This window comes from Streptomyces sp. GD-15H (assembly GCF_045291515.1).
GTDB lineage: Bacteria > Actinomycetota > Actinomycetes > Streptomycetales > Streptomycetaceae > Streptomyces.
Map to the genome: position 1 here is coordinate 1 of NZ_CP149447.1, position 55,390 is coordinate 55,390.

The window sequence follows — 55,390 nt, forward strand, 5'->3', positions numbered from 1 at the left end:
CGGTACCACATCGCTGCGCGATGTGCAAGCGAACACCCGCGCTGCGCACGGTGGTTGCGCTCCCGCTCCGCGGGAGCGCTGGCGGGATGGCTGCGCGCACCCGCGCAACCCCGACTGCTGCGCATCGGGGTTGACGCTCCGTCCGCTGCGCTCCCGGAGCTGTGGTGACTACGTCCCCCACACGGTGGCCTCCGCTGCGCTCCAGTCACCGTGTGGGCGCTGCGCGCCTAAAGGCCGACCCCGCTACGCGGGTTGACCAACGGGCCTGCGGCCCGAGCAGCAACAAGGGGGAGGATGGCCGGGGCCGATGATCCTGCATCACCTGATGCGCATGTAGCTTTGGCAGAACAGGGCCACACCCCCGGCGCTTCAAACTGTAGCCCAAGACCAACACTGGAATCAGATCACATCACCCATATGAACGTCAGTCGATTTGCCCGCAGAACGACAGCTTCTTTCACTGGCCTGACGACACCTAAAGGAGAAACTCCCCGGAACAAAGGCGCCAGGCCAGTGAAAATGAATGACGCGCCACTGGTGAAGAATGCGTGACGCCCATCAGCAACAGACAGGCCCAGAACCAGACCGGCCCATCGGACCCGCCCACACGGTCCAGGGTGCCAGGGCCCCACCGCACCGCGCGGAGGCCCCGCCGACGCGCAACACACCCACCCGCCCCGATCCCCGACGCCGCCGCACCACCCACACCCGGACCCACCCTTTTTCTCTCATTCGGGCAGGGAGAGCGGCAGCAGAGGGGATGTCGGCTCCCCGACCACGGCGGAAAGGCCGCTTGACCAGGGACGTCTGGAGGACGGCCGCCGGGCAGGGTCAGGAGATGACGCAAGGGATAGTGCAGGAGTTTTGCGCGTGGGTAGTGCAACAGATCCATGCTGCGGTATTATGGAACAAGTCGGAAGGGGTGGCCCCCTAACCGGCACCGCCGAACGTTCGTCAACAGAAAGGCGTCAGCGTGGAAATCGTCATCAGCGGAGGCAAGGTGGCTCCCAGCACGGACGAGATCACGACCCCTCAGGCCGCAAAAGCCCGCCGGATCGCCAACTTCCTCCCGCGCCCGGAACTCCTTCGGGACGCCGTCATCGTCCACAACCAGGACGACAACACCACGTCGATTCGGTTTGACACCACGGCCGGTCCCATCCGCATTCTTCTGCCCATCGCTCAGGGGTTTGAGTTCCACATCATCCACGACAGTCACACCGGGCCCCGCATTCTCGGAACCTTCCGGGGCGCATCCCTTTCGGTGCGAGCCGTCGCATTCCGCATCAGTGAATTCCTGCGGACGCGCGGACTGAAGTAAGAGGCAGCTTCGGGGGCCCGGTCCACCGGGCCCCCGAACAAGCCCGGTACTCGCACCAATCGGAGGGACAGTCACTGTGAGCATGACGAGCATTGAGCCCGCCCACCGCGCCGTTCCGGCGAGCGAGGGCGAGCGAGAGCAAATGAAGGCCGCTTTCCGGGCGGCACTGGAACAGCTCCCCGAGAACACCGGTTTCCCGCACGACGTGCGCGAGCTGGCCCGGCCCCTTTTCGAGGTGGGATGGATCTCTGGGGTACGGACCGGGCACACCGGGCCCGCGCTGGCCGACGTGCCGTTGCCGCCCCACACGTTCGGTACGGCACTGTCCAACCTGACCGCCGCCATGAACGCGGACAGCGGCCCCAGCATCGGGCAGTTGGTCAGCTACCACGGGTCGCAGCAGTGCTGCCACGGCCGCTACTGGGTGACGCGCATTGAGCGCGAACTGGACCGCCGGGGACGAGAGTCCACGCTCTACCGCCTCAGCGAGTACAGGGACGGCGCATTCGTCACCACACTGACCGGAGTCCACACGTGGAGCGTCACGGCACTGCCGCAGCACTGGCAGCGGTAAGCCCACACGGAAGGGAACTGATCATGAGTCAGAGGATCGCCAAGCAGCTCAAGACCCACCCGCACGCCCATGTGGTCAAGCAGATGGGGGCCGGCCGGACGGGTGCCATGCGCTACCGCGCACAGGTCAAGTACCTCGCAGTCGGTGACACGCTCGCCGGTTTCGGCAAGGTTCTGGAGTGGTCGGAGACAGACGCGGTCGGCGGGTGGCGCATGTTCCGGATGGTCACCGAGCGCCCGCAGCACTACCCGGTCGAGACCAGCGTGTTCCACGTGCCGGAGTACCTCTACTACGGCGTTATCTCCCTTGCCGAGCAGGAGGAGTGACCTGATACGGCACAAGCCGCCGCAGTCGTAGCCGCAGGTCAGAGCGTAGCCCCGAGGGTGGGGCGCATCGGAGATTTAATCGGTTGCCCCACCCTCAGGGTTAGGTATTATGGAACCAGTTCGGAAGGGTTGGCCCCCTACCGGACACGCCGAAAGTTCGTCACCAGAAGGGAAGCCCCAAGTGGCTCACGAGATCGAGCAGTTCACCGACGGCACCGCCGCTTTCGCCTCCGCCAACACGAGCGCCTGGCACAAGCTCGGCACCGTCACCGACGGCGCGATGACCGCCGAGGAGGCCATGCGCATCGCATCGCTGTCCGGCTGGAACGTGCGACTCCTCCCCCTGACCGCGACCGAGATCACGGACGACGGCACCACGCCGGTGGAGGTCCCGCAGCACTTCGCGACCGCCCGCACGCACCCGAAGACCGGCCGCACGCAGACCCTTGGAGTGGTCGGCAGCGACTACCACCCCGTGCAGAACGAGGAACACGCCGAGTTCCTCAACCTGCTGGCCGACGAGTCCGGCGCGCACTTCGAGACCGCCGGATCGCTCAAGAACGGCCGTCAGGTGTTCCTCACCATGAAGATGCCGCAGACCCTCACAATCGGCGGGAACGACGACGTGGATCTGTACATCGCAGCGTTCAACAGCCACGACGGAGGCAGCGCGTTCCGCATCGTCGTGACGCCAGTCCGGGTGGTGTGCGCGAACACCATGCACGCGGCCATCCACGGGGCCCGCTCCTCGTTCGTGGTCCGGCACACCGCCGGAGCCAAGACCCGCATCGCGCAAGCCCGATCCGCCCTCGGTCTGACGTTCCGGTACGCCGAGGAGTTCGAGCAGGCCGCCCACCGCATGATCGAAGCCGAGATGACGCTCAGCGAGCTGAAGTCGGTGGTCGACGAACTCTGGCCGGTCAAGGACAGCGACCACGCCCGCACCAAGACCAACCAGCGCCAGCGCTGGGAAGCGATCTCGAACCTGTTCGAGCACGCCGACACTCAGGCCGGTATCCGGGGCACGCGCTGGGCCGGTTACAGCGCACTCACCGAGTACGCCAACCACGTCGCCCCGACCCGGGGCAAGACCGACGCCGAGAAGACGGACGCCCGCGCCGAGCGGGTCATCAGCGGAGCGGCAAACGACCTGATGGACAAGGCATTCGCCCTCACCACGGTGTGACCCCCTGAGCGCCGGACGGGCGCCCCGAACTCCCCATCCCCACACGGGGCGCCCGTCCGGTCCCCTACCAGCCCGCGCATGTCCAGGGCCCCAGAGCGCGCAGCGCCCCGCCCGAGAGGGAGCGCGCAGCGCACCCGCCCCGGACCTGCACAGCGCGGCTGCGCAGCAGACCGCACACCCGTCCCGGAGCACAGCGCCGGGGGACCAACCCGCCCGGCTCGCGCAGCGAGCCGCCCGCTGCTCCGGGCGCAGCCCGGAGCGCCCCGCTGCGCGGGGAGAAGGCAACGCCCCGACCAACCATCAATCGAGGAGTGACACACCATGCCCGCACGCCCGGAACTCGTCCGCCCCGACGATGTCGCCATTGCGGCCGCCGCGCGCCGCGCCCTCAGCGCGCTTGCCGCCGTGTTCGAGGCCCTCGGCAACGGTGAGCACACATTGAATTTCGCGGTCGAGCAGACCAATGACGCGTTGGTCAGCGGCCGGGCTGATGTCTCCGTCGGCACCGCCCCCGAGCGGCTGGCTGTGCTGGACGAGGACGACTTTGCAGCACTGTGCACTCTGGTGACGTTCGCGCTGGAGGGCAGCACCGTCCGCCGCGCCGTCCTGGTCGCCACCACGGCCGCCGAGCCCAACCCCCGCGCATGCGGCTGGACCGTACGGGGCGGATGGCTCCACCCCATGGACACCGCCGAGCTTCAGTTGGCCGTCCGTCCATACCCCGGCTTCCCCAACGTGCACCGCGAGGTCTACAGCGCCCCGGTCCTGCCCCAGAACGCCGACACCGACAAGGAGTACCCCCATGGCTGACGCCCCCGCCGTCACGGCCGACGGCTACTGCACCAACACCGCCCCGGTGGCCGGCAGCGTCCGCAGCACCAACACGACCGCGCTGGGCAGCAAGTTCGCCCGGATGAACAACCGCCCCTCCGCCGACTGCCCATGCGGCCGCACCGGAATCGGTGTGACCGAGCGCGGCAACCTGCACCGTCACAAGCCGCCGCAGGAGTAGCCCACAGTCGCCGTTCCCGCCCCTCCCCCGCACCCTCCCCGTCGGCGAGCGAGGGGCAGCAGGCCCCCGCCCACCGAGATTCCTGCGCGCAGGCCACGCCAGCGGACGTGCACCAGTCCGGCCACCTCACCCACCGCCCCACGGAAGGTCATTCATGGGCATCCCGAAATGGACGATCAAAGGCATCGTTGACGACTTCGACGAGTGCGGTTGCTGCGGCCGCCGCGGACTGAAGCGCACGGTCGCGCTGATGCCGCTGGACGCCGACGGAAACGAGGACGGCTCCGTCGTCTACTACGGCACGTCGTGCGCCGCTACCGCGCTGAGCTGGACGCAGGGCAAGGTGGCCGACACAGCGCGCGCCGCCCAGGCCGAGCGGGACCAGCGCGATGACTACGCCCGCCGGATGATCAGCATCTACGCCCCGGTGGAGTTCGCCCCCGTACGCGACAAGGCCCGCGTCTACTACGGCCGCAACCAGAGCCAGCGGGACACGGGCGTGAAGGCGACCGAGGAAGTGGCGAAGCTGCTGGCCGAGGCCCGCGCCACGCTGGCCGACACCACGATCGGCCCGGCCCGCCCGTGGCGGATCGAGGACTTCCGCCGCTACGTCGTGATCTTCAACAGGGACGGCGGGATCTCCCTCGTCCGGCGCGTGCCGGAGGAGGAGGCCAAGCGCCAGGAGCAGGCCGCCGCGGCCCAGCGCCGCGCCGACGAGATCCGGGGCAGCGTCCTGGTCGTGGCCGCGCTGAACGCCGAGGCCGCGCGCGACGTCGCGTACGCCGACGAACTGACCCGCGAGTGGAACGCGAAGGCCTGGCAGGCCGCCCATGCCTGAGACCGCGCCCGCGTCCCGGTTGTTCATCGGGAGCCGCGTCACCTACGACGGCAGCATCACGGAGATGCACGAGCGCCCCCTGTACCTCCTGCCGTGCATGTGGTTCGGCCACTGCAACGCCTGCTGGGAGCAGGACGACGAGTTCGGCGAGCGGAAGCCGATGGAGCGGGACCACTTCATGGCGGTCGACCTCACCACTGACCGCCGCTTGCACCACGCCCGCCGGGCGCACCTGACCCCGATCCCGCACGAGTGGCCCGATGACGCCGTTCCGGTCAACATCAACGGCTACTGGTACTCCGCCGCCTACACCGCGGCAGGCGGAAGCGACCGGGCCCGGACAGTGCACTTCTACACCGCCGAGGACTTCATGGGGCGCACGTGGTGCCACTTCCGGGAGCCCGCGCCCGACGTGCGCCGCCTGGACGAGCAAGGCCGCCGCCGCCCCGTCATCTGACCGTGTCCCGCACGCCACAGCGTGCGGGACACCCCCGCCCCGCCGCACGCAGCCGGCCCCCACCCGTCGCCCCGCTGGAGTCACCGTGACGAGCCCGCACCCCGACCAGCACGCCCGCAACGGCCGCCGCAGCCTGCCCTATCCCGGAGACGAAGCGATCACCGCCGCCCGCCGCCGCACGCACCTCGTATTCGCCCAGCTCTTCACCGCCCTCAGTGCCGGACTGCACCGCCTCAACTACGCCGCGTTGGACGTCGACAGCCGGTACGCCCTGGCCAGCGCCACCGTCGACGTCACGACCGCCCCCGCATGGCGCCTGGACGCCGACCTGGACGAGTTCACCGCCGTCGAGGCCGCCGTGACGGCCGCCCTGGAGGGCAGCTGCACCGTCCCTGGCCACCCTGGTCGTGCAGACCGAGCAGGAGCCGGGCCCGGTCGTGTGCGGGTGGCGGATCGAGCGCGGATGGCTGCACGGCATGAAGACCGCCGCCGTGCAGGCCGCTGTACGGCCCTGCGCGAGCAGCTCAGCGCCTCTCGCCCGCGCCTACCCCGCGCCGTCCCTGCCGGACCCGTCCGTCACGAACTGAAGTCACCGGCCCTGCCAACTCCCCGTTCCTGTACGCCCCGTGAGGAGAAGCTCTGTGATCACCTTTGCCACCCCGTCCGGCACCGTCCGCGCCGTCCCGTCCGAGGCGGACCCCGCCGGAGCCGTGCGCTACTGCCTCACCGGTGCCGCCAGCGGGACCGTCCACGTGACCGCGACCAGCAGCCCCGCCCGGTGGGACCGGTTCGACGCCGTCCGGGCGACACTCGGATCCGCCAGCGCGCGGGAGTGGCCCGCCGAGCCGCTGGTGCGCATCCGTGGCCGCGCCTACCAGGGCAACACGGTCAGGGTGCTGGCCTACTCCGCCGACGTCCCCTGGGGGTGGCTGGAACGGGACCTGGTCGACACCGACGACCGGCCCGCGCCCGAGCAGGCCAGCCAGACGCTGACCGCTATCCTGCGCGCGTGCGCCGGCGACTACGCCGCGCGCAGCGACTTCCCCAGCCTCCAGCACGCGGCCCGTCGCCATGACACCCCGCAGCTGCTGAAGTGGCTAGAGGCGATGATCTCGCACGCGGACCGGGCGCAGGCCCGTTGGCTGGAGGAGGCCGAGGCCCACCGGGTCCAGGCCGCCCGCAGTCTCGCCGCCTGGTGGACGCTGGCCCGCTGGTTCACCGACCGCCCGCACCCGGTGCTCGCGCTGCTGCTGGCCCCGGACCGCGAGAGCCTGGCCCACCGCTCCGAGTACCTGCCGAAGTGGGCCGAGATCAGCAGGGGCGCAGCCGACGAGGAGGGCCGCCGTCTGACGCTCTTCCGGTCGGAGTACGAGGGGTTGACCCGGCCCACCGCCGCGCCGGAGAGCGGAGAGCGCGCGTACTTCGTGGTCGGTCAGTGGACGGGCGGGGGCGACGTCGACATCTGGCACGTGGAGGAGGCCCCCGTCGATCCAGGCTAACGGGCCGACGTCCACGAGCAGCACCAGGACGCCGCCGAAGAGACCTTCGGCAGCGTCAACGTCGTCTACGCCGCCAGCCCGCAGGCCGCAGCCGACCAGGCCCGCAGGGAAGCGCGCGAGACCAGCGACCGCATCCACCGCGAGCTCACCCACCCATAGACCGACGAGCCCGCGCCCCGGGGTGGCCTGCCGCCAGGCCGCCCCGGTCTGTCCTGCCCCTGATCACGAGGAGAGACGACCCGTGGCAACGTTCGCGCACGCCACCCCGGAACGCTGCGCCCAGCTGGGCCGCGCCCTCACCGCCGCCGACCTCACCTGGAGCGACAACAGCCGCCAGGACGACCCCCAGTACCTCACCTACACCGCCACCGACCCGCACGGCCGCACGTGGCAGGTCAGCCCGGCCACGAACTTCCAGATCTCCCCGTCCAGTCCGGGGCAGATCTGGCAGGCCAGCTGCGCGGCACTGATGACGAGGGGCCCGCTCCTGTCTGCCCGCCTGGTGGCGGAGCACATCAAGGACGTCCCGGCATGAGCAGCCCGCCGCCGTTTGGGCCCGAGGACTTCGAAGACCGGTGCGAGACCTGCAACGCCCCGCCCGGGCAGCTCTGCCACGCCTGGTGCGACACCGGATACACCGCCGAGGACGCCCGCGCCGACGCCGAGCGCCGCGCCGCCCAGCGCAACGCCAAGCCCCCTGCGCCGTAGGCGCACCGCCCCGACTCCCCCGCCCACCCCACATCCTCGAAGGAGACCCCTCATGGAACTGTCCACCCCCGCCGGCCTTGAGTCCCTCGCACGCGCGGTTGCCGAGCGGCTCGGCGCCGACCGCACCGAGAAGGACGGCAACACCGGCCGGGTGCGGATCGCCTACGCCGACGGCCGCGCCCTGGAACTCACCCCCAACCGCCCCCGGACCCGGATCACCGTCACCGCGGCTCTGCCCGAGCAGGCCACCGCGTACGGCATCGAGGTCAAGGCAATCACGATCACCGCCCTGCCCCGCCCGCGCCCCAGCGAGAGCCAGGCCAAGGCCACCGCCCGGCGCACGGCCGACCACATCCGTCAGCGGCTGCTGCCCGCGCACACCGCCGCCCTGGCCGAACTGCGCGAGCGCACCGCCCCCCAGGTGGACACGCTCCAGCGTGCCGAATCCGCCCTTGCCGGATTCCTCGACCGCCCCCGCGGCGGGGTGGCGATCTCCGAGCAGCCGGTACGCCTCCCGCTGGGGCTGACCGCCCGGTGCGCCGTCGCCTGGTGGCATACGCTCGACGGGCCCTCCCGCGCCGTGGCACCGTTCATGGCCGACGCCCTGCGCCGGGCCCAACTGGCGACGACGGAGCAGCACGGCAGCGGATACGTGTTCTTCGCCGAGCCCCCGGCCCAGCCCTCCGACGCCCGGTTCAGGATCGCCCCCGCCGCCGGTGGCGAAGGGTGGGACCTGGTCGACGAGTTCACCGGCGCCTGCGTGCGGACGTACGACGACCGGGAGTGGGCCCAGGGGATCGCCGAGAGCGCGAACGGCGAGGCGGACGCCGCCCGGCGCGCCCAAGTCGCGTCCATGGACCTGCCGGGACTGTCGGCAGACCTGATCGAAGACGAGCAATTCCGAGCCCTGGCCGTGGAGTTGGCCACCACCGGGCACATGCCCTACGGCCTACCCGAGATCGACTACACGCAGACGCCGGGATTCCACATCTACCCCAGCGCAGAGCCGGGTACGGCCAAGGTGGCACGGCTGCTGGAGCCCTGGGGGGCGATCCGGCCCGGTGCCCGCTGCGAGGCGCCCGAACGCGAAGTCGAGCGCTATGACAAGGACATGGAGGCCTATGCGCGGCTCCTGACCAGGCCGGGCCGGACGGTGGCCGTCAGGCTGGACGGCGTCCAGGTCACGTTCAGCGAGCCGCCGACCAGGCCCTGATCTGCGCGTTCCGGGGTGGGGCAGCAGCGTCATAGAACTCGGTTGCCCCACTCTCCGATATAGGTATTATGGAACAAGATGGAGTGCGGGAGCGGGATACGCCCCGGGAGAGCTGCACCGCAGCCGCGCTGCCCACCGGGCCGAACGCGCCACGGGAGAGCTGCACCCCTCTCCCACCACCACACCCGCGCCGAGAGAGGGCACCTACGTGACCGACGCGACCAGTACCCCCGAGTGCCGCCAGCACGGCCCCATGACGCTGCACACCGGCGACCAGTCCCCCGCACAGCGCTTCACCGGCACTTGGTACACCTGCACCGATCCGACCTGCTGGAGCGCCGTCCTGTATCCGTCGACCGAACTGGTCGCCGCCCTCGAAGCGCAGGGGCGTCCGGCGAAGGCCCCCTGACCCTCACCCACACCCGCGCTGAGGGAACCCTGCTGTCCGGCTCGGTGAAGGGCGACGGCGCGTACGAGCTACTCCGGCCGTTCCGCTTCCGGGCCTCTGCCTCGATCGGGATCTACCTGCGCGGCTCCCGCGACCGCCGCGCCGACCTGTACCTGATCAGCCAGGCGGCCGACGTCCTGCGTTCGGCCGGCCACCGGGTGACGGTCGAGATCGACGAGGCCCGGCGCCGGGCCTTCGCCGAGGGCGAGGAGGACCGCGCCGAGCGGGCGCGCCGAGTACTTCGGGGTGCGGGCCGAGCGCTTCCAGACGTCGTCGGACGCGAAGCGGGAGCGCGGGCGCCGAGGTCGGACAGCAGGTTGCGGGCGAGCTGGGTGGCCCGGGCGGCGGTGGGGTGGGCGGTGACGCCGAGGACGTGGACGGTGCGGATGCCGACCTCCATGACGAAGAAGACCTACAGCCGCGTCAGGGTCACCGTGTCGACGTGGGAGAAGTCCACCGCGAGGAGCCCGCTTGCCTGGGCGCGGAGGAAATCGCGCCAGGTCGGCGCGTCTCCTGACCGTCGGGGCGCGGGGTCGAGGCCGGCGGAGCGCAGGACACGGCGGATGGTGGCGGCGCCGACACGGTGACCCAGGCGGCGGAGCCCGCCCTGGATGCGGGCGCAGCCCCAGGAGCTGTTCTCTCGGGCGAGCCGCAGGACCAGCCCGGTGGAGCTGCTCGGGTATCGGCGGGCGGGATGGTGCACTCCGGTTTCTGTCTCCATTTCCAGCGGACGAGACAGCGGCGGCAGGTGAGCAGGGCGCCGGGGGTAACCAGCCGGGTGCGGCGCAGCGCAGCGGGCAAGTGTCGGGCGAGAGCGGCGAGTACGGCCCGGTCCGGCCAGGACAGTCGTGGCCGGGCCCCGAGTTGGCGGCGCAGGATGGCGACTTCGTGGCGCAACGCCAACAGCTCGACGTCCTTGGCTCGTTGGGCACGGGAGAGCAGGAGGAGCAGCCCGAGGATGCGGACGAAGGCGAGGTAGATCACGCGGAGCGCCACAGCGTTCGAGCATGCCATGATCGGGCGCAGGTCTCGAAGTCCCAGGTCGAAGCAGGTACGAGAGTTATGGCCCTCACAGGATGATTTATCGGCGCCCGCAGTGTTGCGTTGACGCCTCGCTCTTTGTAGATTAAATCTACGTAGATTCCATCTACAAAGATAGGATGCCGAGTGTGAGCGAGTTCATCGGCAGGGCCAACGAGCTGGCCCTGCTCGGCAAGCGCCTGGAGCGGGTACGCACCTCCGGCAGCGGTGTGGCCCTGGCGATCCGCGGCCGCCGGCAGGTCGGCAAGTCCCGCCTGGTCCAGGAGTTCTGCGACCGCGCCCAGGTGCCCTACCTGTACTTCACGGCGACCAAGGGCGCCTCCCCCATTGAGGCCGCCGCGGCGCTGCTGGACGAGCTGCGCGACTCGACCCTGGTCCGCGACCGCGAACTGGTGCCGCAGCTGGGCACTGGCAGCTGGCCGGACGTCTTCCGGGTGCTGGCCGGCCTGCTGCCCGACCAGCCGAGCGTGGTGGTACTGGACGAACTGCCGTGGCTGGCGGAACAGGACAGCGTCTTCGACGGGGCGCTGCAGACCGCGTGGGACCGGCTGCTGTCCTCCCGGCCGGTCCTCCTGCTTCTGCTCGGCTCAGACCTGCACATGATGGAGCGGCTCACCGCCTACGACCGGCCGTTCTACGGCCGCGCCGATAACCTGGTGCTGGGCCCGCTGAACCCGGCCGAGACCGGCGCCGCGCTCGGCCTCACGGGCGCCGAGGCGCTGGATGCCCACCTGGTCTCCGGCGGCCTACCGGGCATCCTGCGGGTCTGGCCGCACGGCACCCCGACGCTGAAGTTCCTGCGCGCCGAGTGCGCCGACCCGGCCTCGCCCGTCTTCGGGGTGCCGGAGACGACCCTGATGGCCGAGTTCCCCAGCCCGAATACCGCCCGGCGGGTGCTGGAGGCGATCGGTGCCGGGGATCGCACCCACGCCAACATCGCCTCCACCGCAGGCAGCCGCGAGGGCTCGCTGCCCTCGGGCACGCTCTCGCCGCTGCTGCGCCGGCTGGCGGAGGAAAAGCACGTCCTGGCCGTCGATGCGCCGCTGTCCACCCGGCCGGGCAAGCCGTCGCTGTACCGCGTGTCCGACAGCAACTTGCGGCTGTACCTGGCGGTGCTGCGCACCGCTCAGGAGCAGGCTCAGCGCGGCCGGCCGCAGGTGGGCTTCGGCGCCATCCAGCGGCAGTGGCCCAGCTGGCGCGGCCGCGCCGTGGAGCCGCTGGTCCGCGAGGCACTGGAGCTGGCCGCCAGCGCCGGGCAGCTTCCTTGGCTGGACACGGAGGTGGTCGGCGGCTGGTGGAACCGACAGTTCAACCCGGAACTCGACCTGGTCGGCGCCGACCGGGCGCCGGTGGCCGGACGGATCGACTTCGTGGGGTCGATCAAGTGGCTGGAGTCGGAATTCGACAGCCACGACCTGGCCGACCTGCAGCGGGCCGCGCCCCAGGTGCCTGGGTTCGATCCGACGCGCACCGGCCTGGCGGTCGTGTCGTTGTCCGGCATCTCCCCGGATGTCCCGCGCGACGGTGTGGGTCTGGTGTGGTCGGGCGACGACGTACTCGCCGCCTGGTCCGTGTAGGGTGCCATAACTATCACATAGCCCTTGACCAGGCCTTTCCCCGTGAGGCCGATCACGGCAGGCTCCACCAGCATGCCCTGGTCCTACCTGCTGGAGGCCACCGAAGGGATCGAGCCGTGGCTGCTGAACGCCCAGCACATCAAGACCGTGCCGGGCCGCAAGACCGACGTGAAGGACTGCGAGTGGGTCTGCCGCCTGGTCGAGTACGGCCTGGTCCGGCCCAGCTTCGTGCCACCGCGTGACATCCGCCAACTTCGTGACCTGGCCCGGTACCGCACCGAGACCACCCGCGACCGGGTCCGCGACGCAACCGGCTCGCGATGTTCCTGGAAGACGCCGAGATCAAGCTCAGCTCGGTCGTCAGCGACATCACCGGCCGCTCCGCCCGCGCCATGCTCTGATCACCCGCTCCTGCTCGCTGCATGTCTTCGCCTCCCGCCACGACGTACTGCTCTCCATCGGTCGGCGGCCGCGGCTGGCCGACCTGTACGCCGAGGTTGAGCGGGTGCGGGGTGACAGCTTCCGCGCGGACTGGCGCATCACCGACCTGATCTGGCACGCCGAGCAGTGCGGCGCACCCGCCCCGGGTGTCGTCTGCGCGGACGACGGCCCGGAGTTCACCGCCCTCAAGAATCAGGTACGGGCGGCGCTGAGGAAGGGGCCCCGTAAGGAACCCGAGATGGCCCGACACAACGGTCGTGCGCTGTGCGACGGCTGCACCGCCCACAACTGACGCCCGTGTGTGCCGGGCCGGTCTGTCCGGACCCGGCCCGGCACACGTCCCCTTACAGTGGATGAAGGAGATGACCATGGACACCAACCCCACCGCCCTGCTTCTCGACCTCGCCGCCAGCGCTCAGGACCTGAGTGACCGGGACGCGCTACAGGATCTTCTCGCCACGGGCCACCGCGCCTGGTGCGAGGGCGTCGCCGACGTCCAGGCCGGCGTTGACCGGGAGACCGTGAGCCTGTCCGACGCCCAGCTCGCCGAGCGGTGCGCTACCGCGGGTACGCCATGGGAGGAGGGGATGACACGCGGCGAGGCGGTCTCCGCGCTCTCGTTCACGACCTGGGATGCCGCTCCAGCCGCCATGGCCTACACGGAGCTGGAAGAGCGCGCCGCGCTCTTCGGCGTCTGCCTTCTTGGCGAAGAGCTTCTGTAGCCGGTTTCGCGCTGGGCTGGACACAAACCCACCCACATTGGCATTATCGAACCTGTCGCGCCCGGCCGGGTGACGGCACCGCCTTGCCGATCCTTCCAAAGGGGCCCAGATGTCTCCCGCCGAGCGGCTCGTGGACACCGCACAGATCGTGTCCGAGTTCGGCACGAGCAAGCCACGGATCAGCGAGTGGAGCAACGACCCGGACAGCGGTTTCCCCGCGGTCGCGCACACCGAGGGCCGCAAGCGGTTCTGGCCCCATGACGAGGTCGCGGCGTTCTTCGCCAAGCGCGCCCCGAAGAAGCGCACCCTGCCGGCCGCGGTACTCGAGGCCGACCAGGACGAGCTGCTGACCAAACGGGAAGTGGCCAAGCTCCTCGGCTACACCCGCGCCTCCACCATCGACGCCTACTTCCGCGACCGGCCCGGGTACTTCCCCGAGCCCGACGAGGACATCGACGGCCCGATGTGGCGCCGCGGCACGATCGTCACTTGGGCGAGCAGCCGTCCCGGCAAGGGCCGGCGTCGCTCCGCCCCGGCCGCCCCGCTGCCCACAGTGCCCATCGACGGAGACCCCGACGAACTCCTCGGCACGGCCGAGGTCGCGAGCCTGCTCGGCTACAGCAGCGTCGCTTCCTTCTCCAGCGCCCTCTACCAGGGGCGCATCCCTGAACTTCCCGAGCCGGAGACCCTGGAGAGGGGGAAGGCAGCCGCGGCGGAGCCCGCAAGAAGTGGCGCCGGGCCACCGTCGTCGCCGCCGCCCGCACGCGCGGTGTGCTGCCGGCCGCCGACCAGGACGAGAACGAGGACCTGGTCGGCGCCGCCGAAGCGGCCCGGATCCTCGGATACGGCAACACCGACAGCTTCATCAGCGCGCTCGGGCACGGGCTCCTGCCCGATCTCGAGCAGCCCGACGGGTTCGAATACCGCCGCGGCAGTGCCGGCCGACCGCGCCAGCAACGTTGGAAACGCTCCCGCCTCGAGGAGCTGGCCGCCCGCCGGTCCTCGACGCCCTGACTACAGCGCACCGAACCGCGTCACACGCGGGATACCGTAAGACCGCGGCCTCTGGTTTAAGGGATCGACGAACTCCCGGCGGGCCAGACGCCGCACGATGGCCGGTATGGAGAGGCCAGCCACCTCTCCGCCGCAAAGCCGCACGGCTTCGCGGCACCGGCCATCGCCGTTTCCTGAACGTCCCCGCGCATGCCGCTCCGAGCTCCTCCCCAGGTACTGTCACCGCCGGCGTTGAGGCGCTCGAAGCCGAGGCCGGCCAACTGCGTCAGCATCTGCAGCAGGACGAGGAGATCCGTGCGCAGGGCTGCCGTGCCGTGGCCCAAGCCGAGACTGAGCGGCTGGCCGCCCTGCGCAGGGAAGCGCTCTTGGATGCCGTTGCCCGCGCCGCAGCGCGCCGAGATCGGCTGAGCACCAGAGCAGACGAACGGGCCGTCGCGCCGCACCGGGTATAGGTTCCGGGCAGCGCGACGGCCTGTGCCTCGCCTCAGCTGCCGGGCTGCGAGTCCTTGCCGCCGTCGTTCCCGGACGCGGCGCCGTCTCCTTCGGCCCGGCCTGACCGCCGACGGCCACGGCGCTTGGAGCGTGTACACCGAGTCAGCAGTCTGCGGAAGTCCGCCCAGACTTCGTACGCCTCGTAGCCGAACATCACTAGGCTTCCCGGGGATTGACGGGAATCAGCAGGTCGTCGCCCGGCCACAGGGCGCACCCGGCTTCCGCCCAGGCCAGTTGCCTGCCGACCTCGACCAGGACCTCGATACGGTCGGCGGGCCCGTACGCCTGATAGCGCTCGGCCGCCAGATCGTAGACCCGGACCTCGCTCCGCGGGCCGGAGCACACCAGGGCACGGGCGATGTCCGGCAGGTGCAGGCTGAGACCGTCGCATTCACGGTCCTGGATGAGCTGAAGCAGGTCCGCGGTGACCGCAGCCCAGTCGCCGACCTCTGGCCAGCGCGCGCCGCCGTCCAGCTCGTGGGTGAGCGTGGACAGCGGCACGATCTCGCCTTGGCGGCGGCCGCGGGTGAGTCGGTCGTAGATGCGGGCGCCGTCGGGCTGCCGGACGTGCGGGTGCAGCAGCGAGGCTGCGGCCACGAGCGAGGTGTTGATCTCCTGGGCGGCGGCCGGGTAGTAGGCCTCGTGGGCGAAGAGCAGATACACCTCGCGGGTGGGCGGCTCGGGTCCGTCCTGGGGCATGTGCGTTTCCTCGTTCGTCGTGACGGGGGTTGCGTGGTCGGCTATGGACTGGGGCTGTCGGCGGGGCTGGGGCGGATAGGGACCCAGCGGCTGCTGTCGGCCGAGCCGGTCTTGGCGGTCGGACGATGCGTTGTCCTTCATGGGCGTGACGATCCGGCTGGTCTGGACGGCGAGTTGCAGCATCAGCCGCTCCCGGGCGATGAGCTCGCTGGAGGCCGAGCGGGTGTCGCGGCGCTGGAGCAGGTCTGCCGTGTCGAACAGCTGGTGGTGGCCGACCTCGACGGCGCGCCGCACCTCGTAGCGGTCGCTGCCGAGAGCCGCTTCGACGAAGCCGGTGTGCAGAGCGGCGAGGCGTTGCAGGTAGCGGCAGGCGGCTTCGGCCTCGACGATCCGGACGTTCTCGCCGGCGCGGGCATCGAGCTGTTCAGGCAGGTGCTCCACGAGCAGGGGGGCTAGGGCGGCCGCGGGCACCACGATGCTGAAGGGGAGGCCGTGCATGATCGCGAAGGTGGCCGCGATCAGGGTGAGGGCCGTGACGACGGCGGTGGCCGGCCGTACGGTCATGGGGCCGAGGCGGATCCGGTGTGCCGGTCGCCTGGCCAGCCAGCGCAGGCCAAGGCGCTGGGAGCGAGTCGTGATCGGGGTGAACACGGCGATCCGGTGGGGCTGTTCGGGCAGGCTGCCGTCGGCCGGGACACTCCAGTCGACCCACCCCCATCCGGCCCGTTCACGAATCAGGACGGGTTCGCAGCCATCCGCGCAACCGGCGCCGCAGCAGACATGGCCGCCGTGCACCGCGCGGGACCGCTTCCTCTCCCACCGCTGCTGCTGTTGCTGGAACGGGCGCAGCCGCTGAGCGATCCCGCTGGTCGGCGGTGTCCGGGTGGTCATGGTGTGCTTCCTTCCAGCAGGTTGGTCGATGCGGTGACACAGGTGGTGCAGCGGCCGTCGCCGTCGGGATGGGCGCGCCGGGGTGTCGGTCCGGGGCAGGTTCGGCACAGCGGCCAGCCCAGGCATGCGGGGCAGAGATCTTCGCCGGGGGCGGTCCCGGGAACGCCGCAGCCGGCGCACTCGACGAGCGCTCGATAGGTCAGGGCCTCGGTCACCGTGCGTGCGGCGGACGCCGTGGACGACCGCTCGGTCGCCGGCCACCCATACGGTTCGCCGTCCAGGTCGTCGCCGCGGTGGTGACTGCTGTCCAGCGTGGCGGGCGGCGGATAGGCCTGAGCGGCCCGCAGACGGGCGGCGATGATCGCACCAACCGTGGTGCGCACCGGGTTCGGCAAGGGCCGGTCGGTGATGACGTGGCGCAGCTGCTCGCTGCTCCAGCCGGCCTCCAGCATCACGGTGAGCACGCGGCCCTGATCGGTCAGCACCTTCCCGGTCAGCAGGAGTTCGGGACGGCTGCTGCCGATCTCGAGCAGTAGCTGGATTCCCGGATGCATCTCGTCCGCCGGGAGCGCGGCAGGCGCGGATGCATCTCGTCCGCCGGGAGCGCGGCCGGCGGGGACGCTGGTGCGTCCGGCTGGCCCGTCCCTTGGGGCGCTCGCGCGACGTCGCCGCGGTCGCACGGAGGGACGGTACTGGTCTTCTGCTTGTTGGTCTTCTTTCTGTTGGTGTTCTTAGTGGGGCGATTAACCGACGTCGGGTTATCCACCGGTGGAAAACCCGACATCGGTTGCGACCTGCTGCTTTGCAGGCTGGGCAGATCGGTGATGAAGTACGCGGCCGCGCCGAGGGTGCCGTCGGGGTGGCGCTCACGTTCCCGGAGCAGGAAGCCGTGCCTCTCCAGCTCCTTGAGCCCGCTCTTGACGGCCGCCTCGCCGTCGCAGCCGCGGCGCGCCAGGTCGGTGACGCTCATCCGCCAGCCGTCCCGGTGCGTGCTGATGAGCCCGAACAGACCCTGGGCTTTGAAGGACAGCCGGGGGTCGCGGAACAGGCCGTTGGCGATCTGCGTGAACCGGTCCCCGGCCATCACCCCACGACGGATCCCCGCCCCGAAGCCGGGCCCGGCCTCACCCGCCGGAGCGGAGGCGAACGCCGAGCCGGCCGCCGCGGCAAGGTCGGCGCCGACGGAGGCAGGGCGGTCCGTGATCGAGTACACGATCTCGCCGAGCGTCCCGTTGTCGTGCCGGAGCTGTTCACGGACGAGGTAGCCGTGCCTCTGCAGTTCGCTCAGGCCGCCGCGTACGGCGTCCCGCCCGTCGGGTCCGACGCGCACGAGGTCGGCGACCGTCACGTGCCAGCCGGCGCGGTGGGTGCTGATGTAGCCGAAGATTCCCTTCGCCTTGAAGGAGAGCCGGCTGTCGCGGAACAGGCCGTTGGCAATCTGGGTGAACTGATCCGCCGCCATCACCCCACGGCGGATCCCCGCCCCGAAGCGGCTCATCGTGCTTCCTCGCGCGCCATGTGCGCGCGGCCGCTGACGCCTTGGAGCAGGCGTGCGGGCCCGAGATGGCCGGGGCCGCTGGGTGAGAAGACGTAGGCGAGATCCATGCCGTCAGCTCACCCGGCGCCCCCGACCAGGCTGACGGCCACAGCCCCCGACCACCGGTCACGATCCGGCAACATGCGCACTGGGCTGCCGTGGTCGGGCCTGTGGTCGGGCCGACCACGGGTCTTTCCCGGTGCTCGGGGACGATGCGCAATCGCGGCTGCGCAGTGACAGCGGAGCTCGTTGCGCAGCCGACTGCGCAACGGGTCCGGGTCGTGCGCAGTCGGCATGTGCAGCCGACTGCGCACAGCGGACAGGCACCGCCGGCCTGGGCTCTGCGCAGTCGCCCAAGGCGTGCGCAACCGGGCTGCTACGGCCTGCCCCTGAAGGTGGCGCGCCAGATGCATTGGCGGCCTCTCCCTCTCTATCCCCGTGAGCTCGCTGGGCCAGTTCACCGTCCGCGCCGCCTTTACGACGGTGGTCGGTTCAGGCGTGCCCGGTCGTTGTCGGTGCCCCGTGGTCGGGGCTGTGGTCGGGCCGACCATGGGCCCGACCACGGGCTTTGTGTCCCCATCGTGACCGTGGTCGGGGGCTCATGGTCGGTGGTCGGGTCGGGGTCGGCGGGTTTTCTCAAGGTCGGCAAGTACACGTTCTGACCTGGGAGTTTGACCATGTCCCCTGGCAAGCAGGCTTCGGAGAGCGACGCTGCTCCTCCGATGGCCGCAGGCATCGAGCTGGAGAAGATGAGGCGCCGCGTCCGCCTGTCGCGCCTGGCCCTGTTCACCGCGATCGCGGTCGGTCCCGTCGCCCTGGGCGTCGCGGTGATGTCCGGCCCGACCACGGCCAAGGCCGCCCCCTCGGACAAGCCGGCCGCTGTGCCCACTGCTGCCGTCGCGGCCAACCCGGCGGGCTATGCGCAGGTGTTCGTCGACGCGTGGTTGCGCAGCAGTGGCGACGAGGCCGGCAGTGCGCAGGCGCGGCTTGCGCAGTCCCTCGCGCCGGACGTCGATCTGCCGGACCCGGTCGCCGGTGCGCAGCCGAAGCTGGGGCCGGTGACCGCGGTGCGCAGTGCGCAGCGCGATGTCGGCGAGTGGGCGGTGACGGTGGCTGCGCAGTACGCCGACGGACGGTTGCGCTACTTCGTCGTCCCCGTGGCCGCCGACGCGAGCGGGAGTTCGTTCGCCGTGACCGGTGCCCCGGGTGTGGTGGCGGGCCCGGCGCGCGCCGCGGTGGCCCGGTCGCCGTACGGCGTGAGTGTGCCGCCCGGCAGCGATCTGGCGTCTGCGGTCGGGGAGTTCTTCGGCGCGTACCTGACGGGGGCCGGTGAGGTGGATCGCTACCTCGCGCCCGGGGTGAAGCTGTCGCCGGTCTCGCCCGCCCCGTACACGACGGTCACGGCCCAGGAGGTGTGGGGCGCTGAGGAGGCCGCGGCAGCCGAGCAGGTGCCGGCCGACGGTACCGAGGTCCGCGTCCGCGTCCAGGTCGAGGCCCGGGATGACGCCGGGCGCTGGCCGCTGGCGTACGACGTCGCCCTTACGTCCCGCTCCGGCCGGTGGGAAGTCGCGGCGCTGGAGTCCGGGACCGTCCAGGACGGGGGTGCCCGGTGAACACGGTGCACAGCATGATGCTCGCCGGGCAGCTGGACGACCTCGGCGACAGCTGGATCAACATGTTCGAGGACTGGGCGACCAAGGGCCTGCAGGCCGGTCTGATCCTGCTGGTCGTCTTCATCATGATCCAGAAGTTCAGCCTGAAGGCCGGGATCGGCGCCCTGCTGCTGATGATCATCGCGCTGGGGCTGTACGACTCCCGCGAGGACCTGGCGGACATGTTCACCGACGAGGTGAAGAACCCGGCCAAGGGCGCGCCCGTCGTGCCCGGCGTCGTGCAGGGTCCCGATCCGCTCGCCCGTGTGCACTCGGACGGCGCGGGAGGCCGGCTGTGAGCGCGGCGGCCGCGGGGCGGGTGGGCCGCTTCTACACCTCCGCCCGCCGCCACCCGTGGGTGCTGGGCAAAGTCGCCGACTGGAAGATCCCGCTCGGCCCGTACACGCCCGCACAGATCGCGGTCGCGGTCGGCGGCGGCTTCCTGCTGGTCAAGACGATCGGCTGGTGGTCGTGGATGGGCCCGGTGCCCATCGTGGCCTGGGTCTTGACGGTCTGGGCGGCACGCCGGCCGAAGATCAAGGGGCGCGCCCCGCTGCAGGCGGCACTGGGCTGGGTGCTGCTCGCCTGGCAGCCGCAGGGCGGCCGGATGGGCGGGAGGGCCGCCCGGGACCGGATCTCCCGTCCTCTGCTCGGTGGCTTCACCGTCGAAGAGGCCGCTCCCGCTGTCCCGGCCGTGGCGGCGCCGCCGCGCGCCGACCAGCCGGCAGCCGGCCGGAGTGCGCCCCGGGGCCGGGCTGCCCGTCCGTCCGCGGGGCCGCGCTCAGAGCCGCAGGCTCGCCCGGCGCCGACGGGGCCTGTGTCGGCTGGGCCGGTGTCGGGTGTGCAGCAGTTGCTCGCCCTGGCCCAGCAGGCGGGGGGTGCGCGGTGAGGGTGCCGATCCGTCACATCGCCGGGCATCTGGTGTGGTCGACCCACGGCAGCGTGTGGGCCCTCTACCGGCTGCACCCCGGTCCGGACGCCCGCGGCCGCCGGGAGGAGACCGTCCAGGGCACCTATGTGCCGGCCGCGGTCCGCGACGAGCAGCTCGCGAAGATCACGCACCTGATCCGTTCGTTGACGGGGGCGCCGCGCCTGTTCGGGCTGTGCGCGCAGGTCGACCCGGGCGAGATCGCCCTGCGCATGATCGAGGGCATCGAGCCCGGCGCCCAGCCCCCCGGCGACGCGCATCCGTGGGTGGAGAACGTCGAGGCCACCCTGGACCTGCTGAACGACCAGGAGATGCACCGGCGCACCCTCTGGCTGGCGGTGCCGCTGCAGAACGACGCCGCGGGCGGGCAGGTGACCGCATCGCTCGGCGCGATGTGGGCGGACGTCGCACCGATTCTGGGCATGCGGGCGGCACCCGTGGCGCGCCGCGAGGTGACCGCCTACCGCGAGCAGGCCTTGCGGGTGGAGGCCGCGCTCGCCGGCGGCGTCGCCCTGCGCCCGGCCCGCCCGGCGGAGATCGTGTGGATAATCCAGCACGCCCTGCACCGCGGCCTGGACGAGCCGCTGCTCACCGCGGCCGAGACCAGCGACCTGTACGGCGGGCAGCTGAGGGCGGGGATGCTGCACTCCCCCAGCTACGCCGACCTCGGCCAGGCCCGCCTGCAGGAGGGCGGCGTCGATCCCGCGCTCGACGACGCCGACGACCTGGCCGGCGCGGACCGGATCGGCCGGTCGGGCCGCACGGCGTGGTGGCGGCTGAAGACATCGTCGCCGCTCAAGCGGCGGTGGCTGCAGGTGGAGTCCGACGCCGGGGTGGGCTATCAGGCGCAGTTGGCGCTGGCCGAGTGCCCGCCCGCGGTGAGCCAGGACGCTGCTGACCTGTTCGCCCAGCTGGAGACCCTGGATTTCCCCGTCGACTACACCGTCGACCTCACTCTGGTGCCGGCCGAGAAGGCCCGCGACCAGGTGAGGCGCAAGAAGAACGAGCTGGTCGACCAGGCCGACCAGTACGACGCCCGCCCCACCGGCATGCCCGCCTCCCTGACCGACGCCGCCCGCGACCTGGGCGAGCTCGACGCCCGCCTGTCGCGCACCAGCGTGGAGGTCGAGGTCCAGTCGGTGACGGTCCTGACCGTGTGGGGGCCGACCGCCGCCGTCTGCGACGCCCGCGCCCGGGCCCTGGCCGCGCTGCTCGGCGGCGCCGACTACCGGGCGGTCCGCCCGGCCGGACTGCAGGAGGCCCTGTTCACCCTCGGTCTGCCCGGCACCGCACGGCCCGGGGTGGTGCGGGAGTTCACCCAGCATCAGGTCAGCGAGGACTGGGCGCTGGGCGGAGCCTTCACCGCTGCGGAGGTCGGCGACCCCAACGGCATGTTCCTCGGCATCGACCTGGACTGCGGCACCACCCGCCCCGTCATGATCAACGTGGCGGACGCGCCGAAGCAGGACGCCTCCGCCTCCATGGGCGTCGTCGGAGATCTCGGCGCGGGCAAGAGCGTCCTGGAGAAGCTGATCTCCGAGGCAGTGTGGGCGCGCGGCGGAGTCGCGATCTGCATCGACCGCACCCCTGTGCGGGAGTGGGCGAGCTTCGCCCGCACCGCGGCCGCGGGCCGCTGTCAGATCATCGACGCCGCCCAGGCCGAGGTGTCCATCGACCCCCTGCGCATCTTCACCGGCCCCGAAGGCCGCCACTACGCCCTGTCCTACCTCACCCTCCAGCTCGGCATCGGCCCCATGAGCACAGGCGGGGAGGTCCTGCACCACGCCGTGGAGCGGGCCGCAGCCAGCGACGCCCCCTCCATGCACCGTGTCCTGGAAGTCCTCGAGGAGATGGGCGGGGCGGAGGCGGGCAAGCGGCAGGACGCGGCCGCCACCCTCGCCGGACTCATCCGCGTCGTGGCCAGCAACCCTCTTGCCGCGATGGTGTTCGACCCCGCCCTGCCGCCCGTGCGGCTGGACGCCTCCAGCGCCTCCGACATGATCGTGATCACGACGACCGGCCTGAAGCTGCCGCCGAAGGCCGCGTTCGACAAGCCCGAAGTGCTCCACCAGCAACCCCTGGAAGCCCTGATCGGCCGCGCGGTCCTCTACCTGATCGCGGCGATCGCCCGGCAGACCGCGTTCGAGGACCCCGAACGGTTCACCGCGGTGGTGACGGACGAGCTGTACTGGCTCACCTCGTCCGCCGAGGGCACCGCCCTGGTCCACGAGATCCTCCATGACGGCCGCAAGCACGGCGCCGGGCTGATCGCCGGCTCCCACGACGCGGAAGAACTCGGCCCCGACCGCGGGCTGATGGCCTACCGCGCGCTCGCCCGCACCACCGATCGCGAACGCGCCTTCCGGGGGCTGGAGTTCCTCGGTCTCGATCCGAACGACCCCGAGCTGCTGCGGCTGGTGACCACTGGCCTGTCCCCCGTCGGACAGCGCGGCCGCGAAGGCGAGTTCCTCGTCGCCTGCCCGCGGCAGAACATCGGCCGGGTCAAGGTCAGCATCCCGCACATCGAGCGAATCTCCTCCTCCATCACCACCACGCCGGGACGCCGCACCACCGCGCCCGCGCCCGCGTCAGTGCCGCTCGCCGGCGCCGCTGCGGGTGACCGTCAAAAGGAACTCCGATGACCTCTTTCGCCCCCAGCCGATCCCGGCGCTTGGCCGCAGCGGCGAGCGCCCTCACGGCAATCGCCGTCGCCGTCGGCGTGCTCGTCCTGGTGCTCGGGACGAGCCTGCCGGAGACCTGGTGGCCACGCACCGGACAGGCCTTCGCCGCCGACGCCGCCGACGCCGCCGGGACGCCCGCAGACGCGTGCGATCTGATAGCCGGTCCGGCCAAGGCGTACTGCGAGCGCGGCCGCCACGCCACGAGCGCCGCCCCCGGCCAGGACAGCGGCGACGCCGCCGCATGGACGCTGGTCCCCGCCGCGACGGCGCTGGGAGCGCTCGTGCTCTGGCGCCGCGCTCCGGCAGGACGAGGGCGGGCTTGAGATGTTCCGTCCAGACCGCGCAACCCTGCGCTCGGCCGGCTTCACCCTGCTGCTCACCGGCGTGTTCGTCATGGTGAACAGCCAGGTCGTGTACGCGGCCGGCAGCAACAGCGAGACCGGAGACCTGCTCGCCCCGCTGAACATCACCTCCTCCGAGGGGGTGCCGATCAACGGCTACGAGCTGAACGCCGACAGCGGCTCCATCGTTGCCTTCAAAACGCAGGCCTTGGCCTTCGCCCTGTCCGGGCTGTTCACCCTGATCCGGCTGCTGGTCGGCCTGGCGGGATGGGCAATCGAGCTGGCCTTCCGGTTTCCCCTGCTGAAGATCCTGGTCCGCCCGGCTCAGAAGGTCGCCGACACCTACGACAACGTGGTCGTCGACACGCTCGGGCTGAAGGGCCTGCTGCTGGCATGGGCGTTTGTTTTCGCGGGGTTCATGATCGTGCGCGGTCGTGTCGGCCGCGGTCTGGGCGAGATCTTCCTGACCCTGCTCATCGGGGCGATCGCCGCCTCGGCTCTCATCCGCCCCGACACGCTGCTCGCCCAGGACGGACCCCTGGGGCAGTCCCAGCAGGTGGCCGCCGAGGTCGCCCAGCAGAGCGTCAACTCCTACGACTGGGGCGGCAAGCTCGCCAGCCGTGGCCCGTGCGCCGGCATGGCCAGCATGCAGGAGGTCAAGTGCGCGGAACGTGAAGGCGAGAAGCCTGTCTCCGCCGAAGAGGTGGCCCGCCCGATCCAGGACTCGGTCACCAACGCGCTGATCGTCAAGCCGTACATGCTGCTGCAGTACGGGCGCATCCTCGACCCCGCGAAAGATTCCGACCGCAAGGCCTACGCCGTGCACCTGAAGTGGGTGACCGGCGGCTACAAGGCCACCGAGGACACAGGCGACAAAGACAAGGAGGACCCCTGCGAACTAATCGAGGGCCCGGGCAAGCAGTACTGCGAGCGCGACACCGACGACACCCCTGGAAACGACGGCAACGACAGCCTGCCGGAACTCACCCCCGGTGGGGAACTGTTGGACGCCTCCAACGCAATCGTCACCGACGAGGACCGCGAGTTCTACGCCTTCATGCAGGACATGAAGAAGGCCGGCGATGTCGGCAAAGCGTGCGCCGACTATGCGCACAAGCCCACCTGGTGGCGCGTCGGCGGCGCCGCCCTGCTGCTCATCGCCGCGCTGTTCATCTGCGGCATGCTGTTCTCCAGCGCCATCGTGCTGCTGGGCACCCAGGGCATCTGCGCGGCGGCCGCGGCCGCGGGCGGCGTCACCTTCATCGCCGGCATGCTGCCCGGGCCCGCCCGCCAATCCGTGTGGAAATGGCTGTCGATCTGGGGCATCTCGGCCCTGACCGTGGTCGGGATCTGCGCGTTCATCCCGTTCTTCGGCATCGCCGTCGACGCCATCATCACCGACGGGCCCGACTTGATGGTGGAGCGGATCCTGCTGATCGATGTCCTGGCCGTCGCGGGCGCGGCCGGGCACCGCAGGCTCCTGACCGGGATCACCTCCTTCGGGCGGCGTATGGCCATGCGGATGCGCTACGCCAAGGTTGGCGGCACGCACATGCCCGGCGACACCTCCGAGCTCGGCGCCGCACTCGCCATGAACTCACCCGCCGCGCTCGGCGGTTACGGCGGGGGTTTGCGCGCCTTCACCGGTGGCGGGGGCGGCCGGTTCGGGCTGCTCGGCACCCGGCAGCGCCTGATGGGCGCGCTGATGTCGCTGTTCGAACGGGGCGGGCATGCCCGTGGACACCGGACGTGTGCTCGCCGATGCCACGGCCGAAGCAGGGCGCGGGCTCGCCCCGCTCACCGCGGCGGCCGCCGTGGGCGGGGCGGGTGCACGGCTCGGTGCGAAGGGCGGCCACTGGCTGCTGATCGGCCGGCGGCCGGACAAGGAGCAGCTGGCCAAGTGGCGCAAGCCCACGGCTGACGGCGACCCGGACGCGGGCGGCCCGTCCGGCGGACCCGGCGGCGGGTTGGGCGGCGGGGGGCCGCGCCGTCCCGGCGGGCCGCTCGACCGCTACCGCGACGAGGACGGCCAGGTCGTCGACCGCCGCTCGGGACAGGTGCTGCACGACCAGAACACCGACCGCACACTGCTGTCGACGCGCGCACACAACCGCCTGGTCCGTTTCCGCGGATACCGCATCCTCAACCGGGGCGGCCGCGCCGCGTACGGGGCGACGGTCGGTCTCCCGGCAGGCGTCCGCCGGGCCCGATCGGGCGGATCGCAGTACGCGCAGGACGCCCGCCAGCAGGTGCGGGTGTGGGGCAACACCGTCCGCGAAGACGGCCGTGCCTGGGCCGAGGCGGGACGGCAGGTCGCCCGGTCCGGCCCCTTCCGCAGCCGCCGCCTCCCGACAGCAACGACAGTGCCCTCCCCGCGGCCGAACCCGGTGCAGCCGCCGACGGCGCGTACCGGCAGCCCCGCGGGCCGTCCGGGGCCGGCCCCGGCTGGGCCGAGCGCGCCGGCGTCTCCGGCGGGAGGCAGCACCACGCCGACGTCCCCGACCCGGCTCGCGAGCGGGAACGCCCCGCGTCCGGCGAGCCCTGCGCCCAACCGGACGGGCTCGACCCTTCCCGGCGGAGGCAGCGCCGGCAACACCACGCGCGACGAAGCGCGTCGACGGATGCAGGAGCTGATGCGGCGGACCGCTCCCGACGCGGAGCGTCTGCGCCGTGAGCGCAGCCAGCGGCCGCCGGCCGAGGACGGTGATGCCGAGTGAAGCGGGCCCGGCGCCGCCTGGGGCGGTGGGGGTGCCTGAGTGTGCTGCTGCTGTTCACCGCCGTGTGCTGCGCGGCTCCTGTCTCGAACGCGATCAGCGCGTACGTCGCGCTGCAGACCGGGCTCCAGGACGATGACGATGGTGGGATCGCCGACGGCGGCAGTGCGGCGGACACCCCCGCCCGGATGCTGACTGCTTACAAGAAGGCCGCCTCGCAGGTCGGGAAGTACGTGCCCACGTGCCAGGGCATGCGCTGGCCGATCCTGGCCGGGATCGCCAAGGTCGAGTCGAACCACGCCATCGGCCGCAACATCGCCGACCACGGCGACATCCGTCCGAAGATCTACGGGGTGCTCCTCAACGGCTCCGGGCCGGCGGGAACACCACCGTCTTCCCGGACACCGATGACGGAAAGTGGGACGGCATCGCCAGCGGGGAGCGGGCGGTCGGGCCCTTCCAGTTTCTGCCGTCCACCTGGGAGGGCGTCGGCGAGGATGCCAGCGGGGACAAGACAGCCGATCCGCACAACGCCGACGACGCAGCCCTGGGCGCCGCCGTCTACCTGTGCGGCAACGGACGGGACTTGACCAAGCGGGCTCAGCTCAAGGCGGCGATCTTCCAGTACAACCACTCCAATGAGTACGTCTCGAACGTGTTGGGCTGGATCGACCAGTACACGGCGGCCGCGAAGGACCCGGACCTGAAGAACGTGTCCGGGAAGGTCCGCACCGTGATCGAGGCGGCGCTCTCCCAGCGCGGTGTGCCCTACTCGTGGGGCGGCGGCAACGCCAAGGGCACGTCGTACGGCAGTTGCTGCTCCCCCAGCGGGAAGAGCGGCGCAAGCATCAAGGGCTTCGACTGCTCGGGGCTGACCGTGTACGCCTACGCCAAGGTCGGCATCCAACTGCCGCGCCTCGCGGCCGCCCAGGCTGGTGTCGGCCTGCGCATCCCCGCCCGTCTCGGCACCGGCGCGCTCAAGGCCGGCGACCTCGTCTTCTATGCCGACGCCCCTGGCCGCGACGCGACGATCTATCACGTCGGGATCTACCTGGGCGGCGGGCAGATGGTCAATGCCGCCCGTCCGGGAACCGTTGTCCGCCTGGACGCGGTCAACTCGATGTCGGGCTACGCGGGAGGGGCCCGGCTGCTATGACCAACTCCCCGGCGCGCTCGCCGCGCCTGCTGCTGATCGCCACCGTGGTCCTGGTCCTGGCCGGGGTGATCCTGCTGACGGTGCCGCACACACCGAGCGCACCCGCGACGTCGGCGCCACCGCGCGCGACCGCCCCCGCGTCGTATCCCTCGGCGACCGCTGCACGCGGCCGTACTGCGCAGGCCAACGGGCCTGCGCCGGCCCGTCCTCCACGACGTCGACGCAGTCAGTTAGTGCGTCCTCCGTGCTGCCGCCGCACGGCGAGGGCGTGGCCGGCGATGCCGCCATCCAGCAGTCATTGGAGGACGCCTGGCCCGCCGACCTTGCCGCCGACGACGAGCAAAGGCTCCTCGCGGCCGGCCGTGGCCTGCTGCGGGCGGACGCCACCGGGATCGGCCGCGCCAAGTGGCCCGCGCTCTTCGGCAACCCGGACCAGGCGATCGCACCGGCGTTCTCCACCGCCCGCTTCCGCATCCAGGCCGCCATCGCCCGCAGCGACGGCAGCCCGGACAAGGCGGTGGTGCACCTGGTGTGGGCGGGTGCCGACCGCGGCGGCACCTACATCGACCGGCGCATCACCGACTGGTACTTCGCCCGCACCTCGACGAAAGGAGGGGCCACGTGGACGCCTCAACCCCGCACCTGACCGACCGGGCGGATGACACGGCGGCCGGTCAGGTTCTCGGTCTGCTGGCCGGCCTGGCCGACGCCGCTCGCTGGGTGATCACCCACTGGTACGTGCCCATGGCGGCCGCGGCCGTCGTCTGGGCCGTGGGCGAGATGGTGGTGCGCCGTCTGGCAAGGAAGGCCTCGGCCGAGCGGATGGCGCTGGAACTCGTGCCGTCGCAGCACTTCGACCCCGGCCTGGAGGAGATCTTCCGCCGCGGGGTCCAGCTCGCCCGGGCCTCGACGAGCATGCCGTGGTGGGCGCCCAGGCGGTTGAAGGCGGTGCAGATCCGGCTGCGCGCCGACGGCTCCAGCCCGTTGCGCTACCGGATCGAAGGTCCTGCCGGCGGTGAACGTCTGCTGTCGATCACGCCGTTCGGTCCCGCCGTCACCGTGAACCGGGCCCGTCCCCTCGTCGACAAGCCGCGTGAACATGTGGTGCGGGCGGAGTTCGTCCTGCGCGGCAAGCCCACGGCCCCGCTGCGGGACGTTCCGCTGGACCCCGACCCGCTGCAGCCTCTGATCGACGCCGTCTCCGATCTGCGGGCGGAGCTGGGGGACCTGGCCGAGATACGGCTCGACATCCAGCGGGCCCCCAAATGGGCGCTGCGGGCCCGGCGTCTGCAGCTGATGTCGGACGCCCGCCGCAGGGAGCGGCGCGAGGCCCAGCGCGCCGCCCGGTGGGTGCGCCAGGACGCCACCGGCATCGAGGACTCACTGGCCTGGCAGCTCCAGCAGTTGGTCAGCGGCAAGCAGGGCGGGGGCGGGCGCCGTCTGGTCATGCCGCCCGTCCCCCGCCGGGTCGAGCCGGCCGAGGCGCTGGGCAAGCTCGCCGATGACGACCACCTGGTGCGCGTGCAGCTGCTGGTGATGTGCGCGTCGAACACCGAAGGCCGGTCCCAGGCCCGGCTCGCCCAGCTCCAGGCCGCCTTCGACGTGTTCGGCGGCGGCTCACGGTGGGCGATGCGCGGATGGCGGATCGGCCCGTGGCGGTTCGGGGCGGACCGCTGGCCCAGCCGCCGCGGCTTCGAGCGCCGCTGGACGTTGGGTCACTGCCAGCCGCCCCGCCCGAACTGGGTGCGCCTGGAGGAACTGACCGGCCTGCTCAAGCCGCCCACGGTGCACTGCCGGCTGCCGCTGCTCGCCTCAGACCTGCCGACCTTCGAGTTCGACAACCCCACGTTGCTGCTGCAGGGCATCTACCGCGGCCCCGACGGCCGCCGGCGTCTGGTCGCCAGCTACGCGAAGGAGACGCTGTTCGAGGTCGGCGTGGGCAAGGCGGGCGGCGGCAAGACCGAACGCGCCCTCGCGCAGGCGATCGGCTGGGCTCACGCCGGAGGCGGGCTCATGTTCGTCGACCCGCACCGCGACTCCTGGCCCCGCGCTCTGCCGTTCCTCGCCCACGACACGCTGATGGACCGGATCGCGCTCATCGACCTGGGCGCCCATGGGCCTGCGCCGCAGGTGAGTTCGTGGAACCCGCTCGGCATGCACCAGGGCCAGGTGGCGCACGAGGTCGTCGAGGCCACGGCGGACGCCTACGCGTCCGCGCTCGGCTGGGACGACGCCAGCGCACCGCGCGCGCTGACCATCCTCACCGCCTCCCTGGCAGTGCTGGTGGCCGTCAACGAAGCCGCCTGCCAGGCCGGGCGCCCCGAAGACCAGGCCACGGTCTTCCACGTGCGGGCGCTGCTCACCGACCCGGTCTTCCGCGCTGCGGCGCTCGCCGGGGTTCAGGGGCGCCTGGACGAGGAGACCCGCTCCTGGTGGCAGACGGTGTTCCCGACGCTGCCCGTCGACTCCTTCGCCGTGGTCCTCAACCCGATCGCCCGCCTCGCCGCCAACCCCGTCACCCGCGCGTTCCTCGGGCAGGCCAGGCCGCTACAACATCCGCGCCGCGATGGACTCGAAGATGATCGTGTGGGTGTGCCCGGGCGGCAACGGTCCCACCGACCGGCTGATCACCGCACTGCTCGCCCGGGACCTGCTGCGCGCCGTGCGCTCCCGCCGGGATACCCCCGAGGCCCAACGGGTGCCGTTCCGCCCATACTTCGACGAGCTGATCACCCTGACCGGCGCGGCCGCAGAGACGATCGCCAGCATGTTCGAGGACTTCCGCAAGTACCGGGTCCACGTCCACGGCATGACCCAGCTGCTGGCCCGCCTGCCCATCCCGGTGCGGCTCTCCCTGGTCCAGAACGCCTCCACTCTGGCGTCCACCGCCGGCTCGCAGTCCGCCATCGCTCCGATCACCGCGGAATGGGGCGACCGGCCCGGCCCTGACGTCGTCGCCGCCCTGGACCGCTTCGAGCACTACATGTCGCTGACGGTCAGGGGCCGTCGCGTCGGCCCCGTCCGGATCACCGGCCCGCACCTCGACGAGGTCTTCGCCGACTACGCCCGCCCCCGCCAGGCGGCGGCACTCGAGCGCGCCGCCCGCGCCATGGCCGGCGCCGAGCCCCTGGACCAGCTCACGACCCGCGCCACCGACCAGCTGGGCCGAGTCGGCGACTTCCTCGCCCAACTCGCCCCCACCACCCCGCCAGCCGGACGGCTGCAGAAGAAGGGATACCAGTGACCGCCACCTTCGAGGCCGTGTCGCCCGGTCGCACGCCGAGCCCGGTCGAGCCGCTGCCTCATCAGCTCCTGGCCGTGCTGGGGCAGCACCGGATGGCGACCACCGGTCAGCTCCACGGCCTGCTGCGCCCCGGCACGGCGCGGCAGACCGTCTCCGCGCCGCTGAACAAGCTGCGCCGTGAGGGCCTGGTGGACTACACGGTGCTGCCGCAGTCCAACCGCTCCCGCGCCTGGTATCTGACGGGCGAGGGGGCCCGGCTGGTGAGGGACTTCCCCGCCCTGCGGGGCCGGCCGCCGTATCCGATCACCTCGGCCACCGCTGCCTCGTTGAAGACGCCGCACACCCTGACCGTGGTCCGCACCCACCTGGCGTTCGTCGCCGATGCCCGCAGGCGTGGCGACGAGCACGGTCACCTGGACTGGACGCCTGAGGTCTCCCACCCGCTCAGCGACGGCGAGAAGATCATCACGGATGCGCTGATGCACTACACGCTCATCGGCGAGGAGCAGCGGACGAAGCTCAGGGCGTTCGTCGAGGTCGACCGGACGACCATGAGCAGCGAGCGGCTCGCGTCGAAGTTGATCGAATACGCGCGGCTGTGGTCGTACGAGCCGCAGCCTGTCGGCCGGTCCCGGGCGCGTCAGTCGGTTGTTCCCGGTGCCGTCTGGCTGCGCTGGTATCCGGTGTTCCCCCGGGTCCTGTTCGTGCTTACCGGCGCCTCCCGGTACGTCCTGGGCAACCGGATCAACGACCTGCAGGCCATGGTCGCGCAGCACCCGCTCGTGGGCACGCTGGCCCGGCAGGTGCCGCTGGGCGCGGCGGTCCTGGACGACCTCGAACTCCAGGGGCCTACCGGCGATGTCTGGGTACCTCTGGTCGGCGGCGAGCCGCGGCCGTGGACCGAGCTGTGACGTGGCGGCCCCGTGGCCGCCTGATTGTCGCAGTCTCGCAACTGCCTTCGAACCCGCTTGAATTTTGCTCACGCGAATGACTAAGCGGATGACCTCAAGTTCTGCGCGGAATCCGCTGCGGTGACGTCGGCGTCTGGCGTGGTGATCGCTGACGCAAGGACCTCGCCGGGTGTTGGATCGAGGTTGAGCAAACTACGACAAACCCGGCGAGGTCAGAGTCAGTATGCGCCCGGTATCCGTGCACGCCAACCCTCCTGGTCCGGCGTACCAACACCTGTACCACCCGTTGCATCACCAATGGCGGGAGGCCGCCCGCACGGTGATGGTGCTGCTGTCCGCGGCCGGCCTGACTGCGGACGAGATCGGCGAGCTGCTCGGCTACCACCCGGCCACGGTGCGCCGGTGGATCCACCGCTACAACACCGACGGCGTCCCGGGTCTGGCCGACCGCCCCCGCCCCGGGCGGCCCCGGCTCGGCGGAGCGAGGCTGGGCGAGCGCATCCGTCGCCTGCTGACCCGCCCCGGACCATTCGCGGCGTTAAGCCTCTTCTGCCATTGGATTGATCTTTGCGCCGTCGAAACTGCCGATGATCTACCCGACAACAAGATTCCCTAGCTGCTGAGCGGACCGGCATGCCGGTGGCCGAGGTTCCTGCTTACGTCGGCATGGGGGCCGGTGCCGGCTCGCACGCAGCAGGGATGGCACTCCTCACCGACCGCGCCGCAGCCATCGAGGTGCAGATCCGGCAACTGTAAGACGACCTTCGTGTCGTCAGGGCCATAATGACGCACCACGCCGACCTGCTCGCCCGAGAGCTGGACTGCGAGGATGAGATGGACGCACTTCGGGTCTGTGGGTATCCGCCACCGTCCCCCTGGTGCCCGGGGGGTGGTGAAGTCGGCGGTGCCGCTCCACGAAGGTGATGCTCATCCTGATAAAGCCCGAACTAGGAGAAATTCGTGGGAGCTAAGCGTCCCCTGGGGAGGCCCCCGGTGTCGTCGCGCCAGGACGTGGAAGCGGCCGCCGTCGAGCTCTTCTTGGCGCGTGGTTTCGAACAGACCACCGTCGATGACATTGCCGCCGCCGCCGGAATCGGCCGATCCACCTTCTTCCGCTACTTCCCGGCGAAAGCCGACGTTCTCTGGCTGCCCTTCGACCATCATCTCGACCGTCTGTCTGCCACCCTTGCCGAGCGCCCACTCGCGGAGCCCCTGACGACGGCGATCATTCACGGGGTCATGCAGGCGATGCGGGAGAGCGGCGACCCGCGCGGCGTGTGGCTTCGCAGGTTCGTCGCGCAAGAGGAGCAGGCCCTCCAGGAGCAGGAGTCGGTGCGCTGGTCTCGCTGGGCGGCCGTGGTGGCCGGCTTTGCCGCCAAGCGGCTTCCCGGGGCGCGGGGTGAGCTCGCGGCCGCCATGTTGGGCGCGGCAACCCAGGCGCTGATTCGTTCCATGCTGCGCCGTAGGGCCGGACAAGACACGCGCACCGAGACCGTCCTAGACGAGATCGAGCGTGAGCTGTATGCGCTGCTCGGCCCTCTCCAGGCGTGGCTGGACCAGATCGGGAGCTGAGTCCTTGGTCCCCTTACTTTTGGGACTGAGTCCCGATACTCTCGGTGGGAGAGGACTCTTCACCACATGGGTGGGGCCGCATAGCGCGAAGGAGCGTCCCTCATGGGTCATGAGGATGCGTTTGACTACATCGTCGTCGGGGCCGGTGCTGCTGGCTCGGTGCTGGCGAACAGGCTCACGGCGAACCCGACTGTGTCGGTCCTGCTGCTGGAGTACGGCGGACGGGACCGCAACCCCATGCTGTACGTCCCGAAGGGCTTCTACTTCACGCTGAACGGCGATCGCTACACGTACCACTATCCGACGAAGCCCTTCAAGTCGGACGGGACAGGCGAGCCCTGGACCCGTGGGAAGGTCATGGGCGGCTCCACAACCGTCAACGGCATGATGTACACGCGCGGGTTCAAGGAGGACTACGAGGAGCTCGTCAAGCTGGGTAACCCGGGCTGGGGATGGGAGGAGATCCTGCCCATCTATCTCCAGATGGAGGACCACCAGCTCGGCGCATCCCCCATGCGCGGCGCCGGCGGACCGTACGGTGTCTCGCTGCCCGAGGTCGACGAGGCCGCCAAGCTGGTGCTGGAGTCGGCCCGCTCCATCGGACTGAAGGTCGTCGCGGACACCAACGCCGAATCCGGCGAACGGATCGGCATGACCCCGTCGAGCATCAAGAACGGGGTGCGCGTCTCGGCTGCCAGCGCCTTCCTCCGCCCGATTCGCCACCGCGCCAACCTGACCGTGCTGGACCGCACCCGAGTCGGCCAGCTGCTCTTCGACGGCAACCGAGTCGTCGGCGTGCGCGCACGGAGACGCGGCCGGCAGGTCGAGTTCCGGGCGCGCCGCGAGGTGCTGGTCTCGGCCGGCACCGTCGAGAGCACCATGCTGCTCGAGCGGTCCGGCATCGGCCGCGGAGACGTTCTCTCCCGGGCCGGCGTCGCGCTCCGCGTCGAGAGCCCCAACGTGGGCGAGCGGGTCATCGAGCAGCGCGGTGCGACCATGCAGGTCAAGTTCAAGCGACCCGTCGGGATGACCGAGCACCTCAACACCCTGCCGAAGCAGGGCTGGGAAGGGTTCAAGTACCTGCTGACCCGACGCGGTGCCATTGCGGACGCCGGTTACAACATCCTTGCAGGGATCGCGTCGTCACCCGAGCACGCCGACCACCCCGACATCCAGGGGCTGTTCGTTCCACTGGCGCTCGACGCGACCAGCTTCGACTCGGTCAAGCTGGCCAAGCACTCCGGGGTAATGTTCCTGGGCTACGGCATCAAGCCCACCACGACGAGCTCCATCCACATCACCTCTGCCGATCCGGACGCGCTGCCCGAGATCGATGCGCATTACCTCGAGACCGAGGAGGACCAGAGGGTGGCCTCGGCCCTGCTCGACAAGGCTCGCGAGGTGTTCGCGGCACCGCCGATCGCCGACCTCATCCAGGAGGAGGAATACCCGGGACCGGCCGTGTCAACGCACGAGCAGGTGCTCGCCTATGCGAAGGAGCCCGGCGCGACGATCTATCACGCCGTCGGAGCGAACGGAATGGGCCCCAACGACGACGACGTGACCGATTCCCGGCTGCGCGTGCGCGGAGTGTCCGGCCTGCGGGTCATCGACGCCTCATCCTTTCCGATCCAGGTCTCCGGCAACACCGCCGCACCGACGATGGCGCTCGCCTGGCGCGGTGCGGACATGATCGCTGAGGAGGACTCCTGATCCACGGGTGGGATTAACTAAGCGGATGACCTCAAGTTCTGCGCGGAATCCGCTGCGGTGACGTCGGCGTCTGGCGTGGTGATCGCTGACGCGAGGACCTCGCCGGGTGTTGGATCGAGGTTGAGCAAACTACGACAAACCCGGCGAGGTCAGAGTCAGTATGCGCCCGGTATCCGTGCACGCCAACCCTCCTGGTCCGGCGTACCAACACCTGTACCACCCGTTGCATCACCAATGGCGGGAGGCCGCCCGCACGGTGATGGTGCTGCTGTCCGCGGCCGGCCTGACTGCGGACGAGATCGGCGAGCTGCTCGGCTACCACCCGGCCACGGTGCGCCGGTGGATCCACCGCTACAACACCGACGGCGTCCCGGGTCTGGCCGACCGCCCCCGCCCCGGGCGGCCCCGGCTCGGCGGAGCGAGGCTGGGCGAGCGCATCCGCCGCCTGCTGACCCGCCCCGGACCATGGACGATCCGACGGATCCGGCACCGCCTGGGCCAGCCGAAGATCAGCCCGCACACCGTGTACCGGCGAGTGCGCGAGCAGGCTGCCTGGCGCCGGCCCCGCCTGGTAGCCAAGGGCGACTCGAACCGGCGGCGCGTCCTGGCCGCCCTGCGCCGCCAACTCGCCTGTCTGCCTCGCGGATCGGTGGTCCTGGCCGAGGACGAGACCCACCTGCAGTGGCTGCCGCACGTACGGGCCACCTGGACCCTCCACGGCACCCGCCACCGAGTGGCCACACCCGGAACCAACCGCCGAAAAACCGTCTTCGGCGCCCTGGAGATAACCACCGGCACCTGGCACTACACCTTCAACCGCCGCACCGCCACCGCGTTCATCACCTTCCTCCAGGCCCTGCTGGCCGCCTACCCGGCTGCCCCGGCCGTCGCGGTGATCTGTGACAACGACGCCATCCACCACGCAAAGGCGGTGACCGCCTACCTGGCCGTCCACCCCCGCCTGCACCTGTTGTTCGGCGCCCGCTACAGCCCGCACGACAACCCGGTCGAGCGCATCTGGGCCGCGCTGAAGGCCCACCTCGCCAACACCGCCGTCACCTGGCCAGGCCGTCTGCGCCAAGTCCATGCCTTCTTCCGACAGCGCTCGTCCGCCCAGACGCTGACCACCGCCGCGCCCTGGGCTTCGCCCTGGCTCCCCAAGCATTAGGGTCTGCCGATCAATAACTCGCCGTCTTGATCTCTGGCGTGGGGATGCCGAGGCGTGCGGCGTAGTCGGTGAGGTCATCGAGGGTGGCCAGCTGTGTTTCGGCGGGTTCGGCGGTGTGCCCGATGTCGTGGAGGAGTCGGCGGGTTCGGCTGATGGCCCGGTTGAGGGTCACGGGTGTCACGGTGAAGAGGGGGGCGATGACGACCTGGGGGAGCTTGAACCGGTGGTAGAGGATGGTGGCCAGGAGCCGGTCGACGAGGGTGAGACCGGGGCGTCGGCCGGTGTAGAGGCCAGCGGCGGGGGTCTTCTGCCGGTCACCGCCGCGTCGCTGATGGAGGTCTGCTTCCCGCTGAGCCGCGCGGGCCGCGGCCAACTCGGTGACCAGGGAGTCCCACCGTTCGTGCGGGATGCCGGTGAGGGCGGGATGAGTCAGCCAGTCGCGGCCGGGGCCGGCTTCGTTCTGGGGCGGGATCGGAAGGACGCCGTCCCGGCGGTGTTCCTGGGGACGGAGGGTGTAGTTCCAGTCGCCGTGCCAGTCGTGGCGGCTCAGTGGCAGGGCGTTGAGCTGCCCGTCACTGATGCGGACGCCGGTCTCGTAGATGGCGGTGTCGAGTTCGGCGCGGACAGTCAGCCCCGTGCGGGTGGTGGTTGCTGCGATGCTGTTCACGATGACTTCATGGCTGGTCAGCGGCCTACCCCGCCAGTTCATCGTGATGTGGGAGAACAGTCGGTGCTCGATTCGGTTCCACTTGGATGTGCCCGGAGGAAAGTGACACACGGTGATCTCCCGGCCGGTCTCGACAGCCAGCGCGGCCAGCTCGAACTTCCAGGCCCGGGTGCGGTAGCCGTTGGAACCGCCCGCGTCCGCAGTGATCAGCAGACGGTGTGAGCGCGGGTAGGTGTCACGCCCGACCGCGTGCCACCAGCGGCGGATCGAGGCGACGGCGAAGGCTGCGGTGTCGTGGTCGGTGCCGACGTTCACCCAGCCCGTGTCCGCGGTCAGGTCGTAGATCCCATACGGGATCGCCTTGCCCAGATCGGCATCGGGGAAGTCGTGGGTGCTAACCCGGACCGGATCACCTTCGCGACGCCACTCGTGGCCGGCGTTCTTGTAGTTGCCGACCAACTCCTTCTTCTTGGTGTCCACGCTGATCACCGGGTCCCCGGCGGCCTGGAAGTCCTTGGCCTGGTCGTTGATATAGCGGAACTGCGCATCCCGGTCCGGGTGTTGGGCCCCCTCGACGGTCTTGGCGTTGCCCTGGAGACTGAAGCCCTCCTTGCGCAGCACGGCCGCCACGGTGTCCGCCGAGACCGGGTGTCCCTGTCGGGTCAGCTCGGCAGCCAGTTGCCGGGTCGACTTCGTCGTCCACCGCAGCGGCGACATCGGGTCCCCGCGTACATCCGGCTCCACCAAGGCCAGCAGCGCGGGCCGAAGGCTCGGATCCAGGTCCACCGCACGCTTGCGGCCCCCACCGGACCGGCGCACTCGCCCCAACGGCGCCTCGCCGGACTCCAGTTCCGTCACCCCGCGCGACACGGTGCCCTCCCGGACTCCGGCCGCACGAGCGACGAGCCTGATGCCCCCATGGCCCAGCGACCGTGCCTCTGCTCCTATGGCCAGCCGCCGCTGCCGCTCGTCGAGATGCGGGAACAGCGTCGCGAACTTCGCGGCCAGGGCCGCCTCGATCCCCTCTGGTCTCCCCATACCACAACAACGATCCTCAGAGCCGGAAGCGACGGCTTGTTTCCCGGCAGACCCTTACGCGCAGAACTTCAGGCAAGCCGCTTAGTTTACTTCTGCACGGCGGGGCGCCAGCTCGGACTTCCTTTCTGTGCACCGACCTTAAGGGATGCAAGATGACGCGAACACTGGCAACATTCGCAGCACCGAACATTCCACCCAGGGGGTGTGGCCCCTCCGGACACAGGCCGTCTCGTACATCGGGAGCGCCTGCGTGGTCCAGGGGAGCAGCGACTTCGACCTCACCGACCTGACCGCCGTGTGCTGCCGCTTCCCGGACCGGCACGTCACTCTCGACGGCGACGTGATCACGGTGTGGCCGTCGACCCGGCGGGACAGGTGAGCCCGCTCTGTGACCGAAGCCGGCCGCCACAAAACCGGAGCGTCGAGATCTTGTTCTCGCGAACAGCAGGACGACCGGATCAGATTGGCGCCACCCCCCAGGGAGCGGTTGCGGACGAGAACGCGCGAAGACACCTACCACCAAGTCGGCCGACCGGTTTCAAAAGTGACCAGTTACCTCCCAAGTTGTACGAGTGAACTCACCTACCGGGCTAGGAAGTTGGCAGGCATATGCGTAATCTTGCGGCTACGCAAACGGATCACCGCAGCTGGACCAGGCCGCGATGCCGAGCCGTCGTCTGCCGCAGGGCCGGGGAAGCAGTCGTAGGCACCGCGTCGTACGGGAGGCAACGTGACACTGAAACAACAACGCTCGTCCGGGCTCACAGTCGCTGCTGTTCGCACCCGGAAGCACACATTCGCCCTACTCCTCGCAGGCAGTCTGATGGCCCTGGCCGGTTGCAGCGACAGTGGCAGCGACGCGGACGCGTCACCGCCCAAAACCAGCCCGGCCCAAACGGCCGGCTCGCCGTCCTCCAGCCCCACCGCCGACGCCGAGGACGCCGCTGTCATCGCGGCATACACGAGCTCCTGGGATGCGCAGACCGAGGCCTACCAGAAGGCCTCCTCCGCGGGCACCGACCTGAAGAAGAACACCACTCTCCAGGCCCTGACCGACATCGAGAACGACTTGTCGGCCATGCGCAAGGCCGGACAGGTGACGACTGGAAAACCCGTCATCCATCCGAAGATCATCAAGGTGACCGACGCAGAAATCCCCAAGGCCACGGTCGCGGACTGTGTCGATACCACGAACTGGACGCTGATCGACAAGACCTCGAAGAAAGAGGTCCCGCTGCCATCGGAGCGGCTCACCAAGTACGTCAGCACCGCAACGCTTGAAAAGTGGGGAAAGACGTGGATGGTCACAAAGTTGACCGCTCAAGATCAAGCCTGCTGACCCGGCGCCTCGCCGTACTCACCGGCACCCTCGTCCTGGCCGCGGCGGGCACCGCGCACGCCGGCGACGACCCCGATGTCGGTGCGGGCAAGTGCCAGGTCATCAAGTTCTGCGTCGGCGTCGGCGTGGACGACGAGACCGACGGGAGTGGCGGGCAGGCGGGCGGCTCGCAGGGCAGCAGCGACAGCAAGCTGACGTGCAAGCTAACCAAGGTCGACCCGGAGCCGCCGGCCAACCATCCGGCTTGGAACGGTGCCGACTCCAAGACAAACGACCTGTACTTCCGCAGCTGTTCGGACGGCGGTCAGAACAACCCGGGCGGCTTCGTCGCCGTACCGCAGGGCCAGCCCACGCCCCAGGTGGATCCGCAGGAACTCGCGCAGCGCGCGGTCGACTCCATGACGCTGCTCGGCCCGGACATAGCCAGCCCGAAGGCGGCCGGGAAGTACACCGTGGGCGTCCCGATGTGGATGTGGGTCAACCAGAGCGCCACGACCTACGGGCCCAACACCGCGTCAGCGTCGGCGGGCGGGATAACCGTCACCGCAACGGCGAAGGTGTCGAAGATCGTGTGGCAGATGGGCGACGGCGCCAGCGTGACGTGCAACAGCCCCGGTACGCCCTACCAGGCGTCCGAAGGCATGGCCCAGTCACCGACCTGCGGACACGTGTACTCCAAGACTTCAGCTGGTGCCCAGAACGGCAAGTTCCCGGTCATCGCGACCTCGACATGGACGATCGACTGGCAGGGCGGCGGAGCGGCCGGCCAGCTCATTGAGGTCAGGCAGACCAACGTGCAGGTGGCGATCGGCGAAGTACAGGTCGTCAGGTAACGCCGCCGGAAGGACAGAACGGTGAGCAAGACCCAAGAACGTGTAGACACAGCCCCGAACGGAGTCCCCCAGCAGGGGCGCGTGGCCGGGCCGGTGGCTCCGCCCCGGGTGTCGGCCCGCAGGCGGCGCCCGGGTGTCATTGCCCTGTCCCTGGCGCTGATCGCCGCCGGAGGGGCCGGTGTTGCCGTCCTGCTGCTGCAGGTCGGCAACCGCACCGAGGTGGTGACCGTCGTCCGTGACGTCCAGGTTGGCCAGGTCCTCACGGAAGACGACCTAGGCAAGGCCTCGATCGCCCTGGACCCGGCCGTCAAGGCGGTGCGCAGCGACGACCTGGACTCGGTGGTGGGCAAGCGGGCCGCCGTGGAGCTCAAGTCCGGTTCCCTGCTTGCCCCGTCGCAGGTGACGAAGGACTCGCTGGTGAAGGCCGGCGAGCAGTTGGTGCCGATCGGGCTCGAGCCCAAGCAGATCCCGGCCACCGCGCTGGTGCCGGGCCAGAAGGTGCAGCTGGTGCATGTCCCGGCCCAGGGGGCGACGGACACCGGCAAGACGTCGGACGCCGCGCCGCAGACCATCGACGGACGGGTCGTGAAGGCGTCCAGCGCCGCCCCCGGCACCGGAGTCGTGGTCGTCGACGTTGCCACATCCGCTACGGACGGCCCCACAGCGGCCGCATGGGTGGCGGCCGGCACGCTGCGCCTGGTCCTCGCTGCCCCGGACGGCAGCTGATGGCTGTCATCGCGCTGGCAGGGTGCAGTGGTGCACCCGGTGTGACCACGAGCGCGCTCGCCTTGCTGCTGTCCTGGCCGCTGGAGCCGGGCCGGCGGATGATCCTGGCCGAGTGCGACCCGGACGGCAGCGCCGTACTGCACGGACTGCTGCAGGGCACGCTCGGCGACCGGTACGGGCTGCGGAACCTCTCGGTCGCCGCCCGGCAGGGCGAACTCGGCGACGCGTTCTTTCGTCAGCTGATCGACCTGAGCAGCGAGGACGGCAAGAAGGAATCGCCGCGCGACCGGCTGCTGCTGCCGGGCATCACCGATCCTGCGCAAGCGGCGAGCCTGGGCTCGGTATGGAAGGCGCTGGGGGTCATCTTCCGCGGCATCGAGGCCGAGCACGGCCACGACGTCCTGATCGACCTCGGCCGCCGGGGTGCTTTCGGGCCGTCCGGCGTCCTGGCCGAGCAGGCCGACGCCGTGTTCATGGTCGTGCGCAACACCCTGCGCTGCCTCCAGGCAGCCGAAGGCCGGGTGCGCGCCCTGGAGGAACGGGTCGGCGACGTCAGCGTGCTGATGATCAACGAGGGTCCGTATCCCGCGGGCGAGGTGCAGCGCGTGCTCCAGGTGCCCGTGGTGGCCACCCTGCCGTATGCCCCAAAGGACGCCAAGGTGCTGTCCGACGGCGCCGAACAGCCGCGTCACTTCGCCAGGTCGCCGCTGATGAAGGCCGCCCGGACGGCCACCACGCTGCTGGTTCAGCGGGCTGCAATGCGGCGGGCCCGCCTCGATCCGGGCGGCGTGCGTGCCGCAGGAGGCGAGGTGACCCGTGCGCGGTAGGCCTCTGCACACCGATCCCACGGTGGCTTCGCCGCCCGGTCGCCCCCGGCAGGCGTGGCCGCGCCAGGCGAACGGCACACATGCACCGGCCGGTGCTGCCTCGAGTACGCACGTGCTCGGCGCCGCGGCACCTCAGGTCACCGTCGACTACAAGGTCGCCCGGCACATCGCGGCGCAGGTGGCCAAGCAGCGCGAGGAGTTGCTGAAGACCACGCCGGATATGGACCGGGCGAGCGAAGAGCAGCGCTGCCTGGACTGGATCAACGAGGCGGTCGCCCTGTGGTCGGACGCCCAGGCGATGGCGCCGCAGGAGGACGAAGCGCTGCGGCGTGGCGTCTACGACTTGCTTTTCCGTGCGGGTCGACTCCAGCCGTACCTGGACGATGATCGGGTCGAGGACATCATCATTCAGGGCCCGAACGAGGTGTGGCTCGACTACGGCGACGGCGAACGCCGCATGGTCGGGCCGATTGCCGACTCGGAAGAGGAACTCCTGGAGTTGCTCAGAGAGTTGGCCCGGGGCTCTGGGCACAACGAGCGCACCATCTCCACCGCGAACCCCACCCTCGCCCTGTCCCTGCAGGACGGCTCCCGCCTGCAGGCCATCACCGGACTCGGGCCGATGACCTATGCGGTCATCCGCCGGCACCGGGTCTCCCACGCCGACCTGGACGACCTGGTCCGGCTGGGCACGATCGACCCGATCCTGCGCGAGTTCCTCGGCGCGTGTGTCCGCGCGGAGAAGAACATCATGATCGCGGGGAAGCAGAAGGCCGGGAAGACCACGCTGTTGAGGGCGATGCTCAAGGAGTTCGACCCCGAGACACGGTTTGCCACCATCCAGACCGAGGACGAGCTGTTTGCCCACGCCAACGGCTACCACCGCCAGGTCGTCTCGCTGGTCGGGCGCGAGTCCAATGGGGAGAAGGACGTCACCGGCCGCAGTGCCGGCGAGGTCACGCTGCTGGATCTGATGCACCCGGCGCTGCGGATGTCGCTGGAGCGGATCGTGGTCGGTGAGGTCCGCGGGCCGGAAGTCGTCGCCATGATGCAGGCGTTGACGAACGGCTCGGGCGGCAACCTGTGCACCATCCACGCCCGCCGCCCGGACATCATCTTCGACCGGATCGCCGAGCTGTACGCGCTCGCCCAGGACAACCTGTCCGAGCAGTTGGCCTACCGGCAGACCGCGAACGGCCTGGACTTCATCGTGTACGTCGACATGACGGACGAGACCCAGATCGGCGGGCGCCGTCACCGCTATGTCAGCCACGTCCTGGAGCTGACCGGGATCGGCGAGTCGGGCCGCCCCGCCACCAACGAGGTCTTCTCCCCCGGCACCGAGTTCGGCGAGCTGCGGGCGGTGCCGCGGATGGATCCGGGCTGCGTCGACGACCTGCGCCGTGTCGGCTTCGACTCCGCCCTGCTGCAGCAGCCCTACGGGGCCTGGCAGGCGCCGCTGCCGCTGAAGGTGGGGGCGCGCCGATGATCCTGTTGTGGGGGCTGCTGTGCGGCATGGCTGTCATCGGCGGGTTGGTCGGTGTCGTGGCCGGGTTCGTGGGGACGACGGCGCCGCGCCGGGCTCCGTGGTGGCAGCGGTGGCGCTCTCAGGGTGCCGGGAAGGACCAGAGTGAGGACGTCCGGCTGCGCCGGCGGGCCCTCGCGGTCGTGGCGGTCGTGGTCTTCGCGGGCGTGTGGCTGGTTTCGGGGAACTTCGTGGGCGGCGCTCTGTTGGGTGCGGCCGTCATCGGCGTGCCCTGGCTGATCACCCCGGCGCAGACTGCACAGGAGCGCATCGGCCAGCTGGAGGCCTTGAGTGAGTGGACCCAGCGGCTGGCCGGCCTGCTCCGGCTGGGCATGGGTCTGGAACAGGCGATGATGACCAGTCGTAAGGGCGCGCCCGACGAGCTTGCCCCGCAGATCATCAATCTGTCCGACCGGCTGCGCCTGGGGTGGCGGCCGGAGGCAGCGCTCCGCGCGTTCGCCGATGAACTGGGCGATGTCACCGCGGACAAGGTGGTCGCCGCGCTCATCCTGTCGGTTAACGACCGCGGCCCGGGCCTGGCGCAGGCTTTGGAGGACCTGGCGGGAACGGTGCGCGACGAGGTCGCCCGCAAGCGCGCCATCGAGGCCGACCGGGCGAAGCCGCGGACCACGGTGCGGTGGATGACCATCATCACCGTGGGCGTGGTGGTGGCCGGGTTCTTCGTGCCCAGCTACACCAAGCCGTACTCGACGCTACTGGGACAACTGGTGCTCGCCTTCCTGACGGCCGGGTTCATCGGGGTGCTCGCCCTGATGCGGCAGTTGGGCTCCTTCCGCCGCATCCCCCGCTTCTTGATCACCGATCCGTCCAGCACGGTCCGGCTGCCTGCTCTCGTGACGGAGCCGGACGTCCCGGTCTCCGGTCGGGAGCCGGAAGGAGTCAGCTCGTGAATCTGTTCCCCGTCGTCTTGACCGGCGGCACGGTCGGTGCAGGTCTCACGCTGCTGGTGCGGGAACTCCTGCGCCCCCAGCCCGCGTTGGGGCCCGCCCTCGCGCGCAGCGCCCCGGCCACCTTGACGATGCCTGAGCCGGAGCTGGACCGCGAGGAGGTGTGGGGCCGGTGGCTGCTGGCCCGCCTCGAGCGGCTGCCCGGCGTGCGCATCCCCACCACCAACTTGGCTCTCCTCGGCCAGGGGCCGGGCCAGTTCATACTCAAGAAGGTGGCGCTCGCCGCGCTCGGCCTGCTCTGCCCGGTGATCGCGACGATTCCGTGGATCATCGCGGGCGTCTCGCTGCCGTTCTACGTGCCCGCCGGCGTCGGACTCCTTATCGCGGGGCTGCTGTTCATCACGCCCGATCTCGCGGTACGGGACCAGGCCAGGCGGGCGCGGGAGGAGTTCGCACACGCCCTGTCCGCCTACCTGGACCTGGTCGCGCTCAAGCGGGCCGCCGACGCCGGTCCCACCGAGGCCCTGGAGAAGGCCGCCGAGGTCGGCGCCGGCTGGCCCTTCCTGTATCTGCAGGGCGCGCTGCGCCGGGCCCGGCTGGAGAAGATCCCGCCGTATCAGGCACTCACGGAGCTGGCCGCCGAGTACGACCTGCCCGTCCTGGACGATGTCGCCGACATCATGCGGGGCTCGGCCACCGACGGCGCCGCCGTCTACAAGGCGCTGCGCGCCCGTACCGCCGCTCTCAACGCCGAACTGCTGGCCGACCAGGCCGCGGAGGCCAACGCCGCCAGCGAGAAGATGACCGCCCCGGGAGCCCTGCTCGCCGTCCTGGTCATGCTTCTGATGGCTTTCCCTGCGGTCATCCGCATGCTCACCGTCTAGACCGTCTCAACTCACTGACCCGCTGTAGGAGCAAGGAGTACAGATCATGAACCACACCGCAGCCCGTACCTACCGTGCGGTGCACTGGCTGACCACGCGTCTGCAGGAGGGCCTGGAGGAGGCCAGGCGCCGTCCGGACCGCGGGGACATCAGCACCACCACCGTCATCATCTGGGTAGCCGCTGTCACCGGCGCCGTACTGATCGCCGGGACTATCGCCGTCGTGATCGCCAAGTACAACAGCAAGCTCAACGGGCTGTGATGTCCCGTCCGGAGCGGCTCAAGGACTGGTGGCAGAGGCGGAGATGGCGCGACGACCGCGGTGACACGTCCATCCAGATGGCGATCGTCTTCCCGTTCGTGCTGCTCGCCACGGTCGCCGTCATCCAGGCCTCCATGTGGTACTACGCACGGCAGATCGCCCTGACCGCGGCCCGCGAAGGAGCCACCGCAGCCCGCTCCTACCAGTCGAGCCCGGCTGATGGTGCGGCCCAGGCGCGGAGCGTGCTGGAGCGCACCGCGGGTGACAGCCTGCGCGGCTACAGCGTCTCCGCCAGCAGCAACGGGCAGCGTGTGCGGGTAGAGGTCTCCGGAACGGCAATGTCGATGATCCCGGGCGTTTCCGGCCTGCAGGTCACCCAGTCGGCGTCCGGGGCCGTGGAACGCTGGACGGCCCCGGGAGGGTGAACCACGTGTGCAGCATGGCCCGATGGGCTCGCAGGCTTCGCAACGATGAGGGCAGTGCCGCGATCGAGGCTGCCATCATCCTCCCATCTTTGATCATGTTCTTGTGTCTGGCGATCGCTGGCGGACGCCTCGTCACCTCCGGAGCGAAGATCGACTCTGCGGCTGAGGACGCGGCCAGGGAAGCCTCCATTCACCGCACCGCGGCCTCCGCCCAGGGCGCTGCGCAGGCGGCGGCCGCCGACTCCCTGAACGACCAGGGCATCACGTGCGCGTCGACTTCCGTCAGGATCGACACCGGTGGCCTGAGCGTGCCGGTGGGCCAGGTCGGCACGGTCACCGCAACCGTGACCTGCACGGTCAACCTCTCCGACCTCTTGCTGCCCGGCGTTCCCGGGGCCCGGACACTCACCTCAACGGCAACCTCGGTGGTGGACCAGTACCGGCAGCGGAGCGACTGATGATCTTCCGGCACATGAGGCAGAGCCATGCACGGTGGGATGACCGGGGAGGCGTCACCGTGTTCGTCGCCGTATGCGTCATCGCACTGATCGGCATCATCGGCGTCGCCGTCGACGGCGGCAGCAAAATGCGCGCGGTCGAACGAGCCGACTACATCGCCGGCGAGGCAGCCCGGGCCGGCGGGCAGGCCATCGACCCCGCCGAGGCCATCAGCGGCAATGCGATCGTCGTGGATCCGCAGGACGCGCAGGCCGCAGCCCAGGCGTACTTGCGCGCCGCCGGCGCCACCGGCACGGCCAGCGTGTCCGGCGACGGCAAGACCCTCACCGTGAACGTCACCGGCACCTACGACACGAAGTTTTTGTCGGTGGTCGGGATCGGCTCGTTGTCGGTGACCGGCCAGGGCAAGGCCACCCTCCTGCATGGCGTCACCGCTCCCGAAGGAAACTGATGCGCACCACCCACTCCCCCGCCGCAGCGGCCGGACGCACCCTGGCCCGTGTTCTCAAGGCCGTACTGAGCCTGATCGTTCTGGTCGCCGCGGTCGCGGGGCTGCCGTTGCTGCTGGCCTGGGTCACTCCGGTCATCTGGGCTTCCACCCACGACGACCTCACGCACCTACTGGACCGGCAGGACACCGGCGCGGCGTTCTTGCTGCTGCTCGTTACGGTGGGCTGGATCGGGTGGCTGCAGTTCAGTTTCTGTGCGGTACGCGAGCTGATCGCGCAGGTGCGGGGCAGGAGCTGGCACGCCCCGCGAGGGATGGGCGCTTCGCAGCGCGCTGCGGCGCTGCTGATCGGGAGCATCCTGGTGCTGTTGCCCACGAGTTCGGCCCTGGCCTCCGATGCTCAGGCCGCACCGGCTACTACGGCGCCCATCATCCCCGGCCAGACGGTCCAGGCCTCGCAAGGAGCCGATACCGATCACGCCTCGCCGATTTCCACGGCGAGCACACCAGCGTCCGGTACGTCCTACACGGTGCGCGAGACGCGGCCGGCCGAGAGCCTGTGGGGCATCGCCGAGCGGGAGTTGGGCGACGGCGAGCGGTGGCGGGAGATCGCGAGTCTGAACGAGGGCCGCCTCATGCCTGATGGCCAGGTCTTCCGCGCGAACAGCTTCCTGCAGCCCGGCTGGCAGCTTCAGATGCCCGACGCCGCCGCGGCGGGAGGCGTCCGTACGCAGTTGGGGGACGGTCCTGCGGCTTCTGCCAAGGAGGGCGAACACGCCGTCACGGTCCACTCGGGCGACTACCTGTCGAAGATCGCAGAGGAGGAGCTCGGCGACGGCACCAAGTGGCCCGAATTGTTCGAGGCCAGCGAGGGCAAGCCGCAGCCGCACGGCCTGCCCGAGATCACCGATCCGGATGTCATCTACGCAGGGCAGCAGATCACCGTGCCCGGCGCGCAGCCCGACCAGCAGACGCCGCCGCGAGAGGGCGGCGACAGCGATGAGGCGGACCATCAGGAGAGCACTCCCCCGGCTACCCAGTCGCCGGACGGCGAGCAGACGCCGGGCGACGGCACGGGCCATGGGCAGGCGCCCGCGCCAGGCCAGACCACCGCGCCCGCACCAGAGTCGTCGGCTCCCCGTACACCGAGCAGCCGGCCCGCCGAGCAGCCCGGCCAGAAACACTCTCCTTCCGCAACGGCTTCAGCGACGCCGCAGCCCGGCACCGGCGCCTCGTCCTCTTCCGCCTCGCCGTCGGCGTCGGCTGAGCAGTCCGGTGCCGCTGCCTCCTCCCCCACCGCCGAGGCGTCCGAGACGCCGCCGTCGGCTTCGGCCGACGGTCCGCTGGTGCTGCGCACGGTGCTGGGCGCCGGTGCGCTGCTGGCCGCCGCCCTCACCGGCGCTCTCGCCCTGCGAAGGGCGCTGCAGCGCCGCCGCCGCACGCCGGGCGAGAAGATCGCCATCGCGGCGGAGACGTCCCCGGCAGAGGCGACGTTGGCTGCGGCCGCCGAACCGGGCGGCGCCGCCCGCCTGGACACGGTACTGAGGACCATGGCCCACCAGGTGGCCCAGCAGGAGGGCCCTGCGGTCCTGCCAGAGCTGCGGGCCGCACGGATCGGCGCCCGCACAGTGGAGGTGCTGCCCGAGGACCTTGCCCAGGCGCCGCAGGCACCCTTCGCCTCCGGGAAGGGCGGCTGGTGGGTCCTGGACTCCGATGCCGTCGTCCTTAACGAGGAGGCCGCCCGCGAGGTGCCGGCGCCGTATCCGGGGCTGGTCACGGTCGGCGGCACCGAAGCGGGTGACCTTCTGCTGCTCAATCTCGCCCGGGTGCCCGCCGTTCTGCTGGACGGCAATCCGGTGCACATCACCGAGGTGTGCACCTCGCTCGCCCTGGAGCTCGGGATGAGCCCGTGGGCGAGCGAGGTCGAAGTCGTGACGGTCGGGTTCGGCGAGGACCTGCCGCAGCTGCTGCCCACCGCGCGGATCGCCCACATGCGGCAGGCCACACACGCGCTGCGCGATCTGAGCGAGCGGCTGCTGGAGGCCCACCAGATGCCCGAGACCAGTCACCAGCCCTACCTGGTGCTATGCGCATCGTCGCTGGACCCTGACGCGGCCTGGGAATTCGCCGACGTCATCGACAAGGCGGGGACGGTTCCCGTGACCCTGATCGCCCCGGCAAGTACGGCGGCCTCACACTTCCCCGAGGCGGAGATCCTCAACGCCTCGCTCAGCACACCGCAGCAGCTCGACTCCGCCGGCGCAGAGATCACGGTCCAGCGTCTGGAGCACGCCTCGTATCTGCAGATCACCACCGCGCTGAGGGTGTCCGCGCAGCCGGCCCACCCGGCCCAGGGCCCGTGGAAGGACGTCCCAGAAGAGCCCGACAGCGTGGCCCAGACCGAGCAGACCGGGCCCCAGGAGACGGCCCTGCCCGCGGCCCACGCGGACACGAGCCCCTCGGTGGCGCCGGCAGCAGACGTGAGCGGCGCGGTCTTCCCGGCCCTGCTCGCCGCCACCACCGACCCGACCGGACTGCGTCTCCTGCCGACCGCCACACCGGCGCCTCAGGCCGAGGAGGACCACGACCCGGGCACCGATACTCCGGCGCCCCAGGCCACAGAGGAATCGGAGCCCAGGGAAAAGGAAACCGACGCCGCGGATGCCCCTGCGGTGAGCACCACGGCGGAGACGAGGGCGGTTGGCTGCGCGGCTCAAGACCTGCACGCGCCGGAGATCCGGGTTCTGGGCCCGGTTGAGGTGACGGGAGTGGACAGCACCGGCCACGGCCCGCGGATGGCCCAGCTCGCCGCATTGTTGTTCTTCCGGCCCGGGCGGAGCGCGGACGCGGTGTGCTCCGACATGGATCCCGTCAGCCCGTGGGGACTGAGTACCCTCAACGCCCGGATGCAGGGCCTGCGCCGCTGCCTGGGCAGCGATCCGGCCGGCAACCCCTACGTTCCGCGGCGCAAGTCCGGCGAGGACCCCTACCGGCTCTCCCCCAAAGTGCGGTGCGACTGGAGCCGCTTCCTTCAGCTCGCCGAACGTGCTCTGCCGCTGGGCCCGGCCGGCCTGCCCGATCTGGAGAAGGCGCTCACCCTGGTCCGCGGCAAGCCGTTCGGGGGCACACCGCTGCCCTGGGCCGAGCCCCACCAGCAGGAGATGATCACACGGATCATCGACGTGGCGCACACCGTGGCCACCTACCGCACCCCCACCGGCCCGCACCACGATCTCAGCGCGGCCCGCCAGGCCGTCGCGACCGGTCTCGACGTCGACGACACCGCTGAGCTCTTGTACCGGGACTGGATGCGGATCGAGCACGCGGCCGCCAACCGACAGGGGCTGCACACCGCCATCACCCGCGTCCAGCAGGTCAACCGGGCGCTGGACTGCTCACTGGAGACGGAGACCACCCAGCTCATCAACGAGCTCCTCAACGGCTTGGGCGGGTCAGCGCGCAAGGTTCTGTAGCCGCTGGGTGCGCAGCGCGCGCTATCGGCTGGGGGCGACATCGCGGGTCTTCAAAGTTGAGCGGTGCGGTGGCGTCCGCGGGCTCGGCGGGGCGGTGACGCAGTGTGGCCGTAGTCGCTGGCTGTCGGTGTTACGGAAGCCGAACGCGTTGCGGGCGGTGAGCTTGATCACGTGGGTTGATGCCCTTTAGAGCTCGCGCAGTTAGGCGCGGCAGAACGCCTTCCACCGGCCCGCGCGCTGCTACGAACGCCGCATCAACGTCAGCAACGCCTTCTTCGACCTCGCCGACACCGTCATCACCGTGCGTGGCCTCATCCGCCGCGCCTGGAGCACCCACCGCCGGGACAACCGACCCGCCCGCCGCCCATGACCGCGCGCCGGCACGTCCTGCTCGCCCGCCCAGGCCAGGCGCCCCTGGGCATGTCCGGTCCGGGGGTGATCCGACCGTCCTCACTGCGGGTGTGCTCGGCGAAATGCCGGGCCGCGAACCCTCCGTCCAGGAGTTCGCCCACGCTCGATGAATTGACCGAACCAATACGGTCGTCCATATTGGAGGGATGGCGAGAGCATCGAACAAGGAGCAGATCCTGCGCGAAGGACTCGAAGTCGTGCGCCGCCGCGGGTTCCATGCGGCGGGGGTCCGCGACATCACCAGCGCGGCGGGAGTGCCCCAGGGGTTGTTCACCAACCACTTCCCCTCAAAGGAGGCGTTCGGGCTGGAGATCCTCGACCGCTACTTCACGGAAGTCGGCACCATCGTCGACGCGACCCTCCACGACAGCGAACTACCGCCGCTGCAGCGACTGTCGGCGTACTTCGACGCCGTCACCGACAGCCTGGAGGCACGAGGCTGGCGCGACGGGTGCCTGATCGGCAACCTCAGCCTGGAGTCCGCCGAAGAGAGCGAACCACTGCGCGAGCGCCTCGCCGACATCTTCCGCGCCTGGCGGCAGCCGTTCGCCGACTGCCTCGAGGAGGCCGCCGCGGCCGGGCAGGTCCGCCTCGCACTGCCCGCACCCGAGCTCGCCGACTACCTGCTCGCCTCCTGGCACGGCGCGGTCCTGCGCATGAAGATCGAACGCAGCGCGGAACCCCTGGAACGGTTCAAACGAATCGTGTTCTCGACCGTTCTGCGCTGATTCCGCGCCCTTCCCCACCCGCACCACGAAAGGGTTTCCCGATGAGCCATGCCCCCGTCTCCGCCACCGACCCGCACCCGCGCCAGCGCGTCCCGGTGCTCGGCACCGAGATCAGCTACGTCGACACCGGCGCGGGCGACCCGATCGTCTTCCTGCACGGCAACCCCACCTCGTCGTACCTGTGGCGCAACGTCATCCCGCACGTCTCCGACATCGGCCGCTGCCTCGCCCCCAACCTGGTGGGCATGGGCGCCTCCGGCCGGCCCCCGACGGCGGATACCGCTTCACCGACCACGTCCGCTACCTCGACGCCTGGTTCAACGCCCTGGGCCTGGACCGCGAGGTGACCCTGGTGGTCCACGACTGGGGCGGCGACCTCGGGCACCACTGGGCCCAGCGGCATCCCGACCGGGTCAAGGCGATCGCCTACATGGAGACGCACGTCCAGCCGATGACCCTGAGCGACTTCCCCGAGGTGTTCGGCGCCATCCGCTCCCCGGAGGGCGAGAAGATCGTCCTGGAGGGGAACCTCTTCGTCGAGAAGGTCCTGCCCATGAGCGTGCTGCGGACCCTCACCGACGAGGAGATGGACACCTACCGGGCCCCGTACCCGACCCCCGAGTCCCGGATGCCGACCCTGGTGTGGCCCCGCGAACTGCCCCTCGACGGCAGCCCGGCGGACGTGGTGGAGATCGTGGAGTCCTTCGGCGCCTGGCTCGCCCAGAGCCCGGTGCCGAAGCTGCTGGTGGTCGGCGACCCCGGCGTCGTGCTGCGGGGCAGCGCCCTGGAGTTCGCCCGCGGCTGGCCGAACCAGCGCGAGGTCACCGTGCGCGGCAGCCACTTCCTCCAGGAGGACTCGCCCCACGAGATCGGCACCGCCCTGCGCGCCTTCCTCCTCGACCTCTGAGCTTGTTGTCAAGCAGCTCGCGCAGACAGGTGTGGGTGCCCCCGACAGCGAAGCAGGCACAGTCGGGGGTCGTGGTGCGGTGTCGTCGTCTGCGGTGCCGGCCGGCGAGCCCGGCGGCCCGCATCAGCCGGGCGATGCGTCTGCGGCCGCAGGCCGTCCCCTCACGCTGCAGGACGGCGTGGATGCGTGGGGCCCGTAGGTGCCTCGGGACCAGGCGTGGACGGCGGTGATCTGCTCGGTCAGCTCCGCGTCCTGCACGGCCCGGGGGCCGACGGCGCCGGTGCGGCGGGCATGGAAGGCGGCACGGGAGACCTTCAGCAGGTCACAGGCGCGTGTGACGCTGTGGCCGGCCTGCTTCTCCGCCTCGATGAACGGGTGCACGTTCACCGGGTCTCCGTCGCGAAGAAAGCCGCCCGCTTGAGGATCTCCACGTCCTCGCGCAGGCGGCGGTTCTCCCGTCGCAGTTGGGCCAGTTCCTCGCGTTCGCTGCTGGTCAGGCCGTCGCGCTCGCCGGCGTCGACCTCGGCCTGCCTGACCCAGTCGCGCACCGCGGTCTCGGTCAGGTCGAAGTCCTTGGCGACCTGGCCGACCGAGCGGTCACCGCGTCGGCACAGCTCGACGATCTCGGCCTTGAACTCCGGCGTGAACGAGCGGCGAGGACGCGGCTTCTTCTTCCCCATGCTCTCCATGGTGGACATCCTTCCGGGGGCTCAGCCCCCTGATCTCGGATGTCCGTCAAAGCGGATCAAGCCCATTTTTGCCGATTGCGCAGACTGGTGGGCCTGATGGGACGCCCGATGCGCAGCCAGTGCGCGGTCGCGGGCTTACTGCTGCGCTTCGGCGTGGTGGAGGGTGAGGGCCTGCCAGCGCCGCTCGAATTCGTCGGCGTTCTCGGTGATGTAGTCGGTAGTCACGGGCTTGTTGTACTGGGCGGTGATTCCCCGGGCTGCGCATTGCTGCGCAACAGTGTCCGCCGCGGGTTCCTCGCTTCGCATCCGGTACTCGACCCAAACGTTGTAGACCCGGGAGGGCAGGAAGTAGCGGCGCAGGGTTGACGGGCTGACCGGCCTTCCGCCGCGGCCGTGCATGCCCTTCTCGGCAAGGTAGGCGGACAGTTGCTCGGCTGTCGGTTCGTCACCGTGCTCGGTCTGGTACTCCATCCACGCCAGGTGGTAGCGGTCGACCGTGGTGAGGACAATGCGCTCCGCCGTTGCGGCTTCCGGTCCTGGCGGCGGGTCGTCGATGGCGGCGTTCACACGGGCGCTGCGCTTCTCCTTGGCGGCCTGCGCAGCCGCAGCGGCAGACGTCGTCTCGGGTTCCTCCTGTGCGAGAGGCTCGTCTGCGGCCTGTTCGGCGGGATCGGTCGCTGGCTCTTCGGCTGCTGGCCCGCTGCTGCTGGACTGGCGCTCCCGGAAGCTCTTGACGAAGTCGGCCAGGTCGTCGCCGGTAATGGGCCGGCCGCCGTCGCCGGTGATGGTGTCCCGCTCGTAGACGAATGCCGCGAGGGTAGCGGCATCAGGGTAGGTGCCGCGCTCCTGCGCGTAGGTGAGCCAGGCACTGTAAAAGTAGTCGTACCACTGGTCGGTCGGTTCGCCAGTCGGCTCCGCTTCGCCGGAGGCGGCTGACTCCCCAGTGTGCGCCGCGTAGCGCTCCTGGAGGACCTGGAGGAGGGGCTGCAACTGGTGCTCGGAGAGCGGGTTTCCTGCCGCCGTGGTGATGCCGTACGCGTCGCGGAGCCAGAGGGCCCATTGCGTGGCGGTCGGCTCGACCTGGAACTGCGCGAGGAACGCCTGGTAGGCCCCCGCGAACCGGTCGGCGTCATCCTCGGCGAAGTCCTCCAGTTCACGGGGCCGCTCGGCCACTGCGGCCGGAGCCTGCTCCGGCCCCGCCTCCGTGATCGCTAGTTCCGCTGTCTCCGGCTCATGGTCTGGTGTGGCCCTGAGCGCGGAGTCTTCGGGCTGGGCGGCGGGAGCGTGGACCCGCTCGACGGTGAAGATGATCGGCGGTTCGTCGATGCCGGCGGCAGCGAGACCGGCAGGCGCGGTTTCCGCGAGTGGTACGCCGTAACGGGCAAGCCGCAGAGGCATCAGTGCTTCGACGGGGGCCTTGCGCCGCCATCCGCGGCCGAAGCGGGAGCGGAGGCTGGCCTGGTAGACAAGCCGCTCCTGCTCCAGCTTGATGACCTGCTCGTAGGAACGCAGCTCCCACAGCTTCATGCGGCGCCACAGCAGGAACGTGGGCCCAGGCGAGAGGATCCAGCGGGTGAGACGGACGCCCTCCATGTGCTTGTCGGCCGTGATGTCCGCGATCCGGCCGAGCGCGTGCCGGGCCGCCTCGACCGCGACGACGAACAGGATCGGGATCACCGAGTGCATGCCCACGCCCAGCGGATCCGGCCAGGCTGCCGCGCCGTTGAAGGCGACCGTGGCCGCCGTGAGCAGCCAGGCCGTCTGGCGCAGGAGGGGGAACGGGATACGGATCCAGGTGAGGAGCAGGTCAAGGGCGAGCAAGACGCAGATGCCGGCGTCGATACCGATGGGGAACACGTAGGAGAAGTTCCCGAAGCCCTTCTGGAGGGCGAGTTCCCGGACGGCCGCGTACGATCCCGCGAACCCGATGCCGGCGATGATGACGGCACCGGTCACGACTACGCCTACGAGGACCCGATGCGCTCGGGTCAGCTGGGGTATCTCGCCCTTCCCCGCAGCCACGTCCCACTCCCCTATCCGAGCCTCACAACTAAGCAGCTCTCACACTCCCACGACGTGCGAGGCGTTGCGATGTTCCGGGGACGGCTTATTGCAGATCGTCTGCGAATAGTGATCGCTTGTGCACTTCGTCCGCGGTCGGTGTGCGGCTGCGGGCTCGCTCTCTTTACGTCGTAGAGGGCCCTCGGAGGCAGGGAGCTCCGAGGGCCAGTCTGGGGCATCTTTACGACGCAAAGCACTCATCGGTACAGCTTCATCTGCCGACCGATCTTCGTGTATGCCTTGGCGGCTGAGGCGGTCGGGCTGTATAGGGTTACGGGCTGGCCAGCCGTGTAGGCCTCTGGAACCTTCACGTCGTCGCGGACGGTCTCCAGGACGATGTCGCCGTAGGCTTCGCGGAGTTGCTTCTCCATGTCCAGCTTCTTGGATTCGAGCACGACCCACAGATTTCGGTTGGGTTCCGGCTTGGAGCCAGCGCGGCTGCGGCCGGAGGAACCATGCAGGTACGGGTGCACATCCGCCGCTGAGGCCTGCGGCGCGTGGTTCAGCGGCACCGTCACTGCTGGACCACGCCGACTTCGGGGGCGGACCGCTCCTGCGCCACCGTGGGCGTGGGGGTTTCCGCATGGCGGCACAGGGCCTCCACCGAGCGTGCCAAGGCCTGTGCGTGCTTGATCTCGCTGATGAAGGTGAGGTCGGGGACCGCGTCCAGGCGCCTTCGGGCTTCGCCTACGGTCGCCTGAGCG

Annotated in this window: 61 protein-coding genes and 4 pseudogenes (1 of these 65 cut by a window edge); 51 read left to right on the forward strand and 14 right to left on the reverse strand. The window is 70.5% G+C overall.

From position 1 onward, the window contains the following. Positions 1-973 precede the first annotated feature (973 nt). The 8 genes from WJ438_RS00005 (at position 974) to WJ438_RS00040 (ending at position 5,714) form a co-directional block, all read left to right on the forward strand. Positions 974-1,321, forward strand: coding sequence for a hypothetical protein (locus WJ438_RS00005; RefSeq protein WP_406723376.1), 348 nt, complete (start codon positions 974-976; stop codon positions 1,319-1,321). 82 nt (positions 1,322-1,403) lie between these two features. Continuing rightward, positions 1,404-1,895: a hypothetical protein gene (locus tag WJ438_RS00010; RefSeq protein ID WP_406723377.1), complete on the forward strand. Its 492-nt coding sequence runs from the start codon at positions 1,404-1,406 to the stop codon at positions 1,893-1,895. A gap of 23 nt (positions 1,896-1,918) precedes the next feature. Next, entirely contained in the window at positions 1,919-2,221 is a 303-nt protein-coding gene (locus WJ438_RS00015) for a hypothetical protein (RefSeq protein WP_406723378.1), read from the forward strand. Between the two features lie 181 nt (positions 2,222-2,402). Next, positions 2,403-3,407, forward strand: a complete 1,005-nt coding sequence (locus WJ438_RS00020) for a DUF932 domain-containing protein (protein WP_406723379.1) — start codon at positions 2,403-2,405, stop codon at positions 3,405-3,407. Positions 3,408-3,728: 321 nt separating this feature from the next. Beyond that, entirely contained in the window at positions 3,729-4,217 is a 489-nt protein-coding gene (locus tag WJ438_RS00025; RefSeq protein WP_406723380.1) for a hypothetical protein, read from the forward strand. Then, complete coding sequence (locus tag WJ438_RS00030; RefSeq protein WP_406723381.1) at positions 4,210-4,419, forward strand: hypothetical protein; 210 nt, start codon at positions 4,210-4,212, stop codon at positions 4,417-4,419. The genes WJ438_RS00025 and WJ438_RS00030 overlap by 8 nt, the downstream gene beginning before the upstream one ends. Positions 4,420-4,573: 154 nt before the next feature. Then, entirely contained in the window at positions 4,574-5,257 is a 684-nt protein-coding gene (locus WJ438_RS00035; RefSeq protein ID WP_406723382.1) for a hypothetical protein, read from the forward strand. Beyond that, complete coding sequence (locus WJ438_RS00040) at positions 5,250-5,714, forward strand: hypothetical protein (protein WP_406723383.1); 465 nt, start codon at positions 5,250-5,252, stop codon at positions 5,712-5,714. Before WJ438_RS00035 ends, WJ438_RS00040 begins: the two co-directional genes overlap by 8 nt. A gap of 237 nt (positions 5,715-5,951) precedes the next feature. Here WJ438_RS00040 and WJ438_RS00045 read toward each other — a convergent pair whose 3' ends face one another. Continuing rightward, positions 5,952-6,101 (reverse strand): hypothetical protein, encoded by a 150-nt coding sequence (locus tag WJ438_RS00045; RefSeq protein WP_406723384.1) that lies wholly within the window; start codon positions 6,099-6,101, stop codon positions 5,952-5,954. A gap of 20 nt (positions 6,102-6,121) precedes the next feature. Between WJ438_RS00045 and WJ438_RS00050 the strand changes: the two genes are divergently transcribed. The 6 genes from WJ438_RS00050 to WJ438_RS00075 all read left to right on the forward strand — a co-directional run bounded on the left by WJ438_RS00050 (position 6,122) and on the right by WJ438_RS00075 (position 9,543). Continuing rightward, entirely contained in the window at positions 6,122-6,301 is a 180-nt protein-coding gene (locus WJ438_RS00050) for a hypothetical protein (RefSeq protein ID WP_406723385.1), read from the forward strand. Between the two features lie 54 nt (positions 6,302-6,355). Next, on the forward strand, positions 6,356-7,213 hold the full coding sequence (locus WJ438_RS00055; RefSeq protein ID WP_406723386.1) for a hypothetical protein: 858 nt from the start codon (positions 6,356-6,358) through the stop codon (positions 7,211-7,213). Positions 7,214-7,454: 241 nt separating this feature from the next. Next, positions 7,455-7,748 (forward strand): hypothetical protein, encoded by a 294-nt coding sequence (locus WJ438_RS00060; protein WP_406723387.1) that lies wholly within the window; start codon positions 7,455-7,457, stop codon positions 7,746-7,748. Further along, positions 7,745-7,921, forward strand: coding sequence for a hypothetical protein (locus WJ438_RS00065; protein ID WP_406723388.1), 177 nt, complete (start codon positions 7,745-7,747; stop codon positions 7,919-7,921). The genes WJ438_RS00060 and WJ438_RS00065 overlap by 4 nt, the downstream gene beginning before the upstream one ends. A 52-nt stretch (positions 7,922-7,973) precedes the next feature. Then, positions 7,974-9,134, forward strand: a complete 1,161-nt coding sequence (locus tag WJ438_RS00070) for a hypothetical protein (protein ID WP_406723389.1) — start codon at positions 7,974-7,976, stop codon at positions 9,132-9,134. A gap of 208 nt (positions 9,135-9,342) precedes the next feature. Further along, the gene (locus WJ438_RS00075) at positions 9,343-9,543 is read left to right on the forward strand and encodes a hypothetical protein (protein WP_406723390.1); all 201 of its coding nucleotides are present in this window, start codon (positions 9,343-9,345) and stop codon (positions 9,541-9,543) included. A gap of 112 nt (positions 9,544-9,655) precedes the next feature. Here WJ438_RS00075 and WJ438_RS00080 read toward each other — a convergent pair whose 3' ends face one another. Both WJ438_RS00080 and WJ438_RS00085 read right to left on the reverse strand, forming a co-directional pair. Then, a complete protein-coding gene (locus tag WJ438_RS00080; protein WP_406723391.1) occupies positions 9,656-9,982 on the reverse strand; it encodes a hypothetical protein in 327 nt (108 codons plus the stop codon). Positions 9,983-9,994: 12 nt separating this feature from the next. Further along, the gene (locus tag WJ438_RS00085; protein ID WP_406723392.1) at positions 9,995-10,303 is read right to left on the reverse strand and encodes a hypothetical protein; all 309 of its coding nucleotides are present in this window, start codon (positions 10,301-10,303) and stop codon (positions 9,995-9,997) included. Positions 10,304-10,751: 448 nt separating this feature from the next. Between WJ438_RS00085 and WJ438_RS00090 the strand changes: the two genes are divergently transcribed. The 5 genes from WJ438_RS00090 (at position 10,752) to WJ438_RS00110 (ending at position 14,417) form a co-directional block, all read left to right on the forward strand. After that, a complete protein-coding gene (locus WJ438_RS00090) occupies positions 10,752-12,200 on the forward strand; it encodes an ATP-binding protein (protein ID WP_406723393.1) in 1,449 nt (482 codons plus the stop codon). A 72-nt stretch (positions 12,201-12,272) separates the two neighbouring features. Beyond that, complete coding sequence (locus WJ438_RS00095; RefSeq protein ID WP_406723394.1) at positions 12,273-12,701, forward strand: transposase; 429 nt, start codon at positions 12,273-12,275, stop codon at positions 12,699-12,701. Positions 12,702-12,705: 4 nt separating this feature from the next. Further along, positions 12,706-12,933 carry a hypothetical protein gene (locus WJ438_RS00100; protein ID WP_406723395.1) on the forward strand — a complete coding sequence of 76 codons (228 nt, stop codon included), beginning with the start codon at positions 12,706-12,708 and terminating at the stop codon, positions 12,931-12,933. A gap of 76 nt (positions 12,934-13,009) precedes the next feature. Next, a complete protein-coding gene (locus WJ438_RS00105; RefSeq protein WP_406723396.1) occupies positions 13,010-13,363 on the forward strand; it encodes a hypothetical protein in 354 nt (117 codons plus the stop codon). Positions 13,364-13,472: 109 nt separating this feature from the next. Further along, on the forward strand, positions 13,473-14,417 hold the full coding sequence (locus WJ438_RS00110) for a hypothetical protein (RefSeq protein ID WP_406723397.1): 945 nt from the start codon (positions 13,473-13,475) through the stop codon (positions 14,415-14,417). A gap of 16 nt (positions 14,418-14,433) precedes the next feature. Here the strand turns inward: WJ438_RS00110 and WJ438_RS00115 are convergent, their stop codons facing one another. From WJ438_RS00115 to WJ438_RS00130, 4 genes are all read right to left on the reverse strand, one after another. Beyond that, positions 14,434-14,820, reverse strand: coding sequence for a hypothetical protein (locus tag WJ438_RS00115; RefSeq protein WP_406723398.1), 387 nt, complete (start codon positions 14,818-14,820; stop codon positions 14,434-14,436). 205 nt (positions 14,821-15,025) lie between these two features. Continuing rightward, positions 15,026-16,459 carry a hypothetical protein gene (locus tag WJ438_RS00120; protein ID WP_406723399.1) on the reverse strand — a complete coding sequence of 478 codons (1,434 nt, stop codon included), beginning with the start codon at positions 16,457-16,459 and terminating at the stop codon, positions 15,026-15,028. Further along, a complete protein-coding gene (locus WJ438_RS00125) occupies positions 16,456-17,013 on the reverse strand; it encodes a hypothetical protein (protein WP_406723400.1) in 558 nt (185 codons plus the stop codon). Before WJ438_RS00125 ends, WJ438_RS00120 begins: the two co-directional genes overlap by 4 nt. After that, entirely contained in the window at positions 16,953-17,957 is a 1,005-nt protein-coding gene (locus WJ438_RS00130) for a hypothetical protein (protein WP_406723401.1), read from the reverse strand. Before WJ438_RS00130 ends, WJ438_RS00125 begins: the two co-directional genes overlap by 61 nt. A 761-nt stretch (positions 17,958-18,718) precedes the next feature. On the opposite strand from WJ438_RS00130, the gene WJ438_RS00135 reads away from it, so the two are divergent. The 16 genes and pseudogenes from WJ438_RS00135 to WJ438_RS00210 all read left to right on the forward strand — a co-directional run bounded on the left by WJ438_RS00135 (position 18,719) and on the right by WJ438_RS00210 (position 36,076). Beyond that, a complete protein-coding gene (locus WJ438_RS00135) occupies positions 18,719-19,609 on the forward strand; it encodes a conjugal transfer protein (RefSeq protein WP_406723402.1) in 891 nt (296 codons plus the stop codon). Continuing rightward, complete coding sequence (locus WJ438_RS00140) at positions 19,606-19,947, forward strand: hypothetical protein (RefSeq protein WP_406723403.1); 342 nt, start codon at positions 19,606-19,608, stop codon at positions 19,945-19,947. The genes WJ438_RS00135 and WJ438_RS00140 overlap by 4 nt, the downstream gene beginning before the upstream one ends. Then, positions 19,944-20,537 carry a hypothetical protein gene (locus WJ438_RS00145; RefSeq protein WP_406723404.1) on the forward strand — a complete coding sequence of 198 codons (594 nt, stop codon included), beginning with the start codon at positions 19,944-19,946 and terminating at the stop codon, positions 20,535-20,537. The genes WJ438_RS00140 and WJ438_RS00145 overlap by 4 nt, the downstream gene beginning before the upstream one ends. Further along, positions 20,534-23,218, forward strand: a complete 2,685-nt coding sequence (locus tag WJ438_RS00150; protein WP_406723405.1) for an ATP-binding protein — start codon at positions 20,534-20,536, stop codon at positions 23,216-23,218. The genes WJ438_RS00145 and WJ438_RS00150 overlap by 4 nt, the downstream gene beginning before the upstream one ends. Next, positions 23,215-23,580, forward strand: coding sequence for a hypothetical protein (locus tag WJ438_RS00155; RefSeq protein ID WP_406723406.1), 366 nt, complete (start codon positions 23,215-23,217; stop codon positions 23,578-23,580). Before WJ438_RS00150 ends, WJ438_RS00155 begins: the two co-directional genes overlap by 4 nt. 1 nt (position 23,581) lies before the next feature. Beyond that, positions 23,582-25,519 carry a hypothetical protein gene (locus WJ438_RS00160; RefSeq protein ID WP_406723407.1) on the forward strand — a complete coding sequence of 646 codons (1,938 nt, stop codon included), beginning with the start codon at positions 23,582-23,584 and terminating at the stop codon, positions 25,517-25,519. Then, positions 25,413-26,315, forward strand: coding sequence for a hypothetical protein (locus WJ438_RS00165; protein ID WP_406723408.1), 903 nt, complete (start codon positions 25,413-25,415; stop codon positions 26,313-26,315). The genes WJ438_RS00160 and WJ438_RS00165 overlap by 107 nt, the downstream gene beginning before the upstream one ends. Positions 26,316-26,356: 41 nt before the next feature. Beyond that, positions 26,357-26,902: a hypothetical protein gene (locus WJ438_RS00170; RefSeq protein ID WP_406723409.1), complete on the forward strand. Its 546-nt coding sequence runs from the start codon at positions 26,357-26,359 to the stop codon at positions 26,900-26,902. After that, on the forward strand, positions 26,899-27,468 hold the full coding sequence (locus WJ438_RS00175; protein ID WP_406723410.1) for a C40 family peptidase: 570 nt from the start codon (positions 26,899-26,901) through the stop codon (positions 27,466-27,468). The genes WJ438_RS00170 and WJ438_RS00175 overlap by 4 nt, the downstream gene beginning before the upstream one ends. Before the next feature lie 244 nt (positions 27,469-27,712). Continuing rightward, positions 27,713-28,114: a hypothetical protein gene (locus WJ438_RS00180; RefSeq protein ID WP_406723411.1), complete on the forward strand. Its 402-nt coding sequence runs from the start codon at positions 27,713-27,715 to the stop codon at positions 28,112-28,114. After that, positions 28,090-30,712, forward strand: a pseudogene (locus tag WJ438_RS00185) (ATP/GTP-binding protein). Before WJ438_RS00180 ends, WJ438_RS00185 begins: the two are co-directional and overlap by 25 nt. Beyond that, on the forward strand, positions 30,709-31,623 hold the full coding sequence (locus WJ438_RS00190; protein ID WP_406723412.1) for a replication-relaxation family protein: 915 nt from the start codon (positions 30,709-30,711) through the stop codon (positions 31,621-31,623). The pseudogene WJ438_RS00185 and the gene WJ438_RS00190 overlap by 4 nt, the downstream one beginning before the upstream one ends. 223 nt (positions 31,624-31,846) lie before the next feature. Then, complete coding sequence (locus WJ438_RS00195; protein ID WP_406723413.1) at positions 31,847-32,239, forward strand: helix-turn-helix domain-containing protein; 393 nt, start codon at positions 31,847-31,849, stop codon at positions 32,237-32,239. A gap of 377 nt (positions 32,240-32,616) precedes the next feature. Beyond that, positions 32,617-33,195, forward strand: a complete 579-nt coding sequence (locus WJ438_RS00200; protein ID WP_406723414.1) for a TetR family transcriptional regulator — start codon at positions 32,617-32,619, stop codon at positions 33,193-33,195. Between the two features lie 102 nt (positions 33,196-33,297). Continuing rightward, positions 33,298-34,908 carry a GMC family oxidoreductase gene (locus WJ438_RS00205; protein ID WP_406723415.1) on the forward strand — a complete coding sequence of 537 codons (1,611 nt, stop codon included), beginning with the start codon at positions 33,298-33,300 and terminating at the stop codon, positions 34,906-34,908. A 160-nt stretch (positions 34,909-35,068) separates the two neighbouring features. Beyond that, positions 35,069-36,076: an IS630 family transposase gene (locus WJ438_RS00210; protein ID WP_406723416.1), complete on the forward strand. Its 1,008-nt coding sequence runs from the start codon at positions 35,069-35,071 to the stop codon at positions 36,074-36,076. A 10-nt stretch (positions 36,077-36,086) separates the two neighbouring features. Here the strand turns inward: WJ438_RS00210 and WJ438_RS00215 are convergent, their stop codons facing one another. Next, positions 36,087-37,781, reverse strand: coding sequence for an ISAzo13 family transposase (locus WJ438_RS00215; RefSeq protein ID WP_406723417.1), 1,695 nt, complete (start codon positions 37,779-37,781; stop codon positions 36,087-36,089). A 250-nt stretch (positions 37,782-38,031) separates the two neighbouring features. Between WJ438_RS00215 and WJ438_RS00220 the strand changes: the two genes are divergently transcribed. The 16 genes and pseudogenes from WJ438_RS00220 to WJ438_RS00295 all read left to right on the forward strand — a co-directional run bounded on the left by WJ438_RS00220 (position 38,032) and on the right by WJ438_RS00295 (position 51,936). Continuing rightward, entirely contained in the window at positions 38,032-38,160 is a 129-nt protein-coding gene (locus WJ438_RS00220; RefSeq protein ID WP_406723418.1) for a hypothetical protein, read from the forward strand. 351 nt (positions 38,161-38,511) lie between these two features. After that, positions 38,512-39,120, forward strand: a complete 609-nt coding sequence (locus tag WJ438_RS00225; RefSeq protein WP_406723419.1) for a hypothetical protein — start codon at positions 38,512-38,514, stop codon at positions 39,118-39,120. Next, positions 39,078-39,953, forward strand: coding sequence for an ATP/GTP-binding protein (locus tag WJ438_RS00230; RefSeq protein ID WP_406723420.1), 876 nt, complete (start codon positions 39,078-39,080; stop codon positions 39,951-39,953). Before WJ438_RS00225 ends, WJ438_RS00230 begins: the two co-directional genes overlap by 43 nt. Positions 39,954-39,974: 21 nt before the next feature. Next, positions 39,975-40,679, forward strand: a complete 705-nt coding sequence (locus WJ438_RS00235) for an SAF domain-containing protein (protein WP_406723421.1) — start codon at positions 39,975-39,977, stop codon at positions 40,677-40,679. Further along, the gene (locus tag WJ438_RS00240) at positions 40,679-41,506 is read left to right on the forward strand and encodes a hypothetical protein (protein WP_406723422.1); all 828 of its coding nucleotides are present in this window, start codon (positions 40,679-40,681) and stop codon (positions 41,504-41,506) included. Before WJ438_RS00235 ends, WJ438_RS00240 begins: the two co-directional genes overlap by 1 nt. Then, a complete protein-coding gene (locus WJ438_RS00245; protein ID WP_406723423.1) occupies positions 41,496-42,995 on the forward strand; it encodes a CpaF family protein in 1,500 nt (499 codons plus the stop codon). Before WJ438_RS00240 ends, WJ438_RS00245 begins: the two co-directional genes overlap by 11 nt. Beyond that, positions 42,992-43,942 (forward strand): type II secretion system F family protein, encoded by a 951-nt coding sequence (locus WJ438_RS00250; RefSeq protein ID WP_406723424.1) that lies wholly within the window; start codon positions 42,992-42,994, stop codon positions 43,940-43,942. The genes WJ438_RS00245 and WJ438_RS00250 overlap by 4 nt, the downstream gene beginning before the upstream one ends. After that, positions 43,939-44,823: a type II secretion system F family protein gene (locus WJ438_RS00255; protein ID WP_406723425.1), complete on the forward strand. Its 885-nt coding sequence runs from the start codon at positions 43,939-43,941 to the stop codon at positions 44,821-44,823. Before WJ438_RS00250 ends, WJ438_RS00255 begins: the two co-directional genes overlap by 4 nt. 46 nt (positions 44,824-44,869) lie before the next feature. Beyond that, positions 44,870-45,085 carry a hypothetical protein gene (locus tag WJ438_RS00260; RefSeq protein ID WP_109383442.1) on the forward strand — a complete coding sequence of 72 codons (216 nt, stop codon included), beginning with the start codon at positions 44,870-44,872 and terminating at the stop codon, positions 45,083-45,085. Beyond that, positions 45,085-45,510 (forward strand): TadE/TadG family type IV pilus assembly protein, encoded by a 426-nt coding sequence (locus WJ438_RS00265; RefSeq protein ID WP_406723426.1) that lies wholly within the window; start codon positions 45,085-45,087, stop codon positions 45,508-45,510. The genes WJ438_RS00260 and WJ438_RS00265 overlap by 1 nt, the downstream gene beginning before the upstream one ends. 14 nt (positions 45,511-45,524) lie before the next feature. Continuing rightward, positions 45,525-45,968, forward strand: coding sequence for a TadE/TadG family type IV pilus assembly protein (locus tag WJ438_RS00270; protein WP_406723427.1), 444 nt, complete (start codon positions 45,525-45,527; stop codon positions 45,966-45,968). After that, positions 45,968-46,420: a TadE/TadG family type IV pilus assembly protein gene (locus WJ438_RS00275; RefSeq protein ID WP_406723428.1), complete on the forward strand. Its 453-nt coding sequence runs from the start codon at positions 45,968-45,970 to the stop codon at positions 46,418-46,420. The genes WJ438_RS00270 and WJ438_RS00275 overlap by 1 nt, the downstream gene beginning before the upstream one ends. Beyond that, positions 46,420-49,890, forward strand: a complete 3,471-nt coding sequence (locus tag WJ438_RS00280) for a LysM peptidoglycan-binding domain-containing protein (protein ID WP_406723429.1) — start codon at positions 46,420-46,422, stop codon at positions 49,888-49,890. The genes WJ438_RS00275 and WJ438_RS00280 overlap by 1 nt, the downstream gene beginning before the upstream one ends. Before the next feature lie 205 nt (positions 49,891-50,095). Then, positions 50,096-50,260, forward strand: a pseudogene (locus WJ438_RS00285) (IS5/IS1182 family transposase); the annotation flags it as partial. Positions 50,261-50,447: 187 nt separating this feature from the next. Beyond that, on the forward strand, positions 50,448-51,029 hold the full coding sequence (locus tag WJ438_RS00290) for a TetR family transcriptional regulator C-terminal domain-containing protein (protein ID WP_406723430.1): 582 nt from the start codon (positions 50,448-50,450) through the stop codon (positions 51,027-51,029). Positions 51,030-51,070: 41 nt separating this feature from the next. Continuing rightward, a pseudogene (locus WJ438_RS00295) lies at positions 51,071-51,936 on the forward strand (haloalkane dehalogenase). Here WJ438_RS00295 and WJ438_RS00300 read toward each other — a convergent pair. The 6 genes and pseudogenes from WJ438_RS00300 to WJ438_RS00325 all read right to left on the reverse strand — a co-directional run. Continuing rightward, on the reverse strand, positions 51,851-52,150 hold the full coding sequence (locus WJ438_RS00300; protein ID WP_406729545.1) for an IS3 family transposase: 300 nt from the start codon (positions 52,148-52,150) through the stop codon (positions 51,851-51,853). The pseudogene WJ438_RS00295 and the gene WJ438_RS00300 sit on opposite strands and share 86 nt — an antisense overlap. Continuing rightward, positions 52,060-52,323 (reverse strand): hypothetical protein, encoded by a 264-nt coding sequence (locus WJ438_RS00305; RefSeq protein WP_406723431.1) that lies wholly within the window; start codon positions 52,321-52,323, stop codon positions 52,060-52,062. The genes WJ438_RS00300 and WJ438_RS00305 overlap by 91 nt, the downstream gene beginning before the upstream one ends. Further along, positions 52,320-52,625 carry a transposase gene (locus WJ438_RS00310; protein WP_406723432.1) on the reverse strand — a complete coding sequence of 102 codons (306 nt, stop codon included), beginning with the start codon at positions 52,623-52,625 and terminating at the stop codon, positions 52,320-52,322. The genes WJ438_RS00305 and WJ438_RS00310 overlap by 4 nt, the downstream gene beginning before the upstream one ends. Positions 52,626-53,938: 1,313 nt before the next feature. Further along, positions 53,939-54,626 (reverse strand): annotated as a pseudogene (locus tag WJ438_RS00315) (DUF2637 domain-containing protein); the annotation flags it as partial. Between the two features lie 257 nt (positions 54,627-54,883). Then, entirely contained in the window at positions 54,884-55,081 is a 198-nt protein-coding gene (locus WJ438_RS00320) for a ParA family protein (RefSeq protein WP_406723433.1), read from the reverse strand. A 119-nt stretch (positions 55,082-55,200) separates the two neighbouring features. Further along, positions 55,201-55,390: the final stretch of a DUF6415 family natural product biosynthesis protein gene (locus tag WJ438_RS00325; RefSeq protein WP_406723434.1), read on the reverse strand. 539 nt of this gene lie beyond the right edge of the window; only the last 190 of its 729 coding nucleotides appear in the window; its start codon lies off the right edge, out of view; it ends in the stop codon at positions 55,201-55,203.

Excerpts from the sequence above, each read along its gene's own strand:
- WJ438_RS00010 (WP_406723377.1), top strand. The coding sequence starts at position 1,404 with ATGACGAGCATTGAGCCCGCCCACCGCGCCGTTCCGGCGAGCGAGGGC.
- WJ438_RS00015 (WP_406723378.1), top strand. The coding sequence starts at position 1,919 with ATGAGTCAGAGGATCGCCAAGCAGCTCAAGACCCACCCGCACGCCCAT.
- WJ438_RS00025 (WP_406723380.1), top strand. The coding sequence starts at position 3,729 with ATGCCCGCACGCCCGGAACTCGTCCGCCCCGACGATGTCGCCATTGCG.
- WJ438_RS00030 (WP_406723381.1), top strand. The coding sequence starts at position 4,210 with ATGGCTGACGCCCCCGCCGTCACGGCCGACGGCTACTGCACCAACACC.
- WJ438_RS00035 (WP_406723382.1), top strand. The coding sequence starts at position 4,574 with ATGGGCATCCCGAAATGGACGATCAAAGGCATCGTTGACGACTTCGAC.
- WJ438_RS00040 (WP_406723383.1), top strand. The coding sequence starts at position 5,250 with ATGCCTGAGACCGCGCCCGCGTCCCGGTTGTTCATCGGGAGCCGCGTC.
- WJ438_RS00065 (WP_406723388.1), top strand. The coding sequence starts at position 7,745 with ATGAGCAGCCCGCCGCCGTTTGGGCCCGAGGACTTCGAAGACCGGTGC.
- WJ438_RS00070 (WP_406723389.1), top strand. The coding sequence starts at position 7,974 with ATGGAACTGTCCACCCCCGCCGGCCTTGAGTCCCTCGCACGCGCGGTT.
- WJ438_RS00080 (WP_406723391.1), bottom strand. The coding sequence starts at position 9,982 with ATGGAGGTCGGCATCCGCACCGTCCACGTCCTCGGCGTCACCGCCCAC.
- WJ438_RS00085 (WP_406723392.1), bottom strand. The coding sequence starts at position 10,303 with ATGGAGACAGAAACCGGAGTGCACCATCCCGCCCGCCGATACCCGAGC.
- WJ438_RS00095 (WP_406723394.1), top strand. The coding sequence starts at position 12,273 with ATGCCCTGGTCCTACCTGCTGGAGGCCACCGAAGGGATCGAGCCGTGG.
- WJ438_RS00105 (WP_406723396.1), top strand. The coding sequence starts at position 13,010 with ATGGACACCAACCCCACCGCCCTGCTTCTCGACCTCGCCGCCAGCGCT.
- WJ438_RS00110 (WP_406723397.1), top strand. The coding sequence starts at position 13,473 with ATGTCTCCCGCCGAGCGGCTCGTGGACACCGCACAGATCGTGTCCGAG.
- WJ438_RS00120 (WP_406723399.1), bottom strand. The coding sequence starts at position 16,459 with ATGACCACCCGGACACCGCCGACCAGCGGGATCGCTCAGCGGCTGCGC.
- WJ438_RS00125 (WP_406723400.1), bottom strand. The coding sequence starts at position 17,013 with ATGCATCCGGGAATCCAGCTACTGCTCGAGATCGGCAGCAGCCGTCCC.
- WJ438_RS00130 (WP_406723401.1), bottom strand. The coding sequence starts at position 17,957 with ATGAGCCGCTTCGGGGCGGGGATCCGCCGTGGGGTGATGGCGGCGGAT.
- WJ438_RS00135 (WP_406723402.1), top strand. The coding sequence starts at position 18,719 with ATGGCCGCAGGCATCGAGCTGGAGAAGATGAGGCGCCGCGTCCGCCTG.
- WJ438_RS00155 (WP_406723406.1), top strand. The coding sequence starts at position 23,215 with ATGACCTCTTTCGCCCCCAGCCGATCCCGGCGCTTGGCCGCAGCGGCG.
- WJ438_RS00160 (WP_406723407.1), top strand. The coding sequence starts at position 23,582 with ATGTTCCGTCCAGACCGCGCAACCCTGCGCTCGGCCGGCTTCACCCTG.
- WJ438_RS00195 (WP_406723413.1), top strand. The coding sequence starts at position 31,847 with ATGCGCCCGGTATCCGTGCACGCCAACCCTCCTGGTCCGGCGTACCAA.
- WJ438_RS00205 (WP_406723415.1), top strand. The coding sequence starts at position 33,298 with ATGGGTCATGAGGATGCGTTTGACTACATCGTCGTCGGGGCCGGTGCT.
- WJ438_RS00210 (WP_406723416.1), top strand. The coding sequence starts at position 35,069 with ATGCGCCCGGTATCCGTGCACGCCAACCCTCCTGGTCCGGCGTACCAA.
- WJ438_RS00215 (WP_406723417.1), bottom strand. The coding sequence starts at position 37,781 with ATGGGGAGACCAGAGGGGATCGAGGCGGCCCTGGCCGCGAAGTTCGCG.
- WJ438_RS00240 (WP_406723422.1), top strand. The coding sequence starts at position 40,679 with ATGGCTGTCATCGCGCTGGCAGGGTGCAGTGGTGCACCCGGTGTGACC.
- WJ438_RS00250 (WP_406723424.1), top strand. The coding sequence starts at position 42,992 with ATGATCCTGTTGTGGGGGCTGCTGTGCGGCATGGCTGTCATCGGCGGG.
- WJ438_RS00260 (WP_109383442.1), top strand. The coding sequence starts at position 44,870 with ATGAACCACACCGCAGCCCGTACCTACCGTGCGGTGCACTGGCTGACC.
- WJ438_RS00265 (WP_406723426.1), top strand. The coding sequence starts at position 45,085 with ATGTCCCGTCCGGAGCGGCTCAAGGACTGGTGGCAGAGGCGGAGATGG.
- WJ438_RS00270 (WP_406723427.1), top strand. The coding sequence starts at position 45,525 with ATGGCCCGATGGGCTCGCAGGCTTCGCAACGATGAGGGCAGTGCCGCG.
- WJ438_RS00275 (WP_406723428.1), top strand. The coding sequence starts at position 45,968 with ATGATCTTCCGGCACATGAGGCAGAGCCATGCACGGTGGGATGACCGG.
- WJ438_RS00280 (WP_406723429.1), top strand. The coding sequence starts at position 46,420 with ATGCGCACCACCCACTCCCCCGCCGCAGCGGCCGGACGCACCCTGGCC.
- WJ438_RS00290 (WP_406723430.1), top strand. The coding sequence starts at position 50,448 with ATGGCGAGAGCATCGAACAAGGAGCAGATCCTGCGCGAAGGACTCGAA.
- WJ438_RS00310 (WP_406723432.1), bottom strand. The coding sequence starts at position 52,625 with ATGGAGAGCATGGGGAAGAAGAAGCCGCGTCCTCGCCGCTCGTTCACG.